This is a genomic window from Bacillus sp. WMMC1349 (assembly GCF_013155385.1).
Taxonomy (GTDB): Bacteria; Bacillota; Bacilli; order Bacillales; family Bacillaceae; genus Bacillus.
Map to the genome: position 1 here is coordinate 1 of NZ_JABJUQ010000003.1, position 43,107 is coordinate 43,107.

The 43,107-nt window shown below is 37.6% G+C and carries 49 protein-coding genes and 2 pseudogenes; 33 read left to right on the forward strand and 18 right to left on the reverse strand.

Annotated features, from left to right (window positions below):
- Window positions 1-163: 163 nt before the first annotated feature.
- Window positions 164-427: a hypothetical protein gene (locus HOO54_RS00730; protein WP_172292076.1), complete on the forward strand. Its 264-nt coding sequence runs from the start codon at window positions 164-166 to the stop codon at window positions 425-427.
- Between the two features lie 849 nt (window positions 428-1,276).
- On the opposite strand, the gene HOO54_RS23950 is transcribed toward HOO54_RS00730, so the two are convergent.
- Entirely contained in the window at window positions 1,277-1,537 is a 261-nt protein-coding gene (locus HOO54_RS23950; RefSeq protein ID WP_253907582.1) for a hypothetical protein, read from the reverse strand.
- A 22-nt stretch (window positions 1,538-1,559) separates the two neighbouring features.
- Window positions 1,560-2,402 carry a response regulator aspartate phosphatase gene (locus HOO54_RS00735; protein WP_253907583.1) on the reverse strand — a complete coding sequence of 281 codons (843 nt, stop codon included), beginning with the start codon at window positions 2,400-2,402 and terminating at the stop codon, window positions 1,560-1,562.
- Window positions 2,403-2,740: 338 nt separating this feature from the next.
- Here HOO54_RS00735 and HOO54_RS00740 point away from each other — a divergent pair, with 338 nt between their 5' ends.
- From HOO54_RS00740 to HOO54_RS00775, 8 genes and pseudogenes are all read left to right on the forward strand, one after another.
- On the forward strand, window positions 2,741-3,361 hold the full coding sequence (locus HOO54_RS00740) for a hypothetical protein (RefSeq protein WP_172292078.1): 621 nt from the start codon (window positions 2,741-2,743) through the stop codon (window positions 3,359-3,361).
- Between the two features lie 655 nt (window positions 3,362-4,016).
- Complete coding sequence (locus HOO54_RS00745) at window positions 4,017-4,694, forward strand: hypothetical protein (protein ID WP_172292080.1); 678 nt, start codon at window positions 4,017-4,019, stop codon at window positions 4,692-4,694.
- A gap of 53 nt (window positions 4,695-4,747) precedes the next feature.
- Entirely contained in the window at window positions 4,748-5,023 is a 276-nt protein-coding gene (locus HOO54_RS00750) for a hypothetical protein (RefSeq protein WP_172292082.1), read from the forward strand.
- On the forward strand, window positions 5,016-5,285 hold the full coding sequence (locus HOO54_RS00755) for a hypothetical protein (RefSeq protein ID WP_172292084.1): 270 nt from the start codon (window positions 5,016-5,018) through the stop codon (window positions 5,283-5,285). The genes HOO54_RS00750 and HOO54_RS00755 overlap by 8 nt, the downstream gene beginning before the upstream one ends.
- 51 nt (window positions 5,286-5,336) lie before the next feature.
- A pseudogene (locus HOO54_RS00760) lies at window positions 5,337-5,663 on the forward strand (single-stranded DNA-binding protein); the annotation flags it as partial.
- Between the two features lie 134 nt (window positions 5,664-5,797).
- Window positions 5,798-6,133, forward strand: coding sequence for a hypothetical protein (locus HOO54_RS00765; RefSeq protein ID WP_172292088.1), 336 nt, complete (start codon window positions 5,798-5,800; stop codon window positions 6,131-6,133).
- Between the two features lie 120 nt (window positions 6,134-6,253).
- The gene (locus HOO54_RS00770) at window positions 6,254-6,541 is read left to right on the forward strand and encodes a hypothetical protein (RefSeq protein ID WP_172292090.1); all 288 of its coding nucleotides are present in this window, start codon (window positions 6,254-6,256) and stop codon (window positions 6,539-6,541) included.
- A gap of 239 nt (window positions 6,542-6,780) precedes the next feature.
- Window positions 6,781-7,311 (forward strand): thermonuclease family protein, encoded by a 531-nt coding sequence (locus HOO54_RS00775; protein ID WP_172292092.1) that lies wholly within the window; start codon window positions 6,781-6,783, stop codon window positions 7,309-7,311.
- A 285-nt stretch (window positions 7,312-7,596) separates the two neighbouring features.
- Here the strand turns inward: HOO54_RS00775 and comI (HOO54_RS23955) are convergent, their stop codons facing one another.
- The 7 genes from comI (HOO54_RS23955) to HOO54_RS00805 form a co-directional block, all read right to left on the reverse strand.
- Window positions 7,597-7,695, reverse strand: a complete 99-nt coding sequence (gene comI / locus HOO54_RS23955; protein ID WP_241657006.1) for a competence inhibitor ComI — start codon at window positions 7,693-7,695, stop codon at window positions 7,597-7,599.
- 317 nt (window positions 7,696-8,012) lie between these two features.
- The gene (locus HOO54_RS00780; RefSeq protein ID WP_172292094.1) at window positions 8,013-8,663 is read right to left on the reverse strand and encodes a SprT-like domain-containing protein; all 651 of its coding nucleotides are present in this window, start codon (window positions 8,661-8,663) and stop codon (window positions 8,013-8,015) included.
- A 69-nt stretch (window positions 8,664-8,732) separates the two neighbouring features.
- On the reverse strand, window positions 8,733-8,969 hold the full coding sequence (locus HOO54_RS00785; protein ID WP_172292096.1) for a hypothetical protein: 237 nt from the start codon (window positions 8,967-8,969) through the stop codon (window positions 8,733-8,735).
- A gap of 106 nt (window positions 8,970-9,075) precedes the next feature.
- A complete protein-coding gene (locus HOO54_RS00790) occupies window positions 9,076-9,555 on the reverse strand; it encodes a hypothetical protein (protein ID WP_172292098.1) in 480 nt (159 codons plus the stop codon).
- A 92-nt stretch (window positions 9,556-9,647) separates the two neighbouring features.
- Window positions 9,648-10,115: a hypothetical protein gene (locus HOO54_RS00795; RefSeq protein ID WP_172292100.1), complete on the reverse strand. Its 468-nt coding sequence runs from the start codon at window positions 10,113-10,115 to the stop codon at window positions 9,648-9,650.
- A 43-nt stretch (window positions 10,116-10,158) separates the two neighbouring features.
- Complete coding sequence (locus tag HOO54_RS00800) at window positions 10,159-10,602, reverse strand: hypothetical protein (protein WP_172292102.1); 444 nt, start codon at window positions 10,600-10,602, stop codon at window positions 10,159-10,161.
- 15 nt (window positions 10,603-10,617) lie between these two features.
- Window positions 10,618-11,772, reverse strand: a complete 1,155-nt coding sequence (locus HOO54_RS00805; protein ID WP_172292104.1) for a ParM/StbA family protein — start codon at window positions 11,770-11,772, stop codon at window positions 10,618-10,620.
- Between the two features lie 1,841 nt (window positions 11,773-13,613).
- Between HOO54_RS00805 and HOO54_RS00810 the strand changes: the two genes are divergently transcribed.
- The 9 genes from HOO54_RS00810 to HOO54_RS00850 are packed head-to-tail and all read left to right on the forward strand — an operon-like array spanning window position 13,614 to window position 24,667.
- On the forward strand, window positions 13,614-14,330 hold the full coding sequence (locus tag HOO54_RS00810) for a replication-relaxation family protein (RefSeq protein WP_172292106.1): 717 nt from the start codon (window positions 13,614-13,616) through the stop codon (window positions 14,328-14,330).
- A complete protein-coding gene (locus HOO54_RS00815) occupies window positions 14,331-17,495 on the forward strand; it encodes a helicase HerA-like domain-containing protein (RefSeq protein WP_172292108.1) in 3,165 nt (1,054 codons plus the stop codon). It abuts the gene before it with no gap.
- A gap of 2 nt (window positions 17,496-17,497) precedes the next feature.
- Window positions 17,498-17,752: a TcpD family membrane protein gene (locus HOO54_RS00820; protein ID WP_172292110.1), complete on the forward strand. Its 255-nt coding sequence runs from the start codon at window positions 17,498-17,500 to the stop codon at window positions 17,750-17,752.
- Window positions 17,753-17,755: 3 nt separating this feature from the next.
- A complete protein-coding gene (locus HOO54_RS00825) occupies window positions 17,756-18,223 on the forward strand; it encodes a TcpE family conjugal transfer membrane protein (protein ID WP_172292112.1) in 468 nt (155 codons plus the stop codon).
- The gene (locus HOO54_RS00830; RefSeq protein WP_172292114.1) at window positions 18,162-20,657 is read left to right on the forward strand and encodes an ATP-binding protein; all 2,496 of its coding nucleotides are present in this window, start codon (window positions 18,162-18,164) and stop codon (window positions 20,655-20,657) included. The genes HOO54_RS00825 and HOO54_RS00830 overlap by 62 nt, the downstream gene beginning before the upstream one ends.
- Entirely contained in the window at window positions 20,654-21,004 is a 351-nt protein-coding gene (locus HOO54_RS00835) for a cystatin-like fold lipoprotein (RefSeq protein ID WP_309244851.1), read from the forward strand. The genes HOO54_RS00830 and HOO54_RS00835 overlap by 4 nt, the downstream gene beginning before the upstream one ends.
- Before the next feature lie 35 nt (window positions 21,005-21,039).
- Window positions 21,040-23,154 (forward strand): CD3337/EF1877 family mobilome membrane protein, encoded by a 2,115-nt coding sequence (locus HOO54_RS00840; RefSeq protein WP_172292116.1) that lies wholly within the window; start codon window positions 21,040-21,042, stop codon window positions 23,152-23,154.
- A gap of 3 nt (window positions 23,155-23,157) precedes the next feature.
- Entirely contained in the window at window positions 23,158-24,111 is a 954-nt protein-coding gene (locus HOO54_RS00845) for a bifunctional lytic transglycosylase/C40 family peptidase (RefSeq protein ID WP_172292118.1), read from the forward strand.
- A 13-nt stretch (window positions 24,112-24,124) separates the two neighbouring features.
- Complete coding sequence (locus HOO54_RS00850; RefSeq protein WP_172292120.1) at window positions 24,125-24,667, forward strand: hypothetical protein; 543 nt, start codon at window positions 24,125-24,127, stop codon at window positions 24,665-24,667.
- A 762-nt stretch (window positions 24,668-25,429) separates the two neighbouring features.
- Here the strand turns inward: HOO54_RS00850 and HOO54_RS00855 are convergent.
- Window positions 25,430-26,554, reverse strand: a complete 1,125-nt coding sequence (locus tag HOO54_RS00855) for a response regulator aspartate phosphatase (protein WP_253907584.1) — start codon at window positions 26,552-26,554, stop codon at window positions 25,430-25,432.
- Window positions 26,555-26,892: 338 nt separating this feature from the next.
- On the opposite strand from HOO54_RS00855, the gene HOO54_RS00860 reads away from it, so the two are divergent.
- From HOO54_RS00860 to HOO54_RS00895, 8 genes and pseudogenes are all read left to right on the forward strand, one after another.
- Window positions 26,893-27,513, forward strand: a complete 621-nt coding sequence (locus tag HOO54_RS00860; protein WP_172292078.1) for a hypothetical protein — start codon at window positions 26,893-26,895, stop codon at window positions 27,511-27,513.
- A gap of 655 nt (window positions 27,514-28,168) precedes the next feature.
- Window positions 28,169-28,846 carry a hypothetical protein gene (locus HOO54_RS00865; protein WP_172292080.1) on the forward strand — a complete coding sequence of 226 codons (678 nt, stop codon included), beginning with the start codon at window positions 28,169-28,171 and terminating at the stop codon, window positions 28,844-28,846.
- A 53-nt stretch (window positions 28,847-28,899) separates the two neighbouring features.
- On the forward strand, window positions 28,900-29,175 hold the full coding sequence (locus tag HOO54_RS00870; protein WP_172292082.1) for a hypothetical protein: 276 nt from the start codon (window positions 28,900-28,902) through the stop codon (window positions 29,173-29,175).
- Window positions 29,168-29,437, forward strand: coding sequence for a hypothetical protein (locus HOO54_RS00875; RefSeq protein WP_172292084.1), 270 nt, complete (start codon window positions 29,168-29,170; stop codon window positions 29,435-29,437). The genes HOO54_RS00870 and HOO54_RS00875 overlap by 8 nt, the downstream gene beginning before the upstream one ends.
- A 51-nt stretch (window positions 29,438-29,488) precedes the next feature.
- A pseudogene (locus HOO54_RS00880) lies at window positions 29,489-29,815 on the forward strand (single-stranded DNA-binding protein); the annotation flags it as partial.
- Between the two features lie 134 nt (window positions 29,816-29,949).
- Window positions 29,950-30,285, forward strand: a complete 336-nt coding sequence (locus HOO54_RS00885; protein WP_172292088.1) for a hypothetical protein — start codon at window positions 29,950-29,952, stop codon at window positions 30,283-30,285.
- 120 nt (window positions 30,286-30,405) lie between these two features.
- Window positions 30,406-30,753, forward strand: coding sequence for a hypothetical protein (locus tag HOO54_RS00890; protein ID WP_172292124.1), 348 nt, complete (start codon window positions 30,406-30,408; stop codon window positions 30,751-30,753).
- A 178-nt stretch (window positions 30,754-30,931) separates the two neighbouring features.
- Complete coding sequence (locus HOO54_RS00895) at window positions 30,932-31,462, forward strand: thermonuclease family protein (RefSeq protein ID WP_172292092.1); 531 nt, start codon at window positions 30,932-30,934, stop codon at window positions 31,460-31,462.
- Window positions 31,463-31,747: 285 nt separating this feature from the next.
- Here HOO54_RS00895 and comI (HOO54_RS23960) read toward each other — a convergent pair whose 3' ends face one another.
- From comI (HOO54_RS23960) to HOO54_RS24625, 8 genes are all read right to left on the reverse strand, one after another.
- Window positions 31,748-31,846 carry a competence inhibitor ComI gene (gene comI / locus HOO54_RS23960; RefSeq protein WP_241657006.1) on the reverse strand — a complete coding sequence of 33 codons (99 nt, stop codon included), beginning with the start codon at window positions 31,844-31,846 and terminating at the stop codon, window positions 31,748-31,750.
- A 459-nt stretch (window positions 31,847-32,305) separates the two neighbouring features.
- On the reverse strand, window positions 32,306-32,815 hold the full coding sequence (locus tag HOO54_RS00900; RefSeq protein WP_253907585.1) for a SprT-like domain-containing protein: 510 nt from the start codon (window positions 32,813-32,815) through the stop codon (window positions 32,306-32,308).
- Window positions 32,816-32,985: 170 nt separating this feature from the next.
- Window positions 32,986-33,120: a hypothetical protein gene (locus HOO54_RS24620; protein WP_301539260.1), complete on the reverse strand. Its 135-nt coding sequence runs from the start codon at window positions 33,118-33,120 to the stop codon at window positions 32,986-32,988.
- Window positions 33,121-33,226: 106 nt separating this feature from the next.
- The gene (locus HOO54_RS00905) at window positions 33,227-33,706 is read right to left on the reverse strand and encodes a hypothetical protein (protein ID WP_172292098.1); all 480 of its coding nucleotides are present in this window, start codon (window positions 33,704-33,706) and stop codon (window positions 33,227-33,229) included.
- 92 nt (window positions 33,707-33,798) lie between these two features.
- A complete protein-coding gene (locus HOO54_RS00910) occupies window positions 33,799-34,266 on the reverse strand; it encodes a hypothetical protein (protein ID WP_172292100.1) in 468 nt (155 codons plus the stop codon).
- A 316-nt stretch (window positions 34,267-34,582) separates the two neighbouring features.
- Window positions 34,583-34,750, reverse strand: a complete 168-nt coding sequence (locus HOO54_RS00915) for a hypothetical protein (protein WP_172292126.1) — start codon at window positions 34,748-34,750, stop codon at window positions 34,583-34,585.
- Between the two features lie 137 nt (window positions 34,751-34,887).
- Window positions 34,888-35,733 (reverse strand): ParM/StbA family protein, encoded by an 846-nt coding sequence (locus HOO54_RS00920; RefSeq protein ID WP_253907586.1) that lies wholly within the window; start codon window positions 35,731-35,733, stop codon window positions 34,888-34,890.
- Between the two features lie 63 nt (window positions 35,734-35,796).
- Window positions 35,797-35,922, reverse strand: coding sequence for a hypothetical protein (locus HOO54_RS24625; protein ID WP_301539261.1), 126 nt, complete (start codon window positions 35,920-35,922; stop codon window positions 35,797-35,799).
- 1,840 nt (window positions 35,923-37,762) lie between these two features.
- On the opposite strand from HOO54_RS24625, the gene HOO54_RS00925 reads away from it, so the two are divergent.
- The 7 genes from HOO54_RS00925 (at window position 37,763) to HOO54_RS00955 (ending at window position 42,997) form a co-directional block, all read left to right on the forward strand.
- Complete coding sequence (locus HOO54_RS00925) at window positions 37,763-38,479, forward strand: replication-relaxation family protein (protein WP_172292106.1); 717 nt, start codon at window positions 37,763-37,765, stop codon at window positions 38,477-38,479.
- Complete coding sequence (locus tag HOO54_RS00930) at window positions 38,480-38,908, forward strand: hypothetical protein (protein ID WP_172292128.1); 429 nt, start codon at window positions 38,480-38,482, stop codon at window positions 38,906-38,908. It abuts the gene before it with no gap.
- Window positions 38,901-41,645 carry a helicase HerA-like domain-containing protein gene (locus HOO54_RS00935; RefSeq protein WP_172292130.1) on the forward strand — a complete coding sequence of 915 codons (2,745 nt, stop codon included), beginning with the start codon at window positions 38,901-38,903 and terminating at the stop codon, window positions 41,643-41,645. The genes HOO54_RS00930 and HOO54_RS00935 overlap by 8 nt, the downstream gene beginning before the upstream one ends.
- Before the next feature lie 2 nt (window positions 41,646-41,647).
- A complete protein-coding gene (locus tag HOO54_RS00940; RefSeq protein WP_172292110.1) occupies window positions 41,648-41,902 on the forward strand; it encodes a TcpD family membrane protein in 255 nt (84 codons plus the stop codon).
- Between the two features lie 3 nt (window positions 41,903-41,905).
- Window positions 41,906-42,373, forward strand: a complete 468-nt coding sequence (locus HOO54_RS00945; protein ID WP_172292112.1) for a TcpE family conjugal transfer membrane protein — start codon at window positions 41,906-41,908, stop codon at window positions 42,371-42,373.
- Complete coding sequence (locus HOO54_RS00950; RefSeq protein ID WP_172292132.1) at window positions 42,312-42,671, forward strand: hypothetical protein; 360 nt, start codon at window positions 42,312-42,314, stop codon at window positions 42,669-42,671. Before HOO54_RS00945 ends, HOO54_RS00950 begins: the two co-directional genes overlap by 62 nt.
- Window positions 42,672-42,775: 104 nt before the next feature.
- Window positions 42,776-42,997, forward strand: coding sequence for a hypothetical protein (locus HOO54_RS00955; RefSeq protein WP_172292134.1), 222 nt, complete (start codon window positions 42,776-42,778; stop codon window positions 42,995-42,997).
- Window positions 42,998-43,107 lie beyond the last annotated feature (110 nt).

The following is a 43,107-nucleotide window of genomic DNA, read 5'->3' on the forward strand; positions in this document are numbered from 1 at the left end:
GGCTTGTCGTTATCATTGCGGCCATTGCCGTGGCTTTAATGCTAATATACACCCAATCTTTAAAAAAGGATTTAGCAGCTGCAACAGAGCAAAAAAAGAAACTATGCTGACCAGATCGACCGACTGAAAAAATTAGATCAATCAAAGGCAGCAGAGCTGAACCATGAGTTTATCAATAGATTTTTCACTTACAAAAAACACGAAACAGCGATATGAAGACATCAAGCCACTAATGACAGAAAAAGGTTATCAGTCCACTTATCCGAGTGGCAGTAGTATTCCAAAAAAAGGTTCTGATGTATCCTCTTCCATTTCTGGTTTACGTAGTTATGAATATCAATCGGATAAGCAGGAAGCTTCTTTTATGAACGAGTTTACTGTCCGTACCAGTTACAATGTACAGCCAGCGAGCAGAAGATCGTCATAAAAACAAATTTGATTACTTAGAAAATGGAGATTGGAAAGTAGATAATGTTGAATTTATGGCCAATGTAGGAGGACAGCAACCGTAAGACTAAACACGTTCAGGAATTACAGCAAAACGATGTTGTATATGAGCATTCTAACGCAATTAAATTGATTTTAATGAACAATCACCCATTAATTGCGTCAGAATCATCCTGAAAATTTTAGGGTACTGATATATTTATACTTCGTTCGTGAATAAGTGAGGATCTGAAAGTTGGCCATCTTTTTTCATTCGTGTTTTAGCTCCTTTTGGATCTTCCAGGACAGCTGCATTGTTCGGAATTCAAGCTTAAAAAAATTCCATAGCAACACTACAAAGAGTTTTTGCGGACACTATAAAACAATATATGATAGACCAACTAATAACAAATCGCAATAAGCCGATGAATGCGAAAATAAGAGCTATATGGAGGAAAGAAAAGATCGCCCCTTAGAAACAAAAGGGCGATTTTTTGATTATTTCCCAGATGCAAAATTGCTTCTCACGGCTGAAAATGATCGATTTTGAGGATTGGCTAAAAAATCAACTTCTCATAGTGGTTATTATTATGTAAACTAGAGATTTAAATGTTTAGATTTTGTATACATATTTTCTATGCCAAATAAAAAATGCACTCTTATTTCGGGTGCATTTTTTGCGATCATATAGTAATAGTTGTCTTGAGACAAAAATGGTTTGACTACACTTTCTTCAATCAAGTTGCGTATCTTTCTGAAACTTGGTAAGGCGTGCTATCTTGGGTATAGGTTGAACTTACCACCCCTGTTACACCTAACAATAAAACAATACATATTAAAGCTTTAGTTTTCATCCTGCCAACACACTCCTTTTGATTAAGCATCTTGCTTCAAATGCAGTACGGTAACATTCAATAGCATCATGCAGTTTCTCTGTTTTCTCTAACACTTTTGCTGCATCTAGTCCGTAATCTTCCATTTCAGCGTACATACCTTTCTCCTTGAAGAACTTAAATGATTCCCTCATCAAATCCATGTCATAGTCTAAGTGAAGCCCTTTAAGTAACTGCAACTTTGCAAGGTCATCTAAAGTCTGGTGTTTTTCAGCCAATTCTTTACCCTCAAAATATAAGTCATTGTGCTGTCATTATGTTACCTTTCCTTGCTTCAACATATGCAAGATTAAAAGCAGCCTTAGACGAATAGATGCTGCTATCTTCCCTGTAAATTTCAAGGGATTTCTGTAGATGATTGGACGATCTCTCAAGTTCTTCAAGTTCATTATAGCATAAGCCAATGTTTAAATGAGAAGCCCCGATCAAAAACCCCTCTTCCATTTTCTCAGATTCAGCTAAAGCTTTTTGTAAATTATTCAAAGCCATTTCATGATGCAGTTGATCTGAATAATTACCTGCAATAATGAAATTGGTGCGAATGCATTTATCACCATAAGTGTCATATTGTTTGAAGATGTTGTATGCCTGATTAGCATAATCCATCGAAAACAAAGTTTGTTTCATATTGTAATAAAGTTCTGAAATTTTAAAATAAAACTCAGCTTTCTCTAACTCATCGCAGTTGAAGACTTCAAGTTTAATTTCTGCATTTCTATAATACCTTAAAGCATGTAACAATTCTTTTTGTCTAAAATGATACATCCCCGAAAAGAATTGATAATAGTACTCAAGCATACCTTCTAGTTTATTTCTTTCTCTAATTCTTTTAAACTCTTTAAATCGTTCTTCAAGATCACTACCTGAATCAGCATACAAATAGTCGAGTTGTAACTTGTGCCTAAACTCAAGTAATGAATAATAAACAAGAACGTCCTGGTTTTCTTCCATATTCTCGAGAAGTTCCCTGACTTCTTCTTTTGTTTCCTCAGCTTTATGTATCCAGTTATTCTTAAGTGAGTTGTACCAAAAATTCATCTTCGTAGCAACAAGATCATAAGGAATTGTCTCTTCTTTACTCAAACTTAATGATCCCCTTCCCATTTTTTAAATATTGTACCACAAATAGGTTAATGCAATATTGATTTTTTCCCTATCGTCCTTAGTCTGTTTTAATGATTCGAAATACAATAGCGAGAATTAAAATTCCAATTATCCCTATCACGTTGACAATTGTCTGGGCAGTTTCTTCTAAAAAAAAGTTAGATACAAAAGATCCTATAACAATAACAAAGAGTAAAGTAACCATAAAATTTTTCATGAAATATTCACCTTTCTAGAAAATTAACTATCCACTTAAATACTTATATAGTATATAATTACATGGAATGTTTGTAAATTACTTTAATAGGAGGGTTTTTATGGTTTCTAATTTTAAAACTTTTAAGTACATAATTATTTTTATGTGTACATGCTTATTATTTTCCACGGCGGTCTCTCTTCCAATGGCAAAAGCAGAAAGTCTTTCAAACGAAATTAATGCTGAGGCTGAACAACTCGAAAATGTTTTTGGTCCTTTTGCTAAATTAATTGATGAAATGCCTACGGATGTTGCGGAACGAGGGATTGAAGCAGGGGTTAAATGGCTAAATGAAAATAAAGGGTCTGACTTCAAGGATTTCAATTTTATTGCTACTGAAGAAGGCTTAAAAACTATTGAAATAAATAACAATCATACATTTAAAACACAGAGCTTTTTATCTTGGCCATGTCTTTCAAGTATAGGAAAGGCTCTTATTTCTAATGCTATACCATGGGCTAAGCTTTTAAAAGTGAAAAAAGCCGCAAAATTAATGGGTGGAATAAATACAATGGTTAAGACAGTTGTTAGAGCTTATAAACACCAAAGAAACTTAGGGCGTTCCCGAATGGGAGCACTTAAAAAGGCAATTCGAATCTCCACAAAAGCATTTCCTGGAGAAACACAAAAAGCATTATTGGAATTCTTTAATATAGGAGATGTCTTTTACCGTTGCTTTTAGAAATTTCATATAAATGAAGGCTGCTGTCGAGAAAATCACAGTAGCCTCCTTTTTCATTTAACGGGCTTAAGCCCGTTTTTCTTTGCTTAAGCAAAGAATGTATTAAGAATTGTTCATCTTGGTTTTCATATTTTTTAAGCGTATCCTTCCAATACCTCTTAGTTCCCTGCATAATGCCTCCTTTTTTTTGACGACTTCTAACATACATTTATAAACTTCCGGATTTACTTGCAGCGGATGCAGAAGCTACAGCTGCTATGTTCCTGTCCATTTTTTAACGAGTGAACAAAGATGAAAAAACCAAATACAAAACAACGCCAGGCGGAAAGGAGACATACGTCTCCTTTCGGCTTTTTCCCTTTTTGACCTCCGAAGCGTAAATGTCCCCAAGGCTTGTAGGGCCGGGGTCGGGCGAGCCTCGTTACTCTTCCCGACTCCGGCCCAACAAGCCGAGCTGACTCATCAAGGGGCGAAAAACTTTTTATCGAAACCCCGCTGCAAGCTGCAGCGGTGATAAAAACTTTTCCGGCTGAAACCCTTGACGAGTCAGCTATGGGGCATTTTCGCTCTACGTGTCAAAAAGGGAAAAAATAATCCCCCTTTGGGGAACTAATTCCCTTCGGAGTTCAAAAATGAAAAAAGGAGAGGAAACCAAATGAGCATTGAAATCTTTAAAGACCTAAAAGAATTGGAGAAAGCCTATACAGGATTTAATAAGACAAAAATCTATTTCAACGGGACCGTTTATGTTGAGTCAGAACAGCTTGCAGTCACTCTCTACGAAAATACGCTTATCGTCCGTACCCTTGATAATGCTTTAAAGCGCGGAAAAACAGTCATCAAACATACGGTATATTTTCAGAAAGGCTCTTTTGATGGCCAAGAAATCATGAATGAGTATATGTTCTTTCTGAAAATCAATTTTGCTGAATTGATTGAAAGAGCTATCGTAAACGATCTTCCGGACATTGATGACGGGAGCGTGAAAAACTTTCATGATAAGGAAAAGGCGGTGCGCGTCTTCAGCCCATTTGCAAAACCGAAAAGGGTTAATCCTCATTCAAAATGGACGATTGACAAGATCGCTAAAGCGATCTTGTCGGGGCAGGTAATACAAGGCGTTCAAGACATGGCGCTTACTGATGATTACGCTTATGACGCGGCGGTGAATTTCAGAAAAGGCGAGCTGTTGGACCTTTTGGACTTTGCCAAAGAGCTGACAGAGTCGCCTAGCGGATGGTGGCTACGGGTCGATGAGACAGAGGACAACAAAATCAAATTACGCGTTGCTTGCCATCACTTTGATTATCGAACTTTGTATGTCGCTGTTTAGGGGCGGAGACACCGCCCTTCCCCTAAAAAAATTTACTTAATGGAGGGTACAACATGATTGATACGACAACATGGCTAGGCAGGTTTATAGATGAGAAGGGTTTGAAGGATCAAGTTTATCGGGTGGATGTTGGCGGGCTAACGCACTTTATCGAAGCTGAGATTTTATATGAAGTCATTCTGTCAGCATCTAAAAGAGAGCAGGAGGTGGTCAAATACTCCCTCATGTGTATTGATTTCAGCAATGGCGACGTAAATCGTTATTTTTTTCAGCACCTAGCAAAAAAGTATATCGAAACAAATTTTCGAGGAGGTTTTTATGATGAATAATTCAATTTTGTTGTGGACGCACGGGCCTTATGATGATTTCGCGGAGGATGGAGAGCAGGGTATTTGCTTTAAGGTTAGAAAAAGTTGGCTATTTCATCTATTACCGCAGTATGGATATGCTGATTTATTAGACTTCTTGAAAAATTACAGTTGGGATGAGGCTGAGGAAATCATGTTACTGGCCGAAGGAGAAAATGAGATTTTGTATAAGAAGTGTTGGTTTTCGGGTGATGTCATTTCAAATCTGCTCATTGAAGCCTAATTTTTTTAAAAAAGTATTGAATAGTACTATTCAAAAAAGGAGAGATCATAAATGAATAATGTTTCACTTATTGGCAGACTTACAAGAGATCCGGAACTTAAATATACACCGAGCGGGAATCCCGTCGTTAACTTTACAGTGGCTGTAAATCGGACTTTTACCAACCAGCAAGGCGAGCGACAAGCCGACTTTATCAACTGTCAGGCATGGAAAAAGCTTGCCGAGAACATCGCAAATTTTCAGCGAAAAGGGTCTTTGATCGGAGTATCCGGACGCTTGCAAACAAGCTCATATGAGAAGGACGGCACTAGAGTTTATAAAATAGAGGTTGTCGTTGAAACAGCTGAGTTTTTAGAACCAAAGAAAAAACAATCAGGCAGCTCACAGTCAGCTGACAGAGACTTCCGGGAACCAATGGGGTTTGTTCCAGGCGCTGATGATGACGAAATTCCGTATTAAGCTAAGGCACGCCCCTTTTGGGGCGTACCAATTCTATATAAGGAGAGAACAAAATGTGTGAATATATCGAATTGCAACGGAATGAAAGAGAGTATATGCTTTTAAAAGAACTGAAAAAGTATTGTCGTGATACATTAGGCATTTCATATGAATGGTTTTTACAGGGCTATACGTTTGACGACGTGGCGTTTATAGAGAATTATTTTTCAGACCTAAACCATTCACAGCCCTGCCCGGATTGCAAGCATGGAAGGCTTTACCGTCAGGCGATCAAAGAAGTCAAAATTTATATTTGTGATACCTGTCCAGCTGTAGAGTTAGGATTTCGGCGGGATTACGACAAGGAAAAGGCAATAAAAAAAGCTTTTGATTTTTTCATGAACTTGTAGCAATCGGGGGCTTTTACCCCTCACCTATAAATTTTTTGAGCCCCGAGAGAAAATCAATGAATGAAACCTTTGTTCTTTTTTTAACGTAAAAATAGAACCTGAAGGACAGGAGGATTAATTGTGGCTATTAAACTTATGAAGTTGATTTCGGTCGTATATTGGCTTGTTACGTCAATTGATTTTTATAGACAATCGACCGCAGATTCCTTCTCAAATCATAATCTTACGTTTGCACATGCTATTTGTTGCGTAATGGGGATACTATCCCTCTTTATAAGTACAGACGGCTATCAGGGGCTAAAACAAATCACTCACTGGATCATTTTTAATTTAATTGGAGTTATTGCAGTGTTTATTGTCTCTCATTATGACATTATCCAAATCATTAATAATTTTTTTGTATTTTGAAATGCTGGCTCCGTTTATTCTTGGCTATGACGTTCCCCTTCCGGTGCCGGGCGACAGCTGAAGGAGGAAAACAAGGTGCGAAAAATTCATTATCACGATTGGGGCCAATGTTATTATTATTTAGTTAACCTTCTAAAAAAGCGTGGCGAAGCCATCCCCGACGACTTAAAGGAATGGCCAACGAGAGAGATAGTTAAGGAGATCGAGAAACGCAGTCTAGTAATGGAGGGGAAAGGCTTATGAAGAAAATAGCAGGATACAGTTTGTCACTTGTGTTGCTTCTGGGCGTCTTGGTGAGCTGCAATAAAGCAGCAGACACACCGCCGACAGACGTGACAACGGTAGCCGAACAGCAGCAGGAACAGCGTTTAATTTCCGCTGAGGTCGTAAATGTTGTAGATGGAGACACCATAGACATAAGGATGAAGAGTGGAAAGAAAGAGCGCGTCCGTTTTATTTTGGTTGATACCCCTGAGACTGTTCATCCTAAAAAGGGAGAAGAGCCATTCGGATGTGAGGTGTCAAACTTCACTAAAAAGACACTCAGCGGCCAGAAAGTTGATCTAAGGCTTGGAGTTCAGGAAAGGGATAGATACGGACGGCTCTTGGCTTATGTCTATCTGAAGGACGGGACAATGATAAATGAATTGTTGCTACAGAAGGGGCTTGCGCGTGTCGCCGTATTCCCTCCAAATACTGAATTTATCGATCAGTTCCGAGACATCGAGAACAAAGCTAAAAAAGAACATAAAGGAATATGGAGTCAGTAAAAATAGACCACGTCTTGTGTGAGGCGGGGTTCTCGTCTGACTTATTACAAATAGAAACTTATAATCTGGACATGCTGTGATTTTGTTGATACAATCGAGGTGTAAATGAATACAATGTATGTAAATGAGTATAATGTATAAAAAAGAGACTATAATAAAGAAAAAGATCGAAGATGCTGGTAACATCTCCGATCGGCGATAGGAGGCTCCTGTAAGGGAGTTCGGCCTTGATCCAAAATTTAATTTTTTAAAGTAAGAACGTCAAGATTGGTAGTCGGGGCGTTCTTACTTTTTTTTGTTCGAGAAACTATGGGCAAGCGTCAATATCCCAACAATCAGGATTCCAAATTGAAACATCAATCCAAGTGCGCTTTCTACAGCCATATTCTCACCTCCCCTCTTTCTGGAGGTGAGCCGAACGCCCCTACAAAGCCGAATCTATCGCTAATTTTTACTTTATAGGAATTTTCTGAAAAACACAAGACTTCCATCCCTTTTTGAGAAAGTTCAAACTTTCTGTTCCCACCGATATATATCAGTAGAGTGTGACATTTTAAAATGAAGACCAGATCCCTTTTTAAGGATCTTTGTATTTGGAATATTGCCTGTGGTATATCATTCACGAAAACATTTAAAACTCTCTCAGAAAACAAAAGAAGGAAAAACAACATGACCCACGGCTTTCACCGTAGGTCTGTCAATTAAGATTCATTGATTAAGATTTCATCGCATTCTACGCATTTTACCGCGATTTCCTTTTTAGAAGATAACACGCGCAGGCTGCACCTAGGGCAGATCCATTTAAACTTTCTAGGCTTTTTTTCTTCCTGCTGTTCTCCGGATTCATTGTCGCCAGCCCCGCCGTGAAATCCTTTTCGTGCAATACTGAAGGATTTAGGGTTAATCTTTAATGATTCAATCTTTTTCTTTGTGACCTCTGTCAGCTTTGGAAAAGCCCATCCATATTTTTTATCTGGTTTGTCGTCAGGGAAGTAAAAGCCGCGCCTCTCGCATTCAGTTTTAAATCTTTTGTTATGATAGGTGCCGTTGCGGGAGCAGTCTTGTATGTTGTGAATTCCATTGTAGAGGTGAACCATTTCGTGAAGCATCGTGTCCATAGTTTCCATGAACTCAATATCGAGGTATTCGGCTGCGATGTTCAATTCATACCGTCGGTTTTTCCCTTCCTTGTCGCGCCAGACTTCTTTTGTCGTACACCATCCCATAGATTTACGGTTTCCACTTGTTTGAATGGTGATTGCTGGTTCAGGCAGTTCACCATTGAAAAAGGCATCATTTAACTTCTTGAAAGCGACATGCAGTTCATTGATGGCTGCTTGAATATTAGTCATGAGGAGCGCCTCCAATCTTCATTTACATTAGTAGGGTTGAACCTATCGAAAAACCCCATTTATACATGTTTATTCTCTTTCATTGATTGATTTACTTACAGAAATAGAATTTAATAGGTTGATAACCAATCCCCAAACCTCACTAGATGCCTTTATTTCATACTCATTCATCAAAGGAATATAAGCTTCAAGACCTTCTTTTAAACCTTCTTCAGTGGCAAAATAACTCTTCACGGCATGGTCAAACTCATTTACATGCTCGATGACAAATTCCCAATCTTCCTTGTAAATTTCTAATTTTCGCATGTACTGTCCTCCTATTGATCAAAGTGTTTGGATACACTTCTGTTTTCTTGTCATCTAAATCAATCTCGATAAGTGCCAAAAAACTATACCCTCACAAATCTCTTCTTTACGAATGACTTTTCATCAGCATGATCTTACCTTGTTTTTGCTCTATTTTATTGACGTATGCAGATAAAAATTTGTCATTAATTTGTTCCGGTATGTAACCGATCCGGTCAGCAATAATGTTTTCGATCACCCATACCTTGCGAGTGGCTTTTTCGTACTCCTTGTAGCTTTCTTGATGGAACTGATTAAGCTGTTTATCGCTTTGTCCGGCCTGTTCAGCTCGATGAATGTTAAGGCGACTATTATATACATTTGAACGGTACTTACGGGCGTATCTTAATAGATAGATGAGTTCAATTGTTTTGGATTTTAATAATTCAAGAGTCGATTTAAAAATGTCAGCCGGATCAGGTTCATAGGAGAGCGAATGTTTTTTTCGTTGACCGTTTTCCGAGATGTCGTCAAGCTTGAGGGCCATTTCACAGTATGAGCAGTAATTTGAAGCAAGTTCTGTACCACAGTAGGTGCATGTTTTCAATTAAGCTCACTCCTTAATTAAATCTTTTGAATAGCCTTCTAATGTTTTTAGTAATTTCTATTAAAATTCAATTGCTTCCTTTTAACTGGTATTCAAAAAAATAATTCAAAAATCGGTATATTTAAAAATGATATAAAAATTAGACATCCTATGCCAGATATCGCTAATATACTTCCTATACAAGATAATAAGAAGTTTAATCCTATTAATATAATAGAGATATAACGCTTTGTAGATTCATGCCACTGTTTACTGAATTCAGCTATAGGTGAAATAATTATATTTAAAGTAAGAATCCACCCTGATAATTTAGTAAGGTTTAAAAAAACAACAAGGACATCCTTATCTAACCTATTAAAAGGTATAGTGATCCAGTCGTCACTAAACAAAAAACGAAGCCCTCTAAAATTCGTTTCCGGATAAAAGTCTTGAGGTATCTTTATTTCTAATAAAAAAATGATTATAACTATAATCGAAAACCAAGGAAAGATGCTATAAATCAACTTTTTTGTTAACCCCTTTGATCCTTGACTCTCACAGAAATAGTTGTTTTCTTTCATGTTTTCTCCTCTCTAAAAAAACTAAATCCACTCAGCTATTGCTTTAATCATCCTCATCGTCAAAATCCAAGAAGTTATCCTGTGCAAACTGTAAAACTTTCTTATTCTGTATGAACGGTGCTGTCTCTGTCTCCTCGTTGTCGCCGATCTTTTTGGCCTCATCTTCTTGAGAAGATAGGCGAACAGCTTTAGCTGGTTCCCTTAGAAGTTGTATAGCTATTTGTCCGATAAGGTGCCGGACTTCCTCACTCTCAAGTTTCTTTTTTTCTCTATAAGTTAAATCATTAGGAAGAGGAACGACAATACTGTTCCTCTTCTTATTGGTGAGCGCTTCTGTTTCTATGATATTGATTAGCCGATCAGCAATTTCGCTTCCAAACTTTCGGCCATGTTGCTTTTTTAATTTGTTGATCTTTTTGATAACGACCTCTGGCGTATCAACAGGCAATCTGAATTGAATTAAGTCCTTTGGTTTGATTTCTTTCATTGTTTATCATCACCTTTATTGGGCAGTTACGGGATTTTCAGACTTTGGTAACTTTATTTCCTTGCTTTGGCAGTAGATTGTTAGGATTTTGTAGTAGGCCCGTGCAATCATCCAAATGCTGTTATCGACTTTAGGAAATTCAAAAGGGAATTTTGCATCTTCTTTATTAAGTTCTATTAAATAATTTTTTAGAACAACCGAGCCGCCACCAATATTGTATGCTTTACGGATATCGGGAACATTTCTCCAAATGCTTTTAATTAGCTTATATTCTTCGTTGGCAAGTGTAGATAATTCCTCATCTACAATGTCTTTAATGCTTACAGCTTGACCTGCGACATAGATTGTATTTTTTTCCTCAACGTCAGCATTTGTGATTATTTCAACTAGGTCTCTACGGCTTTTAATGTTGTAACGGTGCTGAGTATACACTTTTTTAATAATGTTATCTAAAGCTCCAGAAACGCCTTTTTTGATACCATCACTAAATTCGTTATCAACTTGAGCTTCTTTTGTTATGATCGCACTATCAGTTGAAAGGCCACCAATGTCATTGATTAAAATTGTTTTACCAATGATGCTTTCATCTTTTGTAGATCCATCATTATTAGTTGTAAGATCAATATAAGCTGCAAAGCCTTCAGTGTTAACCAAGACATTTTCAAAAGAAATTTCAACAGTTATTCCTTCATAAATAGGAGTGTTTAAAAACGTCACCTTATGATTTCCAGTTCTTATTTTCTTTCGAAATGCTTTATTTAATCCCCTTTTCGTTTCATCCATTGGAAGACCTGTAGAGAGTAAATACTTAGCTTTTATGACTTTGTCTTCATCAACTTTAAGATTTTTAGCAGCATCGAGGGCCAATGTAGTAAGCAACATAATTATTGCTTGATCGTTTTCTGATTTGTCAGTGTCTGGTGTTAATTCTTCATTTACTGTTTGTTTGCTTGCTAGCTTTCCGACTGCTACTTTTTGAACATCCTTTTTTAATGAGGTGCTTTTTATTTCAACATGAATAGCGTCTAAAGGGTTTTTTTCCATTTCTACAATAGAACGGCTTTCTAACTTTGCAACTACATTAGGTATGTAGAGCTGATCTTCGTCTTTAAGGCCTCCTAAATATGCTTTAACTGCATCATTACCAATGTCTACACTTGCTAATCTCATGAATGATTCCTCCTCTTATATTCTTAACTTAATTGTAAACAAAATGTATACATTAGTCAAGTGTTAATGTAAACAAAATGTATACATTTTCAAAACAATAAAAAACCCCTATCAATAGGGGTTTACGAATCTATTAAAAAGGTGTATATTAGTTTTAAAACTTCATACATTTACTAGATTTCAAGAAAAATCGTTTTACATAAAAGAAAGAGCGTTGCGCCAACAACACTCTTTCAGATCAGCTAGCCCTTCGAGTTCCCCAACTCGCTAGCTTAATTGGATAGGTCATAGAAGACCTGTATTCATGTTTTGATAAAGAATATCTGTCCCTATAATAGCAATAAACCCGCTTAAAAACAAGCTTTTTGTACATATTTTGGACAGTTATTTTTCATCAAAACACGACACTTTTTCCAGTTAAGATGGATGTTGGAACCGCTTGGGCTATGCTCAGGCGGTTTTTCTATTTGTCTAGTACGGAGAGCAATGATCTTATCCTCTACGATAAAAAAAAGGTGTCAGGGGGTTAGCTGGAGCCAATTTCAAAAAGTCTAGCGTGTCGGGCGATCTTGCTTCATGGATTGTCAGGCAGGGACGGTATGTTTTGTTCCTTTTCGCCATTGGGGAAAAAAGCGTGTACAAGCCATTGTATGCGTGATAAAAGCTATAAAGTAAAAGGAGGGTTGGACACCATGTCTGTTCGTTCTTTGGACGTACAGAGGGGCTGTGAGATGATCTAGAGATGTTTCTAGTGAAGCTAAGGGAATGGTGCAGTTAATAAGCTCACAGGCGAAAGCAAAACGATGAAGCGCTATACATACGGATACCAAACGGATACCTGAACTCGGTATACCGAGTTTGTCAAAGTGCAGTTTTCTCCCATCGATCAAGGGGGAAAACTGCAACCAGCCGTTTCCAGCCGTTGTCCTAGCCTGGAATCCGAGTTTGCCAAAACCTTAAATCAAAAACAAGGAAAAACCAATTATTTTCGTTGATTTTTTCTTAAATTGACATTGTTTTATAAACTTAAATATTAAAAGGTATGGAGTACTCTTAATTTTATTCGGCCTTAGATCTCCTCAATTTTAAATGATTGGCTTTCAGCTTTTTAGGTAAAAAGGCATAGGATCTCCTTGCAAAATTAGGCCCTGAATAGGTCTTGATTTCATAAGTTGAGGTGATATAATCGTGGTAATAAGGTGGTAATTTAAAGGTATCAAAACCACCAGATCTATGTAGTGTGGAAGGTGGCACATCAATATTTCTCTAAGGACTCGCTCGTGACTTCCCTCTTACTACGTGATAAAGAGGGAAGTCACGAGCGAAACAAGAAATATTGATGTGCAGAGAGAGGATAGAATGGTGGTGGTTTTGGTGCAGTTAGTAAGAGGTGGGGTGGTGAATGAGAGATAAGTTCAAGAGATAAAGTTCAAGTACAGGGGATGAAGAGAGGAGGTTGGGAGTTTTGAGGTGGTCGGAGGGGTGTAGTGGATACGGTTCATTTTGTGTAGAGAATACCGTGTATGAGAGGTTGGGGTGGATAAGATAGTTTATTTGTGGTCTTTTCCGGGGTACTGAATTCGTTGTGAAGTACAGTCGTCCTAAGGAAAGGTTTTCCCATATATTTTGGATACGAAGTGAAGAATTACAAATACCACAGCCGTCCATTAGAATAGTTGTTTAAATGTTTTTGGATACGCTAGGATTCTCGATATAGTGAATGGGCCCCTAAAGTGAATAGTACTATTCAAAAACAAAACAATGGATACATTTTATCGTGGTATATTTATGGTATGAAATCGGTATGTATTTTTGAAATTATGCTTGCTAAACTAAGGAGGTTGAATATTTTAGAAGTTCGGGGGTCTGTGGAAATGGATTATATTTTAAGTGAAAAAAGAAGAAGGGTGGTTGAAGCTATTGATTGTTTCGGTGTTATCACTAGTGTTCAACTAGAGCGTTATTTGAAGGATTTAGGAGTTATGACAATTTATCGCGCTCGTGCACAAGCCGAAGAACTGGGTTTTGTGGAAACAAAAGTATTTGGTCGGAGAAAGGTTCTTTGTATTACAAAAAAGGGTTCTGGTTTTATTGGTCGCATTGGTAATGCTGCTAGTAAAGGTTATTCTACATTACAACATGATCTTACAGTGAATGATGTGATTTTTAGCCTTCTGGATCGGTATGCAGCTCAAGGCAAAAATTTTGGATTTAAAACTGAAAGAGAATTAATACAAGAGTTGTTTCTTTCGATGAGTGTTGAGCAAACCCAAAAACCTAATGCTTTACGGCATATAGCTCAGGAGGTACCAGATTTTGTTTTAGTCAATAGTGAACGTCGTTTTGCTTTTGAAGTTGAATTGAGTCGAAAAACAAGTACAAGAATTAAAAAGAAAATGTATCAATATAAAAAATCGCTTGAAAACGGCTTGTATGATCGTATTTTTTATATTTGTAAGGAAGATGCAATTAGAAATCATATTCAGGCTATTGCTTCATCAGTAGGGGTCAAGGTTTCTTTTATAATGCTAGATGATCTTTTAACTGGGGAGGATTAAATGGACTTAAATTTTTCGAGGGACAAAAATGGAAAGCCAAGTAATGATAATAAAGTTGATTTCACTTCTCTACTTGGTTATGGTGCAATTATTATTGCTACGTTATCTGTAGGTTTAGCGTTTCTTCCGTCACTTGTGTTAGGGCTTTTAATATTTGGTGTAGCTTATTCTCTAAAACAGGTGGGTAAATTAAAATTGCTATTTTGGCCGTCTGTTGCGGTTTTAGGTGGAATGCTCTATTTTGCAGGTTGGAAGCATTTATTTCAGTTCATACCGGTTTCATTAAAATTAGCCGGTATGAATAGCCGGTTAGATTATTTTGAACAGCTAATTAATAATGGTCAGACATTTCATCCAAGTTCTCAAACTTATATTTCGACTATTGCTCTTTCGATTATCATTGCACGAATCAGTATTGCTGTGTATGAATTTTTCAAGGGCAAGATTGTTAAACCGAAAGAAGATGTAATCGAGGAATACAGAAAAAGCGGTGATTACGAAAAAATATATCAGAATCGAGTGAAAATTAATGATAAAGTTCAAGAAAAGTGGCGACAAAATGTATCTAGATCAATAGGAAAGTCTTTGCCAGTCGAAAATATTCTACTTGGTATTGATGAAAAGAAAAGGCAAGCTGAAATGGCCCTTGAGGAAACAACTAAACACGTTTTGTTTCAGGGAACAACCGGAAGCGGAAAAACAATGGCTATTTTAACTGTGGCTGAAAGCGCACTTGCTAATTCTCAATCTGTGTTTTTTGTTGATGGGAAAGGTGATCCAAAAACAATTAATCAGTTTAAGAAATTAACAGACATGTATGGCCGCAAGCTTCATGTTTTTTCGGAAAAAACGCCGCTAAAGTACAACCCAATCCGTCATGGTAACAGGACGAGTATTACTGACCGTATTATGGCGATATTCGACTGGGAAAACGCCTTTTATAAAAATGAAGCGGAAAACTTTTTGCAAAAAGTAATTCATATGCTGCACGATTTTGATTTAAAGACTGACTTACCGATGATCGCCAGACATATGTCTCTCCGATCTGTATATCAGACGTTGATGTCTGATGTTATAGAAGAAGAAGAGATTATTCGGGATAAGATCCCTGTTAAGAAGAAAAGTAATCCTTCGGATGACATTCTAGGTCTAGATGAATCGGAGGAAGAGATTGAAGATTATGAGGTTCATGAGCGTACTGTGATACGTAAAGTACTTAGTCCAAGGTCTGCTCTTCACATGGAACGTTTTTTTGGCAAAAGAGAACTCTCTGAGGAAGAAATAGAGGCTTTGACTGACGAAAGCAAGGGTGATCCCGTTCAAGAACTTGTGCGAAGCATGAAAACACAACTTGAAAAATTGATCTATTCTGAACTTGGTGGGCTGTTAGAAGATGATCCAGAGGGTCTTGATCTTCTTGAGATTTTGGAAAGAGGAGAATCGGTCATCTTCTCGTTTAACAGCAACATATATTCCGAGTTTATCAAGCGGTTTGCTAGGTTTGTCATTGCGGATTTAGCCTATAGTGTCACAACTCGATATGCTCAGGATGTCCAGAAAGGCGCTCTTGGTATTTTTGATGAGTTTGGAGCCTATGGGTCTGAAACGATTGTTCACATCCTAGCACGGGCGCGTAGTGCTGAATTTGGGGCAGCTATCGGTATTCAATCATTAGGTGATTTGTTCATTAACGGACAGGACATTTCAAAACAGGTAATTGATAACTGTAACACATTCTTTTTTGGCCGCAGTAATGAAGCTGCTTCTGCGGAAGCCGTCGCTTCCATTATTGGAACTTATAGCGACGTTGACCTGACAACTCAGACTGAAAACGTTGGTGGTCCACTAAAAAGAATCGAATTCAAATCAGAAAAAGGTACAACTCGGAAAGTTAAAAAATTCTATGTTCATCCAGACGAAATTAAAGACTTGGAAACAGGAGTGTTTGTAGTCGTTAGAAAGGCAGCGAAGGGATTGACGTCTGAAGAGAGACGTAAAATCACTTATTTCCGGAATCCGATGAATGGACTGAATCAGAAGAAAGATCCAATTTCGGAGCAAGCCGATCATACTCAAAAGGCAACCCAATTTGAAAGGAGGAGAATAATGGCATTAGGCGCTTTGAAAGAAAGAGTGTCAAGCATTTTTTCAGACAATAAAATTAAGCGTAGCAAAAAAGAAAGCCGGAAATTGCCGAAGATCCGAAATAGCAAAGGAGCTGTTGTTCTTGTATGGGCGTTGATCGTTGTTCTTGGAATGTCTGGAATCCTAGCTTTTGGTCGTGCTCAAAATGCCTTGGAAAAATCGAAGGCAACGGAAAGCGCACTTGCTGCTGTTACTGCAAATCAGGATGAAAACGGGTATGATGCATATCGAAGTCCAAAAATAGAGATTTTTGGAGATCAAGTCGTTGATGAATATATGAATATTCCGCGTGACAGCGAACAAAGGAAAGCACGCGAAAAAGCCTTACAAAGCTTTTATGCAGAAGGTTTAACTGTTGATACGATGGGAGACGTTGGTGGGTATCGACAATTGAATCATAAGACATTGTATGATGTTCATTTTGACAATGACAAAGCTGTTTTGCAGTATCGAGTAGATTATGACAATGTTGCTATCCAGCAAAAAGAGCGGGAGGTTGAGAAGAAGAAAGGAAAGAAAAAGAAAAAAGTCAAAGAAAAATACGAGGAAAAGAAACAGACCAGTCGTACTATGCTGCTTAATGTGCCGATAAGGGCATCAAAAAACGGTTATGCAGTCGTTTCTAACTTATATTTTACTCCGGTTCCGGATGTGAAGACAAAAGGTATTCAAAGTGAAACAAACCCATTGACCGAGCAATCCGAGGCTCCAATGGAGCAAAAACAGGAAATTGAGAACTGGCTTAAAGATTTCTTCAAAAAATACGCAGATGGGACAATAGATGATCTTAATTATATGATGGAAAAGCCACAGGCTCTAAACGGTCAGCGTTCATTTGTTGGATTGGAAAATACTAAAGTATACCCTTCGGGTAAAAATGAATTTGTCATAAAAACAAATGTTAAATTTCAGGAAAAAGATATTTCTATTGAAAATACAGAAAGCTTCACAATTTATTTAGAGAAACGTGATGGGAAGTATTTCGTAAAAAAGATGGAAAACACATTAGGAGGTAAATAATTATGATGAACTTTTATTATGTTTTAGGTGCAAGTCTTCCATCATTAGGAGACCTTAAAACTTGGGTTACAACCGAAGGCGGTAACGCCGTAGCGATTGTTTTAGTATTGTTTGGAGTCTATTACCTATTTAAACAGGACATTGGTAGATTGATTGGCTTTTTCGTTGCAGGAGCTTTTGTCTTTTTTGCAGTAGGAAATCCGGAACGACTTTTAGGTCAGTTGGCTGAAATTGCTTCAAAAGTTTTTGGGGGGTAATAAATGAGAGCGTACAATTACAAAAAAACGATGAACCATCCTATTACTCTATATAAGATTTGGAAATTGAATATACCTGGCGGGTTAAGTTTGGTGCGAGGAACATTGTTTACAGCGATATTCCTCGCGATGATCGCTTTTCGTGACTTCTTTAATAATATCGGATCAATTATCCCGGGTTTAACACTTGTAATGTATATAGGAATCCCTTATTTATTAAGCGGATTCCTGATCAAACAAAAATACAACGGTAAGAAGATCCATCTTTTTCTCTTTGATTTTGCCAATTATTTTTTAAGTATATATATGCCAAAACGAAAGTTTGCTAACGATCAAGAGGTTTTATATACGAATGTGGAACAAGTGACCTTTGAAGAAACAATTATAAAGAGAAAGGACGGGTATGACGATGAAGTTAAAAACACCGATCAAAAGCTTACACAACAATCTTATGCTGACAAAGTCGGGTGAAATTTATGCTTACTATCGCATTAGCCCCGTTGTTGTGCCTCAGAGCAATAAAGAAAAAATAGAGGATCACAAAGCGGAGTTCCGGATTCTGTTTAAGGAGTTAGAAAAATATAAAGATATCCACTTAGAAATGTATCCGCAATATCTTGATTTAGAACAGCGGTTTGGGTCTTTAGAAAAAGACTTTCATCCAAGTACTTTAGAGATTGGCCGTTATTACAATTCCGAAGCGATAAAGCTTTTAAATCAAGAGCTTGGTCGTGTTACTCAACCGGATTTTATTCTTGGGGTTCGCTTAAAAGGAAACTTACTTGAAGGATCAGAAGACATCAAAGGAGTTATAAAAAACGCTTTTACGTCTGTCTCAGACGTTTTAGTAAATCTTTTGGGGATGGAAAGGGAAATGACCGCAGAATTTTTTCAACGGTTTACTGAGCTTGAAAAAGACCTTTTTCAACTGGTAGCAAGTGTTGGTGGAAGGCGGCTTACAGAAGATCAATTGATATATATAAATCGTTACAACTTTTTGAGAGACATAGATCATAGTGTTGTTGAAGAGCAAAAGAAACGTGGCCAAACAAATATTACTGATGCCATTATTGATCCGACAGAGCCAGGATTCTTAAATCTCCAAACGACGGAAGGTAAATGTTATATCAGCTTTATTGTAGTCGATGATTTCCCTGAAAACATGGAATACTCACACATTTTTCAACGGGCACAAAATTTAAATTTCCCTGTAGAGCTGCATATAAAAGCTCAATATCAATCAAAAGAATCAACGCTTCGAAAAGTGGCTATCACGAAACGGCGCTTTAGTGAAACCCAAAAGGATATGAATGAGGTGGATGAAACTGACAACAGACTTTATTCCGGACGTGAGTTGCTTGGCAAGTTGACCAACAAAATAAAGAATGACAATTTTCCATTTATGAAATGGGTAGCAGCATTTGTTGTTAGTGGGAAAAATAAAGAACAATGTAAACGCAGGGCAAGTGAAGTTATCCGGATTATGAAGCATTCGCATATTTATTGTGTTCGGCCAATTGCTGATCAATTGCAGCTCTTCTACAAATTTTTGCATGGTGCCCCGTTACAGTTTGAAAAAAATTGGGTTCAGCAAACCACACATGAAGGTTTTGCAGAGAATCTTTTCAGTCTATCGAACCGGCTCGGTTCGAATGTCGGCTTTTATTTTGGAAGAGTAGACAAATTCACTGATAAAGTCCCTCTTGATCAATCTATAGCCAGTAGTCGGGATGTGGTACTGTTTCACCCATTTATCGCGAATGAAGGAATACCGGGGGCCATCACTGACAGTCCACATGTGAATATCACTGGAGCAACCGGGAAAGGTAAATCATTCTTAGTTAAAATGATCTTGCTATATTTATCGTTCTTGGATTGTCAGGTTTTAATGACTGATCCGAAAGTAGAAATCCGTAAATGGTTTAATAAAGCTATTAGTGACCCTAATATCCGGGCTAAGTATCCGATGTTTATAGAGCTAATTCGATCATTTCATTATGTCACGCTTGATGTTTCTAACAAAAATAATTTCGGAGTTTTAGATCCTATTGTTTTCTTGCAAGGTTATGAAGCGAAAGAAACAGCTCAGGACATCATTGAGCAAATTTATGATCTTCATGGAAAAGATGATGTGAAAACGGAGATATTGAAATCTTTAGATATCGTTATTGAACAGAGGGCGAAAGGTGAGACCGTTGGTCTTATGAATGTTGTTGATCGTTTAATTCATAATGAAGAAAATCCTACAATTCGGAGTGCCGGGGAGCTGTTGGTTCAAATGGTTCAAAATAGCATTCTTCAATTGGTTTTCAGTTATGGGGACGCAGATGCTATTAATTTGAACAGTAAAGTCACTATCTTAGAGATCGCAGGGTTGGATTTACCGAATGAAGATGATGATCCACGATACTACAGTGACAGTGATAGAAAGAGTCTCAGTATTATGATTGGTCTCGCGAAATTCTGTGAGAAATTTGGCCGCCGGAGCCACGAAGATCCAACAGCCATTATTTTTGATGAAGCATGGACGCTGACTAAAGCTCGTGGTGGTAAGAGATTGATTAAGGATATGAAGCGTGTTGGGCGGTCTTTTAAGAATCAATTATATCTTGTTTCACAAAATATGGCTGACTCTGAAACCGATGATGATAAAGGGAATTTTGGGGCACGATTCGCTTTTGATAATGATGTCGATCGTCCTGCAATTTTAAAAACAATGAATCTTCCACAAACGAAAAAGAACGAAGAAATGGTTGCAAATATGGTCAAAGGGCAAGCGCTTTTTATGGATTTTTACGGTCGTGTCGGCAAGCTCTCAATAGATTGTTTATTTGAAGAATGGGTAATTGCATTTAAGACAGTTGAAAAGTCGCATTCTGCAAGGGCAGAGGAGGAACTTGCGTGATAAAAAAACTTATTGGATCTTTCGTTCTCATTGCTGTCATTGCTGGTATTACCGGCTGTGGAGGGGACAAAGAGAAATATGATGAAGAAATTAATCAAGTCATTAGCCTGCAAAATGAAAGATTACAGAAGCCAGGAGTTGTTAAAGATATCGACAGACTGAAGCGTGAAAATACAGAAATTCGTGTGTATCAAGATGGGAAGTATATTTCATTGTATTTTGAAATCAGAAAAGGCGATCCAATTAAAATGACTTATAAAAAACAAAAAAGTGGTGAATATGACCTCTATCCCAATGGGGATGACGATTTAGGAGAGCCGGTGTACACAGAAAATATAGAAGGATAAATGTCTACAACGATGTGTAGACGAGGGAGGGAACCATGAAAAAAACCTCAAAGATAATTCTGTTTACTCTATCCATCATTTTTATCTCCTTTATTGGTTCTGCGGCTTTTGCTGATGATACCGCAAGCAAGGTGCAACCCAAAGATGTAAAACAGGGTGGAATTACCCTTGAAAGTAAGCGATACAGCTATGACCAATATGATGCTGTTACTGATGTAGAATCTAGCTGGAATCCTTTTTCTGAAGAATCATTAAACAAAAATATGAACAGTCTTGCAAGTATCACTTTTGGACTAACTAAGATGGTTTCCGGTTTAGTCGATACTGGTCTTAACTGGTTATATAATATAGAAGTCGTTAATAAATTTGCTGATCGGATCGGGGAAATATCGACTCATATATGGGAGAACCTTTATGGAACGTTCGGTGTTCTGTTGTTTGTGATTGCTGTGTTGTATATTTTCTTTCAATACGTTGGTCAGAAAAACAGTATGAATGCAGGCAAGACAACATTTAGGTTAATTGCAGTCGTTGTTGTTGCTTTTGTTTGGTTTACAAATGTCGGCTGGTTTTTAAAAGTGATGAATAATTGGAGTGCTGAAGCACAAGGACTTGTTATGAAAGCGGGTACTACTATCACCAACGACCAAGAGATTCCTAAAGGCCAAGAATTAGAGGGATCTATTGCTCTTCTCCGTAATCAATACTTTGATATTTCAGTTTACAAACCATATTTAACTATGAACTATGGCACGACAGATGAATCTAAACTTACAAAAGACGATAAAGATAGAATTACAAATTTACTAGAATATAAGCTTAACAAAGAGGGATACGAGGAACGAAAAAAGGTTGCTACAACAGAGGCTAATGAGCTTGGGAATACGATGATGGGGCAAGCAGGAATTCCAAACAAAGTTGGTATTGCCATTTTTTCGTTAGTCTTTGCTCTAATATTAGGAATTCCTTTACTGTTAGTGGCATTTGCTAATTTCGTTGTTCAAATTCTTGTCTTGGCAATAAGTGTAATACTGCCACTCAGTTGTATTATCTCTTTTTTACCGAACTTTGCAAATAGCGCTTGGTATGCGTTTGGCAGATTGGTTGGTACCTTTTTAATGAAAGCCTTTATTGGAATGATTCTCCTATTTACATTTTTGATTATTAGCATTACAGGAGACTTAATTCCAATGGATACACCTGATCAATATATGTTAAATGCTTTTGTAACAGGTCTTGCCATTATTCTAATGATTAAATATAGGGATAAGATCGTTGAATTTATCACAGCCGGCAGGGTAGTTTCAGTGGATGCTGGAATGGCAAAGCGTGCATATGAAAAAGGAATTCGCCAACCAGCAGAAAGAGCTACTAATATTGCTAGAACTGCGGCCTCTGCATATCTTTCTGGTACGGCAGCATCCGAGGCAGCACAGAATGCTCAAGAACGAAATGAAAACCGTGAGACAGGAGAAGATGAGAACAGCAGTGTATCTGCTAATGCAGTTACAAGTAATATGGACGATTCAGCAGATCGTTCAGAACTTCGTTCTTCACAAGAAGATTCTGCTGGTAAAGTCGTTAATATGAGTGACTATAAGGACAGTCGTCAGGATAGAACGGCCCAAAGCAGTTTGGAGAAAGATTCACATGAACAACAGGAGCTGGAAAGAACACAAGAAGGTTCCTCTGGTCATCGTCATGTAGGTAAAGCAGAATTAAATCGTGATGAACAACATCGAGAACCACAGAAAATAGATCAACCCGCACCAAAAGCAGAGACATTGAACCGTGAGCAATATCGTACTTCTCAAGCTCGTACTTCTCAAGATTCACGGGAGAGAAACCCAGAAGATATGTGGAGAGACTCATCTCAGCCTCGAGTTACATCATGGGATGAAAATATTCGACATGAGAGAAGTCCTCAATCCCAATCAGCCAGTCAAAGCAATTCGAATGATAGTGATCTTTCTAGTCTTGCAGCAATGGAGCCGCCAATGGATGAATATGAGACACAAATGTCTCAAAACTCAAAGTCAAATCAAATTCAGCCAACCGGTACAGAGGATAGACGTAGTGAACGGCGACAAGTGCAAGAACGGTCTGAAAATCACCTTCCTGAGAGTCCTAATCGGGCACGGGGTGAGTAAAGTATGAAGAAAATTCTTGTCATTGGCATCATTCTTTTTATAGTAGGATATACAGTTTTAGCGGGATTTATCCTACTGTTTGGAGCCGGAGATGATGAAGAAAAGGTCGGCTTTGACGAAAATATTTCAGGTACAGCGAAAATTAGTAAAGAAGTAGAACGTTATCGCCCTCTTTTTGAAAAGTACGCTGAAAAATATGGTCTTACAAAGCATATTGACATCATTATGGCCCTCGTCATGCAAGAGAGTGGAGGTCGTCATTTAGACGTTATGCAGTCATCAGAATCAATAGGGTTGCCCCCTAATTCTATTACAGATCCGGAATTGAGCATTGATGTTGGGATGAAGCATTTTAAAAGCGTTCTGAAAAAAGCCGGTGGTGATATTAAATTGACCCTTCAAGCCTATAACTATGGTAGCGGGTTCATTGACTATGTTAAAAAATACGGAGGGAAGTATACAAAGAAGCTTGCTTCTAGATTCAGTAAAGAACAGGCCACAAAGCTAGGATGGCCCAGTTATGGCGATCCCCTATATGTTGACCATGTTATGAGGTACTTAGATACAAACGACGGTGGCGGGAAACAAAAATTTGATTATGCCCAAGTTCACAACATTATGAAACAGTTTTTAGGTGATCCTTATGTGTGGGGAGGACGGACACCAGCGGCAGGCGGATTTGATTGTAGTGGTCTTATGGAATATGCTTTTGGTCAAATTGGTGTTGATCTTAATGGAAATGCAGCTACACAATATGAGAAGACCAAGCCAGTTCCCGATGATAAAGTACAACCCGGCGATCTAGTCTTTTTCAGCACATATGCGTCTGGTCCGACTCATGTTGGTATGTATGTTGGAGGGGGAAAATTTATCAATGCAAATGATAACGGAATTGAATATTCGAGCGTAGCTACTTGGAAAAAGCTTTACCCATACTTGGGATTCAGAAGAATATAGAAAGGGTGAGATTGTGGAAGAACAGCGGAAAAAGCATGGAATACGGCTTGTCGTTATCATTGCGGCCATTGCCGTGGCTTTAATGCTAATATACACCCAATCTTTAAAAAAGGATTTAGCAGCTGCAACAGAGCAAAAAAAGAACTATGCTGACCAGATCGACCGACTGAAAAAATTAGATCAATCAAAGGCAGCAGAGCTGAACCATGAGTTTATCAATAGATTTTTCACTTACAAAAACACGAAACAGCGATATGAAGACATCAAGCCACTAATGACAGAAAAAGGTTATCAGTCCACTTATCCGAGTGGCAGTAGTATTCCAAAAAAAGGTTCTGATGTATCCTCTTCCATTTCTGGTTTACGTAGTTATGAATATCAATCGGATAAGCAGGAAGCTTCTTTTATGAACGAGTTTACTGTCCGTACCAGTTACAATGGTACAGCCAGCGAGCAGAAGATCGTCATAAAAACAAATTTGATTACTTTAGAAAATGGAGATTGGAAAGTAGATAATGTTGAATTTATGGCCAATGTAGGAGGACAGCAACCGTAAGACTAAACACGTTCAGGAATTACAGCAAAACGATGTTGTATATGAGCATTCTAACGCAATTAAATTGATTTTAATGAACAATCACCCATTAATTGCGTCAGAATCATCCTGAAAATTTTAGGGTACTGATATATTTATACTTCGTTCGTGAATAAGTGAGGATCTGAAAGTTGGCCATCTTTTTTCATTCGTGTTTTAGCTCCTTTTGGATCTTCCAGGACAGCTGCATTGTTCGGAATTCAAGCTTAAAAAAATTCCATAGCAACACTACAAAGAGTTTTTGCGGACACTATAAAACAATATATGATAGACCAACTAATAACAAATCGCAATAAGCCGATGAATGCGAAAATAAGAGCTATATGGAGGAAAGAAAAGATCGCCCCTTAGAAACAAAAGGGCGATTTTTTGATTATTTCCCAGATGCAAAATTGCTTCTCACGGCTGAAAATGATCGATTTTGAGGATTGGCTAAAAAATCAACTTCTCATAGTGGTTATTATGTAAACTAGAGATTTAAATGTTTAGATTTTGTATACATATTTTCTATGCCAAATAAAAAAATGCACTCTTATTTCGGGTGCATTTTTTGCGATCATATAGTAATAGTTGTCTTGAGACAAAAATGGTTTGACTACACTTTCTTCAATCAAGTTGCGTATCTTTCTGAAACTTGGTAAGGCGTGCTATCTTGGGTATAGGTTGAACTTACCACCCCTGTTACACCTAACAATAAAACAATACATATTAAAGCTTTAGTTTTCATCCTGCCAACACACTCCTTTTGATTAAGCATCTTGCTTCAAATGCAGTACGGTAACATTCAATAGCATCATGCAGTTTCTCTGTTTTCTCTAACACTTTTGCTGCATCTAGTCCGTAATCTTCCATTTCAGCGTACATACCTTTCTCCTTGAAGAACTTAAATGATTCCCTCATCAAATCCATGTCATAGTCTAAGTGAAGCCCTTTAAGTAACTGCAACTTTGCAAGGTCATCTAAAGTCTGGTGTTTTTCAGCCAATTCTTTACCCTCAAAATATAAGTCATTTGCTGTCATTATGTTACCTTTCCTTGCTTCAACATATGCAAGATTAAAAGCAGCCTTAGACGAATAGATGCTGCTATCTTCCCTGTAAATTTCAAGGGATTTCTGTAGATGATTGGACGATCTCTCAAGTTCTTCAAGTTCATTATAGCATAAGCCAATGTTTAAATGAGAAGCCCCGATCAAAAACCCCTCTTCCATTTTCTCAGATTCAGCTAAAGCTTTTTGTAAATTATTCAAAGCCATTTCATGATGCAGTTGATCTGAATAATTACCTGCAATAATGAAATTGGTGCGAATGCATTTATCACCATAAGTGTCATATTGTTTGAAGATGTTGTATGCCTGATTAGCATAATCCATCGAAAACAAAGTTTGTTTCATATTGTAATAAAGTTCTGAAATTTTAAAATAAAACTCAGCTTTCTCTAACTCATCGCAGTTGAAGACTTCAAGTTTAATTTCTGCATTTCTATAATACCTTAAAGCATGTAACAATTCTTTTTGTCTAAAATGATACATCCCCGAAAAGAATTGATAATAGTACTCAAGCATACCTTCTAGTTTATTTCTTTCTCTAATTCTTTTAAACTCTTTAAATCGTTCTTCAAGATCACTACCTGAATCAGCATACAAATAGTCGAGTTGTAACTTGTGCCTAAACTCAAGTAATGAATAATAAACAAGAACGTCCTGGTTTTCTTCCATATTCTCGAGAAGTTCCCTGACTTCTTCTTTTGTTTCCTCAGCTTTATGTATCCAGTTATTCTTAAGTGAGTTGTACCAAAAATTCATCTTCGTAGCAACAAGATCATAAGGAATTGTCTCTTCTTTACTCAAACTTAATGATCCCCTTCCCATTTTTTAAATATTGTACCACAAATAGGTTAATGCAATATTGATTTTTTCCCTATCGTCCTTAGTCTGTTTTAATGATTCGAAATACAATAGCGAGAATTAAAATTCCAATTATCCCTATCACGTTGACAATTGTCTGGGCAGTTTCTTCTAAAAAAAAGTTAGATACAAAAGATCCTATAACAATAACAAAGAGTAAAGTAACCATAAAATTTTTCATGAAATATTCACCTTTCTAGAAAATTAACTATCCACTTAAATACTTATATAGTATATAATTACATGGAATGTTTGTAAATTACTTTAATAGGAGGGTTTTTATGGTTTCTAATTTTAAAACTTTTAAGTACATAATTATTTTTATGTGTACATGCTTATTATTTTCCACGGCGGTCTCTCTTCCAATGGCAAAAGCAGAAAGTCTTTCAAACGAAATTAATGCTGAGGCTGAACAACTCGAAAATGTTTTTGGTCCTTTTGCTAAATTAATTGATGAAATGCCTACGGATGTTGCGGAACGAGGGATTGAAGCAGGGGTTAAATGGCTAAATGAAAATAAAGGGTCTGACTTCAAGGATTTCAATTTTATTGCTACTGAAGAAGGCTTAAAAACTATTGAAATAAATAACAATCATACATTTAAAACACAGAGCTTTTTATCTTGGCCATGTCTTTCAAGTATAGGAAAGGCTCTTATTTCTAATGCTATACCATGGGCTAAGCTTTTAAAAGTGAAAAAAGCCGCAAAATTAATGGGTGGAATAAATACAATGGTTAAGACAGTTGTTAGAGCTTATAAACACCAAAGAAACTTAGGGCGTTCCCGAATGGGAGCACTTAAAAAGGCAATTCGAATCTCCACAAAAGCATTTCCTGGAGAAACACAAAAAGCATTATTGGAATTCTTTAATATAGGAGATGTCTTTTACCGTTGCTTTTAGAAATTTCATATAAATGAAGGCTGCTGTCGAGAAAATCACAGTAGCCTCCTTTTTCATTTAACGGGCTTAAGCCCGTTTTTCTTTGCTTAAGCAAAGAATGTATTAAGAATTGTTCATCTTGGTTTTCATATTTTTTAAGCGTATCCTTCCAATACCTCTTAGTTCCCTGCATAATGCCTCCTTTTTTTTGACGACTTCTAACATACATTTATAAACTTCCGGATTTACTTGCAGCGGATGCAGAAGCTACAGCTGCTATGTTCCTGTCCATTTTTTAACGAGTGAACAAAGATGAAAAAACCAAATACAAAACAACGCCAGGCGGAAAGGAGACATACGTCTCCTTTCGGCTTTTTCCCTTTTTGACCTCCGAAGCGTAAATGTCCCCAAGGCTTGTAGGGCCGGGGTCGGGCGAGCCTCGTTACTCTTCCCGACTCCGGCCCAACAAGCCGAGCTGACTCATCAAGGGGCGAAAAACTTTTTATCGAAACCCCGCTGCAAGCTGCAGCGGTGATAAAAACTTTTCCGGCTGAAACCCTTGACGAGTCAGCTATGGGGCATTTTCGCTCTACGTGTCAAAAAGGGAAAAAATAATCCCCCTTTGGGGAACTAATTCCCTTCGGAGTTCAAAAATGAAAAAAGGAGAGGAAACCAAATGAGCATTGAAATCTTTAAAGACCTAAAAGAATTGGAGAAAGCCTATACAGGATTTAATAAGACAAAAATCTATTTCAACGGGACCGTTTATGTTGAGTCAGAACAGCTTGCAGTCACTCTCTACGAAAATACGCTTATCGTCCGTACCCTTGATAATGCTTTAAAGCGCGGAAAAACAGTCATCAAACATACGGTATATTTTCAGAAAGGCTCTTTTGATGGCCAAGAAATCATGAATGAGTATATGTTCTTTCTGAAAATCAATTTTGCTGAATTGATTGAAAGAGCTATCGTAAACGATCTTCCGGACATTGATGACGGGAGCGTGAAAAACTTTCATGATAAGGAAAAGGCGGTGCGCGTCTTCAGCCCATTTGCAAAACCGAAAAGGGTTAATCCTCATTCAAAATGGACGATTGACAAGATCGCTAAAGCGATCTTGTCGGGGCAGGTAATACAAGGCGTTCAAGACATGGCGCTTACTGATGATTACGCTTATGACGCGGCGGTGAATTTCAGAAAAGGCGAGCTGTTGGACCTTTTGGACTTTGCCAAAGAGCTGACAGAGTCGCCTAGCGGATGGTGGCTACGGGTCGATGAGACAGAGGACAACAAAATCAAATTACGCGTTGCTTGCCATCACTTTGATTATCGAACTTTGTATGTCGCTGTTTAGGGGCGGAGACACCGCCCTTCCCCTAAAAAAATTTACTTAATGGAGGGTACAACATGATTGATACGACAACATGGCTAGGCAGGTTTATAGATGAGAAGGGTTTGAAGGATCAAGTTTATCGGGTGGATGTTGGCGGGCTAACGCACTTTATCGAAGCTGAGATTTTATATGAAGTCATTCTGTCAGCATCTAAAAGAGAGCAGGAGGTGGTCAAATACTCCCTCATGTGTATTGATTTCAGCAATGGCGACGTAAATCGTTATTTTTTTCAGCACCTAGCAAAAAAGTATATCGAAACAAATTTTCGAGGAGGTTTTTATGATGAATAATTCAATTTTGTTGTGGACGCACGGGCCTTATGATGATTTCGCGGAGGATGGAGAGCAGGGTATTTGCTTTAAGGTTAGAAAAAGTTGGCTATTTCATCTATTACCGCAGTATGGATATGCTGATTTATTAGACTTCTTGAAAAATTACAGTTGGGATGAGGCTGAGGAAATCATGTTACTGGCCGAAGGAGAAAATGAGATTTTGTATAAGAAGTGTTGGTTTTCGGGTGATGTCATTTCAAATCTGCTCATTGAAGCCTAATTTTTTTAAAAAAGTATTGAATAGTACTATTCAAAAAAGGAGAGATCATAAATGAATAATGTTTCACTTATTGGCAGACTTACAAGAGATCCGGAACTTAAATATACACCGAGCGGGAATCCCGTCGTTAACTTTACAGTGGCTGTAAATCGGACTTTTACCAACCAGCAAGGCGAGCGACAAGCCGACTTTATCAACTGTCAGGCATGGAAAAAGCTTGCCGAGAACATCGCAAATTTTCAGCGAAAAGGGTCTTTGATCGGAGTATCCGGACGCTTGCAAACAAGCTCATATGAGAAGGACGGCACTAGAGTTTATAAAATAGAGGTTGTCGTTGAAACAGCTGAGTTTTTAGAACCAAAGAAAAAACAATCAGGCAGCTCACAGTCAGCTGACAGAGACTTCCGGGAACCAATGGGGTTTGTTCCAGGCGCTGATGATGACGAAATTCCGTATTAAGCTAAGGCACGCCCCTTTTGGGGCGTACCAATTCTATATAAGGAGAGAACAAAATGTGTGAATATATCGAATTGCAACGGAATGAAAGAGAGTATATGCTTTTAAAAGAACTGAAAAAGTATTGTCGTGATACATTAGGCATTTCATATGAATGGTTTTTACAGGGCTATACGTTTGACGACGTGGCGTTTATAGAGAATTATTTTTCAGACCTAAACCATTCACAGCCCTGCCCGGATTGCAAGCATGGAAGGCTTTACCGTCAGGCGATCAAAGAAGTCAAAATTTATATTTGTGATACCTGTCCAGCTGTAGAGTTAGGATTTCGGCGGGATTACGACAAGGAAAAGGCAATAAAAAAAGCTTTTGATTTTTTCATGAACTTGTAGCAATCGGGGGCTTTTACCCCTCACCTATAAATTTTTTGAGCCCCGAGAGAAAATCAATGAATGAAACCTTTGTTCTTTTTTTAACGTAAAAATAGAACCTGAAGGACAGGAGGATTAATTGTGGCTATTAAACTTATGAAGTTGATTTCGGTCGTATATTGGCTTGTTACGTCAATTGATTTTTATAGACAATCGACCGCAGATTCCTTCTCAAATCATAATCTTACGTTTGCACATGCTATTTGTTGCGTAATGGGGATACTATCCCTCTTTATAAGTACAGACGGCTATCAGGGGCTAAAACAAATCACTCACTGGATCATTTTTAATTTAATTGGAGTTATTGCAGTGTTTATTGTCTCTCATTATGACATTATCCAAATCATTAATAATTTTTTGTATTTTGAAATGCTGGCTCCGTTTATTCTTGGCTATGACGTTCCCCTTCCGGTGCCGGGCGACAGCTGAAGGAGGAAAACAAGGTGCGAAAAATTCATTATCACGATTGGGGCCAATGTTATTATTATTTAGTTAACCTTCTAAAAAAGCGTGGCGAAGCCATCCCCGACGACTTAAAGGAATGGCCAACGAGAGAGATAGTTAAGGAGATCGAGAAACGCAGTCTAGTAATGGAGGGGAAAGGCTTATGAAGAAAATAGCAGGATACAGTTTGTCACTTGTGTTGCTTCTGGGCGTCTTGGTGAGCTGCAATAAAGCAGCAGACACACCGCCGACAGACGTGACAACGGTAGCCGAACAGCAGCAGGAACAGCGTTTAATTTCCGCTGAGGTCGTAAATGTTGTAGATGGAGACACCATAGACATAAGGATGAAGAGTGGAAAGAAAGAGCGCGTCCGTTTTATTTTGGTTGATACCCCTGAGACTGTTCATCCTAAAAAGGGAGAAGAGCCATTCGGATGTGAGGTGTCAAACTTCACTAAAAAGACACTCAGCGGCCAGAAAGTTGATCTAAGGCTTGGAGTTCAGGAAAGGGATAGATACGGACGGCTCTTGGCTTATGTCTATCTGAAGGACGGGACAATGATAAATGAATTGTTGCTACAGAAGGGGCTTGCGCGTGTCGCCGTATTCCCTCCAAATACTGAATTTATCGATCAGTTCCGAGACATCGAGAACAAAGCTAAAAAAGAACATAAAGGAATATGGAGTCAGTAAAAATAGACCACGTCTTGTGTGAGGCGGGGTTCTCGTCTGACTTATTACAAATAGAAACTTATAATCTGGACATGCTGTGATTTTGTTGATACAATCGAGGTGTAAATGAATACAATGTATGTAAATGAGTATAATGTATAAAAAAGAGACTATAATAAAGAAAAAGATCGAAGATGCTGGTAACATCTCCGATCGGCGATAGGAGGCTCCTGTAAGGGAGTTCGGCCTTGATCCAAAATTTAATTTTTTAAAGTAAGAACGTCAAGATTGGTAGTCGGGGCGTTCTTACTTTTTTTTGTTCGAGAAACTATGGGCAAGCGTCAATATCCCAACAATCAGGATTCCAAATTGAAACATCAATCCAAGTGCGCTTTCTACAGCCATATTCTCACCTCCCCTCTTTCTGGAGGTGAGCCGAACGCCCCTACAAAGCCGAATCTATCGCTAATTTTTACTTTATAGGAATTTTCTGAAAAACACAAGACTTCCATCCCTTTTTGAGAAAGTTCAAACTTTCTGTTCCCACCGATATATATCAGTAGAGTGTGACATTTTAAAATGAAGACCAGATCCCTTTTTAAGGATCTTTGTATTTGGAATATTGCCTGTGGTATATCATTCACGAAAACATTTAAAACTCTCTCAGAAAACAAAAGAAGGAAAAACAACATGACCCACGGCTTTCACCGTAGGTCTGTCAATTAAGATTCATTGATTAAGATTTCATCGCATTCTACGCATTTTACCGCGATTTCCTTTTTAGAAGATAACACGCGCAGGCTGCACCTAGGGCAGATCCATTTAAACTTTCTAGGCTTTTTTTCTTCCTGCTGTTCTCCGGATTCATTGTCGCCAGCCCCCGCCGTGAAATCCTTTTCGTGCAATACTGAAGGATTTAGGGTTAATCTTTAATGATTCAATCTTTTTCTTTGTGACCTCTGTCAGCTTTGGAAAAGCCCATCCATATTTTTTATCTGGTTTGTCGTCAGGGAAGTAAAAGCCGCGCCTCTCGCATTCAGTTTTAAATCTTTTGTTATGATAGGTGCCGTTGCGGGAGCAGTCTTGTATGTTGTGAATTCCATTGTAGAGGTGAACCATTTCGTGAAGCATCGTGTCCATAGTTTCCATGAACTCAATATCGAGGTATTCGGCTGCGATGTTCAATTCATACCGTCGGTTTTTCCCTTCCTTGTCGCGCCAGACTTCTTTTGTCGTACACCATCCCATAGATTTACGGTTTCCACTTGTTTGAATGGTGATTGCTGGTTCAGGCAGTTCACCATTGAAAAAGGCATCATTTAACTTCTTGAAAGCGACATGCAGTTCATTGATGGCTGCTTGAATATTAGTCATGAGGAGCGCCTCCAATCTTCATTTACATTAGTAGGGTTGAACCTATCGAAAAACCCCATTTATACATGTTTATTCTCTTTCATTGATTGATTTACTTACAGAAATAGAATTTAATAGGTTGATAACCAATCCCCAAACCTCACTAGATGCCTTTATTTCATACTCATTCATCAAAGGAATATAAGCTTCAAGACCTTCTTTAAACCTTCTTCAGTGGCAAAATAACTCTTCACGGCATGGTCAAACTCATTTACATGCTCGATGACAAATTCCCAATCTTCCTTGTAAATTTCTAATTTTCGCATGTACTGTCCTCCTATTGATCAAAGTGTTTGGATACACTTCTGTTTTCTTGTCATCTAAATCAATCTCGATAAGTGCCAAAAAACTATACCCTCACAAATCTCTTCTTTACGAATGACTTTTCATCAGCATGATCTTACCTTGTTTTTGCTCTATTTTATTGACGTATGCAGATAAAAATTTGTCATTAATTTGTTCCGGTATGTAACCGATCCGGTCAGCAATAATGTTTTCGATCACCCATACCTTGCGAGTGGCTTTTTCGTACTCCTTGTAGCTTTCTTGATGGAACTGATTAAGCTGTTTATCGCTTTGTCCGGCCTGTTCAGCTCGATGAATGTTAAGGCGACTATTATATACATTTGAACGGTACTTACGGGCGTATCTTAATAGATAGATGAGTTCAATTGTTTTGGATTTTAATAATTCAAGAGTCGATTTAAAAATGTCAGCCGGATCAGGTTCATAGGAGAGCGAATGTTTTTTTCGTTGACCGTTTTCCGAGATGTCGTCAAGCTTGAGGGCCATTTCACAGTATGAGCAGTAATTTGAAGCAAGTTCTGTACCACAGTAGGTGCATGTTTTCAATTAAGCTCACTCCTTAATTAAATCTTTTGAATAGCCTTCTAATGTTTTTAGTAATTTCTATTAAAATTCAATTGCTTCCTTTTAACTGGTATTCAAAAAAATAATTCAAAAATCGGTATATTTAAAAATGATATAAAAATTAGACATCCTATGCCAGATATCGCTAATATACTTCCTATACAAGATAATAAGAAGTTTAATCCTATTAATATAATAGAGATATAACGCTTTGTAGATTCATGCCACTGTTTACTGAATTCAGCTATAGGTGAAATAATTATATTTAAAGTAAGAATCCACCCTGATAATTTAGTAAGGTTTAAAAAAACAACAAGGACATCCTTATCTAACCTATTAAAAGGTATAGTGATCCAGTCGTCACTAAACAAAAAACGAAGCCCTCTAAAATTCGTTTCCGGATAAAAGTCTTGAGGTATCTTTATTTCTAATAAAAAAATGATTATAACTATAATCGAAAACCAAGGAAAGATGCTATAAATCAACTTTTTTGTTAACCCCTTTGATCCTTGACTCTCACAGAAATAGTTGTTTTCTTTCATGTTTTCTCCTCTCTAAAAAAAAACTAACACTCAGCTATTGCTTTAATCATCCTCATCGTCAAAATCCAAGAAGTTATCCTGTGCAAACTGTAAAACTTTCTTATTCTGTATGAACGGTGCTGTCTCTGTCTCCTCGTTGTCGCCGATCTTTTTGGCCTCATCTTCTTGAGAAGATAGGCGAACAGCTTTAGCTGGTTCCCTTAGAAGTTGTATAGCTATTTGTCCGATAAGGTGCCGGACTTCCTCACTCTCAAGTTTCTTTTTTTCTCTATAAGTTAAATCATTAGGAAGAGGAACGACAATACTGTTCCTCTTCTTATTGGTGAGCGCTTCTGTTTCTATGATATTGATAGCCGATCAGCAATTTCGCTTCCAAACTTTCGGCATGTTGCTTTTTTAATTTGTTGATCTTTTTGATAACGACCTCTGGCGTATCAACAGGCAATCTGAATTGAATTAAGTCCTTTGTTTTGATTTCTTTCATTGTTTATCATCACCTTTATTGGGCAGTTACGGGATTTTCAGACTTTGTTAACTTTATTTCCTTGCTTTGGCAGTAGATGTTAGGATTTTGTAGTAGGCCGTGCAATCATCCAAATGCTGTTATCGACTTAGAGAAATTCAAAAGGGAATTTTTGCATCTTCTTTATTAAGTTCTATTAAATAATTTTTTAGAACAACCGAGCCGCCACCAATATTGTATGCTTTACGGATATCGGGAACATTTCTCCAAATGCTTTTAATTAGCTTATATTCTTCGTTGGCAAGTGTAGATAATTCCTCATCTACAATGTCTTTAATGCTTACAGCTTGACCTGCGACATAGATTGTATTTTTTTCCTCAACGTCAGCATTTGTGATTATTTCAACTAGGTCTCTACGGCTTTTAATGTTGTAACGGTGCTGAGTATACACTTTTTTAATAATGTTATCTAAAGCTCCAGAAACGCCTTTTTTGATACCATCACTAAATTCGTTATCAACTTGAGCTTCTTTTGTTATGATCGCACTATCAGTTGAAAGGCCACCAATGTCATTGATTAAAATTGTTTTACCAATGATGCTTTCATCTTTTGTAGATCCATCATTATTAGTTGTAAGATCAATATAAGCTGCAAAGCCTTCAGTGTTAACCAAGACATTTTCAAAAGAAATTTCAACAGTTATTCCTTCATAAATAGGAGTGTTTAAAAACGTCACCTTATGATTTCCAGTTCTTATTTTCTTTCGAAATGCTTTATTTAATCCCCTTTTCGTTTCATCCATTGGAAGACCTGTAGAGAGTAAATACTTAGCTTTTATGACTTTGTCTTCATCAACTTTAAGATTTTTAGCAGCATCGAGGGCCAATGTAGTAAGCAACATAATTATTGCTTGATCGTTTTCTGATTTGTCAGTGTCTGGTGTTAATTCTTCATTTACTGTTTGTTTGCTTGCTAGCTTTCCGACTGCTACTTTTTTGAACATCCTTTTTTAATGAGGTGCTTTTTATTTCAACATGAATAGCGTCTAAAGGGTTTTTTTCCATTTCTACAATAGAACGGCTCTTTCTAACTTTGCAACTACATTAGGTATGTAGAGCTGATCTTCGTCTTTAAGGCCTCCTAAATATGCTTTAACTGCATCATTACCAATGTCTACACTTGCTAATCTCATGAATGATTCCTCCTCTTATATTCTTAACTTAATTGTAAACAAAATGTATACATTAGTCAAGTGTTAATGTAAACAAAATGTATACATTTTCAAAACAATAAAAAACCCCTATCAATAGGGGTTTACGAATCTATTAAAAAGGTGTATATTAGTTTTAAAACTTCATACATTTACTAGATTTCAAGAAAAATCGTTTTACATAAAAGAAAGAGCGTTGCGCCAACAACACTCTTTCAGATCAGCTAGCCCTTCGAGTTCCCCAACTCGCTAGCTTAATTGGATAGGTCATAGAAGACCTGTATTCATGTTTTGATAAAGAATATCTGTCCCTATAATAGCAATAAACCCGCTTAAAAACAAGCTTTTTGTACATATTTTGGACAGTTATTTTTCATCAAAACACGACACTTTTTCCAGTTAAGATGGATGTTGGAACCGCTTGGGCTATGCTCAGGCGGTTTTTCTATTTGTCTAGTACGGAGAGCAATGATCTTATCCTCTACGATAAAAAAAAGGTGTCAGGGGGTTAGCTGGAGCCAATTTCAAAAAGTCTAGCGTGTCGGGCGATCTTGCTTCATGGATTGTCAGGCAGGGACGGTATGTTTTGTTCCTTTTCGCCATTGGGGAAAAAAGCGTGTACAAGCCATTGTATGCGTGATAAAAGCTATAAAGTAAAAGGAGGGTTGGACACCATGTCTGTTCGTTCTTTGGACGTACAGAGGGGCTGTGAGATGATCTAGAGATGTTTCTAGTGAAGCTAAGGGAATGGTGCAGTTAATAAGCTCACAGGCGAAAGCAAAACGATGAAGCGCTATACATACGGATACCAAACGGATACCTGAACTCGGTATACCGAGTTTGTCAAAGTGCAGTTTTCTCCCATCGATCAAGGGGGAAAACTGCAACCAGCCGTTTCCAGCCGTTGTCCTAGCCTGGAATCCGAGTTTGCCAAAACCTTAAATCAAAAACAAGGAAAAACCAATTATTTTCGTTGATTTTTTCTTAAATTGACATTGTTTTATAAACTTAAATATTAAAAGGTATGGAGTACTCTTAATTTTATTCGGCCTTAGATCTCCTCAATTTTAAATGATTGGCTTTCAGCTTTTTAGGTAAAAAGGCATAGGATCTCCTTGCAAAATTAGGCCCTGAATAGGTCTTGATTTCATAAGTTGAGGTGATATAATCGTGGTAATAAGGTGGTAATTTAAAGGTATCAAAACCACCAGATCTATGTAGTGTGGAAGGTGGCACATCAATATTTCTCTAAGGACTCGCTCGTGACTTCCCTCTTACTACGTGATAAAGAGGGAAGTCACGAGCGAAACAAGAAATATTGATGTGCAGAGAGAGGATAGAATGGTGGTGGTTTTGGTGCAGTTAGTAAGAGGTGGGGTGGTGAATGAGAGATAAGTTCAAGAGATAAAGTTCAAGTACAGGGGATGAAGAGAGGAGGTTGGGAGTTTTGAGGTGGTCGGAGGGGTGTAGTGGATACGGTTCATTTTGTGTAGAGAATACCGTGTATGAGAGGTTGGGGTGGATAAGATAGTTTATTTGTGGTCTTTTCCGGGTACTGAATTCGTTGTGAAGTACAGTCGTCCTAAGGAAAGGTTTTCCCATATATTTTGGATACGAAGTGAAGAATTACAAATACCACAGCCGTCCATTAGAATAGTTGTTTAAATGTTTTTGGATACGCTAGGATTCTCGATATAGTGAATGGGCCCCTAAAGTGAATAGTACTATTCAAAAACAAAACAATGGATACATTTTATCGTGGTATATTTATGGTATGAAATCGGTATGTATTTTTGAAATTATGCTTGCTAAACTAAGGAGGTTGAATATTTTAGAAGTTCGGGGGTCTGTGGAAATGGATTATATTTTAAGTGAAAAAAGAAGAAGGGTGGTTGAAGCTATTGATTGTTTCGGTGTTATCACTAGTGTTCAACTAGAGCGTTATTTGAAGGATTTAGGAGTTATGACAATTTATCGCGCTCGTGCACAAGCCGAAGAACTGGGTTTTGTGGAAACAAAAGTATTTGGTCGGAGAAAGGTTCTTTGTATTACAAAAAAGGGTTCTGGTTTTATTGGTCGCATTGGTAATGCTGCTAGTAAAGGTTATTCTACATTACAACATGATCTTACAGTGAATGATGTGATTTTTAGCCTTCTGGATCGGTATGCAGCTCAAGGCAAAAATTTTGGATTTAAAACTGAAAGAGAATTAATACAAGAGTTGTTTCTTTCGATGAGTGTTGAGCAAACCCAAAAACCTAATGCTTTACGGCATATAGCTCAGGAGGTACCAGATTTTGTTTTAGTCAATAGTGAACGTCGTTTTGCTTTTGAAGTTGAATTGAGTCGAAAAACAAGTACAAGAATTAAAAAGAAAATGTATCAATATAAAAAATCGCTTGAAAACGGCTTGTATGATCGTATTTTTTATATTTGTAAGGAAGATGCAATTAGAAATCATATTCAGGCTATTGCTTCATCAGTAGGGGTCAAGGTTTCTTTTATAATGCTAGATGATCTTTTAACTGGGGAGGATTAAATGGACTTAAATTTTTCGAGGGACAAAAATGGAAAGCCAAGTAATGATAATAAAGTTGATTTCACTTCTCTACTTGGTTATGGTGCAATTATTATTGCTACGTTATCTGTAGGTTTAGCGTTTCTTCCGTCACTTGTGTTAGGGCTTTTAATATTTGGTGTAGCTTATTCTCTAAAACAGGTGGGTAAATTAAAATTGCTATTTTGGCCGTCTGTTGCGGTTTTAGGTGGAATGCTCTATTTTGCAGGTTGGAAGCATTTATTTCAGTTCATACCGGTTTCATTAAAATTAGCCGGTATGAATAGCCGGTTAGATTATTTTGAACAGCTAATTAATAATGGTCAGACATTTCATCCAAGTTCTCAAACTTATATTTTCGACTATTGCTCTTTCGATTATCATTGCACGAATCAGTATTGCTGTGTATGAATTTTTCAAGGGCAAGATTGTTAAACCGAAAGAAGATGTAATCGAGGAATACAGAAAAAGCGGTGATTACGAAAAAATATATCAGAATCGAGTGAAAATTAATGATAAAGTTCAAGAAAAGTGGCGACAAAATGTATCTAGATCAATAGGAAAGTCTTTGCCAGTCGAAAATATTCTACTTGGTATTGATGAAAAGAAAAGGCAAGCTGAAATGGCCCTTGAGGAAACAACTAAACACGTTTTGTTTCAGGGAACAACCGGAAGCGGAAAAACAATGGCTATTTTAACTGTGGCTGAAAGCGCACTTGCTAATTCTCAATCTGTGTTTTTTGTTGATGGGAAAGGTGATCCAAAAACAATTAATCAGTTTAAGAAATTAACAGACATGTATGGCCGCAAGCTTCATGTTTTTTCGGAAAAAACGCCGCTAAAGTACAACCCAATCCGTCATGGTAACAGGACGAGTATTACTGACCGTATTATGGCGATATTCGACTGGGAAAACGCCTTTTATAAAAATGAAGCGGAAAACTTTTTGCAAAAAGTAATTCATATGCTGCACGATTTTGATTTAAAGACTGACTTACCGATGATCGCCAGACATATGTCTCTCCGATCTGTATATCAGACGTTGATGTCTGATGTTATAGAAGAAGAAGAGATTATTCGGGATAAGATCCCTGTTAAGAAGAAAAGTAATCCTTCGGATGACATTCTAGGTCTAGATGAATCGGAGGAAGAGATTGAAGATTATGAGGTTCATGAGCGTACTGTGATACGTAAAGTACTTAGTCCAAGGTCTGCTCTTCACATGGAACGTTTTTTTGGCAAAAGAGAACTCTCTGAGGAAGAAATAGAGGCTTTGACTGACGAAAGCAAGGGTGATCCCGTTCAAGAACTTGTGCGAAGCATGAAAACACAACTTGAAAAATTGATCTATTCTGAACTTGGTGGGCTGTTAGAAGATGATCCAGAGGGTCTTGATCTTCTTGAGATTTTGGAAAGAGGAGAATCGGTCATCTTCTCGTTTAACAGCAACATATATTCCGAGTTTATCAAGCGGTTTGCTAGGTTTGTCATTGCGGATTTAGCCTATAGTGTCACAACTCGATATGCTCAGGATGTCCAGAAAGGCGCTCTTGGTATTTTTGATGAGTTTGGAGCCTATGGGTCTGAAACGATTGTTCACATCCTAGCACGGGCGCGTAGTGCTGAATTTGGGGCAGCTATCGGTATTCAATCATTAGGTGATTTGTTCATTAACGGACAGGACATTTCAAAACAGGTAATTGATAACTGTAACACATTCTTTTTTGGCCGCAGTAATGAAGCTGCTTCTGCGGAAGCCGTCGCTTCCATTATTGGAACTTATAGCGACGTTGACCTGACAACTCAGACTGAAAACGTTGGTGGTCCACTAAAAAGAATCGAATTCAAATCAGAAAAAGGTACAACTCGGAAAGTTAAAAAATTCTATGTTCATCCAGACGAAATTAAAGACTTGGAAACAGGAGTGTTTGTAGTCGTTAGAAAGGCAGCGAAGGGATTGACGTCTGAAGAGAGACGTAAAATCACTTATTTCCGGAATCCGATGAATGGACTGAATCAGAAGAAAGATCCAATTTCGGAGCAAGCCGATCATACTCAAAAGGCAACCCAATTTGAAAGGAGGAGAATAATGGCATTAGGCGCTTTGAAAGAAAGAGTGTCAAGCATTTTTTCAGACAATAAAATTAAGCGTAGCAAAAAAGAAAGCCGGAAATTGCCGAAGATCCGAAATAGCAAAGGAGCTGTTGTTCTTGTATGGGCGTTGATCGTTGTTCTTGGAATGTCTGGAATCCTAGCTTTTGGTCGTGCTCAAAATGCCTTGGAAAAATCGAAGGCAACGGAAAGCGCACTTGCTGCTGTTACTGCAAATCAGGATGAAAACGGGTATGATGCATATCGAAGTCCAAAAATAGAGATTTTTGGAGATCAAGTCGTTGATGAATATATGAATATTCCGCGTGACAGCGAACAAAGGAAAGCACGCGAAAAAGCCTTACAAAGCTTTTATGCAGAAGGTTTAACTGTTGATACGATGGGAGACGTTGGTGGGTATCGACAATTGAATCATAAGACATTGTATGATGTTCATTTTGACAATGACAAAGCTGTTTTGCAGTATCGAGTAGATTATGACAATGTTGCTATCCAGCAAAAAGAGCGGGAGGTTGAGAAGAAGAAAGGAAAGAAAAAGAAAAAAGTCAAAGAAAAATACGAGGAAAAGAAACAGACCAGTCGTACTATGCTGCTTAATGTGCCGATAAGGGCATCAAAAAACGGTTATGCAGTCGTTTCTAACTTATATTTTACTCCGGTTCCGGATGTGAAGACAAAAGGTATTCAAAGTGAAACAAACCCATTGACCGAGCAATCCGAGGCTCCAATGGAGCAAAAACAGGAAATTGAGAACTGGCTTAAAGATTTCTTCAAAAAATACGCAGATGGGACAATAGATGATCTTAATTATATGATGGAAAAGCCACAGGCTCTAAACGGTCAGCGTTCATTTGTTGGATTGGAAAATACTAAAGTATACCCTTCGGGTAAAAATGAATTTGTCATAAAAACAAATGTTAAATTTCAGGAAAAAGATATTTCTATTGAAAATACAGAAAGCTTCACAATTTATTTAGAGAAACGTGATGGGAAGTATTTCGTAAAAAAGATGGAAAACACATTAGGAGGTAAATAATTATGATGAACTTTTATTATGTTTTAGGTGCAAGTCTTCCATCATTAGGAGACCTTAAAACTTGGGTTACAACCGAAGGCGGTAACGCCGTAGCGATTGTTTTAGTATTGTTTGGAGTCTATTACCTATTTAAACAGGACATTGGTAGATTGATTGGCTTTTTCGTTGCAGGAGCTTTTGTCTTTTTTGCAGTAGGAAATCCGGAACGACTTTTAGGTCAGTTGGCTGAAATTGCTTCAAAAGTTTTTGGGGGGTAATAAATGAGAGCGTACAATTACAAAAAAACGATGAACCATCCTATTACTCTATATAAGATTTGGAAATTGAATATACCTGGCGGGTTAAGTTTGGTGCGAGGAACATTGTTTACAGCGATATTCCTCGCGATGATCGCTTTTCGTGACTTCTTTAATAATATCGGATCAATTATCCCGGGTTTAACACTTGTAATGTATATAGGAATCCCTTATTTATTAAGCGGATTCCTGATCAAACAAAAATACAACGGTAAGAAGATCCATCTTTTTCTCTTTGATTTTGCCAATTATTTTTTAAGTATATATATGCCAAAACGAAAGTTTGCTAACGATCAAGAGGTTTTATATACGAATGTGGAACAAGTGACCTTTGAAGAAACAATTATAAAGAGAAAGGACGGGTATGACGATGAAGTTAAAAACACCGATCAAAAGCTTACACAACAATCTTATGCTGACAAAGTCGGGTGAAATTTATGCTTACTATCGCATTAGCCCCGTTGTTGTGCCTCAGAGCAATAAAGAAAAAATAGAGGATCACAAAGCGGAGTTCCGGATTCTGTTTAAGGAGTTAGAAAAATATAAAGATATCCACTTAGAAATGTATCCGCAATATCTTGATTTAGAACAGCGGTTTGGGTCTTTAGAAAAAGACTTTCATCCAAGTACTTTAGAGATTGGCCGTTATTACAATTCCGAAGCGATAAAGCTTTTAATCAAGAGCTTGGTCGTGTTACTCAACCGGATTTTATTCTTGGGGTTCGCTTAAAAGGAAACTTACTTGAAGGATCAGAAGACATCAAAGGAGTTATAAAAAACGCTTTTACGTCTGTCTCAGACGTTTTAGTAAATCTTTTGGGGATGGAAAGGGAAATGACCGCAGAATTTTTTCAACGGTTTACTGAGCTTGAAAAAGACCTTTTTCAACTGGTAGCAAGTGTTGGTGGAAGGCGGCTTACAGAAGATCAATTGATATATATAAATCGTTACAACTTTTTGAGAGACATAGATCATAGTGTTGTTGAAGAGCAAAGAAACGTGGCCAAACAAATATTACTGATGCCATTATTGATCCGACAGAGCCAGGATTCTTAAATCTCCAAACGACGGAAGGTAAATGTTATATCAGCTTTATTGTAGTCGATGATTCCCTGAAAACATGGAATACTCACACATTTTTCAACGGGCACAAAATTTAAATTTCC

Excerpts from the sequence above, each read along its gene's own strand:
- HOO54_RS00940 (WP_172292110.1), top strand. The coding sequence starts at position 41,648 with ATGATGAACTTTTATTATGTTTTAGGTGCAAGTCTTCCATCATTAGGA.
- HOO54_RS00930 (WP_172292128.1), top strand. The coding sequence starts at position 38,480 with ATGGACTTAAATTTTTCGAGGGACAAAAATGGAAAGCCAAGTAATGAT.
- HOO54_RS00915 (WP_172292126.1), bottom strand. The coding sequence starts at position 34,750 with ATGAAAGAAATCAAAACAAAGGACTTAATTCAATTCAGATTGCCTGTT.
- HOO54_RS00865 (WP_172292080.1), top strand. The coding sequence starts at position 28,169 with ATGAGCATTGAAATCTTTAAAGACCTAAAAGAATTGGAGAAAGCCTAT.
- HOO54_RS00920 (WP_253907586.1), bottom strand. The coding sequence starts at position 35,733 with ATGTTCAAAAAAGTAGCAGTCGGAAAGCTAGCAAGCAAACAAACAGTA.
- HOO54_RS00840 (WP_172292116.1), top strand. The coding sequence starts at position 21,040 with ATGAAAAAAACCTCAAAGATAATTCTGTTTACTCTATCCATCATTTTT.
- HOO54_RS00730 (WP_172292076.1), top strand. The coding sequence starts at position 164 with ATGAGTTTATCAATAGATTTTTCACTTACAAAAAACACGAAACAGCGA.
- HOO54_RS00745 (WP_172292080.1), top strand. The coding sequence starts at position 4,017 with ATGAGCATTGAAATCTTTAAAGACCTAAAAGAATTGGAGAAAGCCTAT.
- HOO54_RS00820 (WP_172292110.1), top strand. The coding sequence starts at position 17,498 with ATGATGAACTTTTATTATGTTTTAGGTGCAAGTCTTCCATCATTAGGA.
- HOO54_RS00910 (WP_172292100.1), bottom strand. The coding sequence starts at position 34,266 with ATGAAAGAAAACAACTATTTCTGTGAGAGTCAAGGATCAAAGGGGTTA.
- HOO54_RS24625 (WP_301539261.1), bottom strand. The coding sequence starts at position 35,922 with ATGAGATTAGCAAGTGTAGACATTGGTAATGATGCAGTTAAAGCATAT.
- HOO54_RS00775 (WP_172292092.1), top strand. The coding sequence starts at position 6,781 with ATGAAGAAAATAGCAGGATACAGTTTGTCACTTGTGTTGCTTCTGGGC.
- HOO54_RS00750 (WP_172292082.1), top strand. The coding sequence starts at position 4,748 with ATGATTGATACGACAACATGGCTAGGCAGGTTTATAGATGAGAAGGGT.
- comI (WP_241657006.1), bottom strand. The coding sequence starts at position 31,846 with ATGGCTGTAGAAAGCGCACTTGGATTGATGTTTCAATTTGGAATCCTG.
- HOO54_RS00815 (WP_172292108.1), top strand. The coding sequence starts at position 14,331 with ATGGACTTAAATTTTTCGAGGGACAAAAATGGAAAGCCAAGTAATGAT.
- HOO54_RS00765 (WP_172292088.1), top strand. The coding sequence starts at position 5,798 with ATGTGTGAATATATCGAATTGCAACGGAATGAAAGAGAGTATATGCTT.
- HOO54_RS00895 (WP_172292092.1), top strand. The coding sequence starts at position 30,932 with ATGAAGAAAATAGCAGGATACAGTTTGTCACTTGTGTTGCTTCTGGGC.
- HOO54_RS00900 (WP_253907585.1), bottom strand. The coding sequence starts at position 32,815 with ATGACTAATATTCAAGCAGCCATCAATGAACTGCATGTCGCTTTCAAG.
- HOO54_RS00845 (WP_172292118.1), top strand. The coding sequence starts at position 23,158 with ATGAAGAAAATTCTTGTCATTGGCATCATTCTTTTTATAGTAGGATAT.
- HOO54_RS00875 (WP_172292084.1), top strand. The coding sequence starts at position 29,168 with ATGAATAATTCAATTTTGTTGTGGACGCACGGGCCTTATGATGATTTC.
- HOO54_RS00955 (WP_172292134.1), top strand. The coding sequence starts at position 42,776 with ATGACCGCAGAATTTTTTCAACGGTTTACTGAGCTTGAAAAAGACCTT.
- HOO54_RS00805 (WP_172292104.1), bottom strand. The coding sequence starts at position 11,772 with ATGAGATTAGCAAGTGTAGACATTGGTAATGATGCAGTTAAAGCATAT.
- HOO54_RS00830 (WP_172292114.1), top strand. The coding sequence starts at position 18,162 with ATGAAGTTAAAAACACCGATCAAAAGCTTACACAACAATCTTATGCTG.
- HOO54_RS00870 (WP_172292082.1), top strand. The coding sequence starts at position 28,900 with ATGATTGATACGACAACATGGCTAGGCAGGTTTATAGATGAGAAGGGT.
- HOO54_RS00755 (WP_172292084.1), top strand. The coding sequence starts at position 5,016 with ATGAATAATTCAATTTTGTTGTGGACGCACGGGCCTTATGATGATTTC.
- HOO54_RS00860 (WP_172292078.1), top strand. The coding sequence starts at position 26,893 with ATGGTTTCTAATTTTAAAACTTTTAAGTACATAATTATTTTTATGTGT.
- HOO54_RS00740 (WP_172292078.1), top strand. The coding sequence starts at position 2,741 with ATGGTTTCTAATTTTAAAACTTTTAAGTACATAATTATTTTTATGTGT.
- comI (WP_241657006.1), bottom strand. The coding sequence starts at position 7,695 with ATGGCTGTAGAAAGCGCACTTGGATTGATGTTTCAATTTGGAATCCTG.
- HOO54_RS00885 (WP_172292088.1), top strand. The coding sequence starts at position 29,950 with ATGTGTGAATATATCGAATTGCAACGGAATGAAAGAGAGTATATGCTT.
- HOO54_RS24620 (WP_301539260.1), bottom strand. The coding sequence starts at position 33,120 with ATGCGAAAATTAGAAATTTACAAGGAAGATTGGGAATTTGTCATCGAG.
- HOO54_RS00945 (WP_172292112.1), top strand. The coding sequence starts at position 41,906 with ATGAGAGCGTACAATTACAAAAAAACGATGAACCATCCTATTACTCTA.
- HOO54_RS00825 (WP_172292112.1), top strand. The coding sequence starts at position 17,756 with ATGAGAGCGTACAATTACAAAAAAACGATGAACCATCCTATTACTCTA.
- HOO54_RS00785 (WP_172292096.1), bottom strand. The coding sequence starts at position 8,969 with ATGCGAAAATTAGAAATTTACAAGGAAGATTGGGAATTTGTCATCGAG.
- HOO54_RS00800 (WP_172292102.1), bottom strand. The coding sequence starts at position 10,602 with ATGAAAGAAATCAAACCAAAGGACTTAATTCAATTCAGATTGCCTGTT.
- HOO54_RS00950 (WP_172292132.1), top strand. The coding sequence starts at position 42,312 with ATGAAGTTAAAAACACCGATCAAAAGCTTACACAACAATCTTATGCTG.
- HOO54_RS00780 (WP_172292094.1), bottom strand. The coding sequence starts at position 8,663 with ATGACTAATATTCAAGCAGCCATCAATGAACTGCATGTCGCTTTCAAG.
- HOO54_RS00795 (WP_172292100.1), bottom strand. The coding sequence starts at position 10,115 with ATGAAAGAAAACAACTATTTCTGTGAGAGTCAAGGATCAAAGGGGTTA.